43 protein-coding genes and 1 tRNA gene (2 of these 44 running past the window's edge) are annotated in these 42,638 nt (G+C 62.1%); 20 read left to right on the top strand and 24 right to left on the bottom strand.

Features of this window, described 5'->3' with window-relative positions:
• Positions 1–1,664, top strand: partial view of a M23 family metallopeptidase gene (locus tag QD408_RS17280; protein WP_088682836.1) — the 3' portion only. It extends 277 nt beyond the left edge of the window; 1,664 of the gene's 1,941 nt are visible here — the last part of the coding sequence; the start codon falls outside the window, past its left edge; its stop codon occupies positions 1,662–1,664.
• A gap of 54 nt (positions 1,665–1,718) precedes the next feature.
• On the opposite strand, the gene clpB is transcribed toward QD408_RS17280, so the two are convergent.
• The 6 genes from clpB to QD408_RS17250 form a co-directional block, all read right to left on the bottom strand.
• On the bottom strand, positions 1,719–4,319 hold the full coding sequence (gene clpB, locus QD408_RS17275; protein WP_414140139.1) for an ATP-dependent chaperone ClpB: 2,601 nt from the start codon (positions 4,317–4,319) through the stop codon (positions 1,719–1,721).
• Between the two features lie 253 nt (positions 4,320–4,572).
• Positions 4,573–5,292 (bottom strand): DUF4167 domain-containing protein, encoded by a 720-nt coding sequence (locus tag QD408_RS17270; RefSeq protein ID WP_414140138.1) that lies wholly within the window; start codon positions 5,290–5,292, stop codon positions 4,573–4,575.
• Positions 5,293–5,636: 344 nt separating this feature from the next.
• The gene (prmC, locus tag QD408_RS17265) at positions 5,637–6,497 is read right to left on the bottom strand and encodes a peptide chain release factor N(5)-glutamine methyltransferase (RefSeq protein ID WP_414140137.1); all 861 of its coding nucleotides are present in this window, start codon (positions 6,495–6,497) and stop codon (positions 5,637–5,639) included.
• Positions 6,494–7,573 (bottom strand): peptide chain release factor 1, encoded by a 1,080-nt coding sequence (gene prfA / locus QD408_RS17260; RefSeq protein ID WP_088682840.1) that lies wholly within the window; start codon positions 7,571–7,573, stop codon positions 6,494–6,496. The genes prmC and prfA overlap by 4 nt, the downstream gene beginning before the upstream one ends.
• Positions 7,574–7,601: 28 nt before the next feature.
• Positions 7,602–9,869, bottom strand: coding sequence for a phosphoenolpyruvate--protein phosphotransferase (ptsP, locus tag QD408_RS17255; RefSeq protein ID WP_088682841.1), 2,268 nt, complete (start codon positions 9,867–9,869; stop codon positions 7,602–7,604).
• A gap of 89 nt (positions 9,870–9,958) precedes the next feature.
• Complete coding sequence (locus tag QD408_RS17250) at positions 9,959–11,233, bottom strand: aspartate kinase (protein ID WP_064686444.1); 1,275 nt, start codon at positions 11,231–11,233, stop codon at positions 9,959–9,961.
• A 296-nt stretch (positions 11,234–11,529) separates the two neighbouring features.
• Here QD408_RS17250 and ubiG point away from each other — a divergent pair, with 296 nt between their 5' ends.
• The 3 genes from ubiG (at position 11,530) to QD408_RS17235 (ending at position 12,907) form a co-directional block, all read left to right on the top strand.
• A complete protein-coding gene (gene ubiG / locus QD408_RS17245; protein ID WP_088682842.1) occupies positions 11,530–12,276 on the top strand; it encodes a bifunctional 2-polyprenyl-6-hydroxyphenol methylase/3-demethylubiquinol 3-O-methyltransferase UbiG in 747 nt (248 codons plus the stop codon).
• A 62-nt stretch (positions 12,277–12,338) separates the two neighbouring features.
• Positions 12,339–12,611, top strand: a complete 273-nt coding sequence (locus tag QD408_RS17240) for a ribbon-helix-helix domain-containing protein (protein WP_414140136.1) — start codon at positions 12,339–12,341, stop codon at positions 12,609–12,611.
• A complete protein-coding gene (locus QD408_RS17235; RefSeq protein ID WP_414140135.1) occupies positions 12,608–12,907 on the top strand; it encodes a type II toxin-antitoxin system RelE/ParE family toxin in 300 nt (99 codons plus the stop codon). Before QD408_RS17240 ends, QD408_RS17235 begins: the two co-directional genes overlap by 4 nt.
• 5 nt (positions 12,908–12,912) lie before the next feature.
• Here QD408_RS17235 and QD408_RS17230 read toward each other — a convergent pair whose 3' ends face one another.
• Genes QD408_RS17230 through QD408_RS17215 form a run of 4 tightly spaced genes read right to left on the bottom strand, consistent with a single transcriptional unit; the run spans position 12,913 to position 15,272 of the window.
• The gene (locus QD408_RS17230; RefSeq protein ID WP_414140134.1) at positions 12,913–13,341 is read right to left on the bottom strand and encodes a DUF1178 family protein; all 429 of its coding nucleotides are present in this window, start codon (positions 13,339–13,341) and stop codon (positions 12,913–12,915) included.
• The gene (locus QD408_RS17225; protein WP_414140133.1) at positions 13,338–14,195 is read right to left on the bottom strand and encodes a carbon-nitrogen hydrolase family protein; all 858 of its coding nucleotides are present in this window, start codon (positions 14,193–14,195) and stop codon (positions 13,338–13,340) included. Before QD408_RS17225 ends, QD408_RS17230 begins: the two co-directional genes overlap by 4 nt.
• A 10-nt stretch (positions 14,196–14,205) precedes the next feature.
• Complete coding sequence (gene grxC, locus QD408_RS17220; RefSeq protein ID WP_414140132.1) at positions 14,206–14,463, bottom strand: glutaredoxin 3; 258 nt, start codon at positions 14,461–14,463, stop codon at positions 14,206–14,208.
• 32 nt (positions 14,464–14,495) lie between these two features.
• Positions 14,496–15,272, bottom strand: coding sequence for a ComF family protein (locus QD408_RS17215; protein ID WP_414140131.1), 777 nt, complete (start codon positions 15,270–15,272; stop codon positions 14,496–14,498).
• Between the two features lie 77 nt (positions 15,273–15,349).
• Between QD408_RS17215 and QD408_RS17210 the strand changes: the two genes are divergently transcribed.
• The gene (locus QD408_RS17210; protein WP_414140130.1) at positions 15,350–16,234 is read left to right on the top strand and encodes a methyltransferase domain-containing protein; all 885 of its coding nucleotides are present in this window, start codon (positions 15,350–15,352) and stop codon (positions 16,232–16,234) included.
• A 74-nt stretch (positions 16,235–16,308) separates the two neighbouring features.
• Here the strand turns inward: QD408_RS17210 and QD408_RS17205 are convergent, their stop codons facing one another.
• The 6 genes from QD408_RS17205 to QD408_RS17180 form a co-directional block, all read right to left on the bottom strand.
• Positions 16,309–16,476, bottom strand: a complete 168-nt coding sequence (locus QD408_RS17205) for a Flp family type IVb pilin (RefSeq protein WP_088682850.1) — start codon at positions 16,474–16,476, stop codon at positions 16,309–16,311.
• A gap of 69 nt (positions 16,477–16,545) precedes the next feature.
• Entirely contained in the window at positions 16,546–16,863 is a 318-nt protein-coding gene (locus QD408_RS17200; protein WP_088682851.1) for a hypothetical protein, read from the bottom strand.
• A 126-nt stretch (positions 16,864–16,989) separates the two neighbouring features.
• Positions 16,990–17,418 (bottom strand): 8-oxo-dGTP diphosphatase MutT, encoded by a 429-nt coding sequence (gene mutT, locus QD408_RS17195; RefSeq protein ID WP_414140129.1) that lies wholly within the window; start codon positions 17,416–17,418, stop codon positions 16,990–16,992.
• Entirely contained in the window at positions 17,415–18,221 is an 807-nt protein-coding gene (locus QD408_RS17190; RefSeq protein ID WP_414140128.1) for a GNAT family N-acetyltransferase, read from the bottom strand. The genes mutT and QD408_RS17190 overlap by 4 nt, the downstream gene beginning before the upstream one ends.
• A complete protein-coding gene (gene argJ, locus QD408_RS17185) occupies positions 18,202–19,443 on the bottom strand; it encodes a bifunctional glutamate N-acetyltransferase/amino-acid acetyltransferase ArgJ (protein ID WP_414140127.1) in 1,242 nt (413 codons plus the stop codon). The genes QD408_RS17190 and argJ overlap by 20 nt, the downstream gene beginning before the upstream one ends.
• 115 nt (positions 19,444–19,558) lie before the next feature.
• On the bottom strand, positions 19,559–20,440 hold the full coding sequence (locus tag QD408_RS17180; RefSeq protein ID WP_414140126.1) for a peptidylprolyl isomerase: 882 nt from the start codon (positions 20,438–20,440) through the stop codon (positions 19,559–19,561).
• Between the two features lie 247 nt (positions 20,441–20,687).
• Here QD408_RS17180 and secA point away from each other — a divergent pair, with 247 nt between their 5' ends.
• From secA to QD408_RS17165, 3 genes are all read left to right on the top strand, one after another.
• Complete coding sequence (gene secA, locus QD408_RS17175) at positions 20,688–23,402, top strand: preprotein translocase subunit SecA (protein WP_088682855.1); 2,715 nt, start codon at positions 20,688–20,690, stop codon at positions 23,400–23,402.
• Between the two features lie 178 nt (positions 23,403–23,580).
• Positions 23,581–24,996, top strand: coding sequence for a lipopolysaccharide biosynthesis protein (locus QD408_RS17170; RefSeq protein WP_414140125.1), 1,416 nt, complete (start codon positions 23,581–23,583; stop codon positions 24,994–24,996).
• Complete coding sequence (locus QD408_RS17165; RefSeq protein WP_088682856.1) at positions 24,997–26,274, top strand: GNAT family N-acetyltransferase; 1,278 nt, start codon at positions 24,997–24,999, stop codon at positions 26,272–26,274.
• Here QD408_RS17165 and QD408_RS17160 read toward each other — a convergent pair.
• Positions 26,249–27,898: an AMP-binding protein gene (locus QD408_RS17160; protein WP_414140124.1), complete on the bottom strand. Its 1,650-nt coding sequence runs from the start codon at positions 27,896–27,898 to the stop codon at positions 26,249–26,251. The genes QD408_RS17165 and QD408_RS17160 overlap by 26 nt on opposite strands.
• Before the next feature lie 218 nt (positions 27,899–28,116).
• Here QD408_RS17160 and QD408_RS17155 point away from each other — a divergent pair, with 218 nt between their 5' ends.
• On the top strand, positions 28,117–29,097 hold the full coding sequence (locus QD408_RS17155) for an aldo/keto reductase (RefSeq protein WP_414140123.1): 981 nt from the start codon (positions 28,117–28,119) through the stop codon (positions 29,095–29,097).
• An 84-nt stretch (positions 29,098–29,181) separates the two neighbouring features.
• Here QD408_RS17155 and QD408_RS17150 read toward each other — a convergent pair whose 3' ends face one another.
• Positions 29,182–29,760 carry a TetR/AcrR family transcriptional regulator gene (locus QD408_RS17150; RefSeq protein ID WP_088682922.1) on the bottom strand — a complete coding sequence of 193 codons (579 nt, stop codon included), beginning with the start codon at positions 29,758–29,760 and terminating at the stop codon, positions 29,182–29,184.
• 128 nt (positions 29,761–29,888) lie between these two features.
• Between QD408_RS17150 and QD408_RS17145 the strand changes: the two genes are divergently transcribed.
• Positions 29,889–31,184, top strand: a complete 1,296-nt coding sequence (locus QD408_RS17145; RefSeq protein WP_414140122.1) for an MFS transporter — start codon at positions 29,889–29,891, stop codon at positions 31,182–31,184.
• A gap of 120 nt (positions 31,185–31,304) precedes the next feature.
• A tRNA-Leu gene (locus QD408_RS17140) sits at positions 31,305–31,389 on the top strand.
• Between the two features lie 168 nt (positions 31,390–31,557).
• Here QD408_RS17140 and QD408_RS17135 read toward each other — a convergent pair.
• Together QD408_RS17135 and QD408_RS17130 are read right to left on the bottom strand one after the other, a co-directional pair.
• Positions 31,558–31,845, bottom strand: coding sequence for a hypothetical protein (locus QD408_RS17135; protein ID WP_414140121.1), 288 nt, complete (start codon positions 31,843–31,845; stop codon positions 31,558–31,560).
• Between the two features lie 166 nt (positions 31,846–32,011).
• A complete protein-coding gene (locus tag QD408_RS17130; RefSeq protein ID WP_414140120.1) occupies positions 32,012–32,296 on the bottom strand; it encodes a hypothetical protein in 285 nt (94 codons plus the stop codon).
• A gap of 215 nt (positions 32,297–32,511) precedes the next feature.
• On the opposite strand from QD408_RS17130, the gene QD408_RS17125 reads away from it, so the two are divergent.
• Positions 32,512–34,260 carry a cation:proton antiporter gene (locus QD408_RS17125; RefSeq protein ID WP_414140119.1) on the top strand — a complete coding sequence of 583 codons (1,749 nt, stop codon included), beginning with the start codon at positions 32,512–32,514 and terminating at the stop codon, positions 34,258–34,260.
• A gap of 22 nt (positions 34,261–34,282) precedes the next feature.
• Here the strand turns inward: QD408_RS17125 and QD408_RS17120 are convergent, their stop codons facing one another.
• Positions 34,283–34,567, bottom strand: a complete 285-nt coding sequence (locus QD408_RS17120; protein ID WP_414140118.1) for a hypothetical protein — start codon at positions 34,565–34,567, stop codon at positions 34,283–34,285.
• Positions 34,568–34,766: 199 nt separating this feature from the next.
• On the opposite strand from QD408_RS17120, the gene QD408_RS17115 reads away from it, so the two are divergent.
• A complete protein-coding gene (locus tag QD408_RS17115; RefSeq protein WP_414140117.1) occupies positions 34,767–35,357 on the top strand; it encodes a YqaA family protein in 591 nt (196 codons plus the stop codon).
• Positions 35,358–35,483: 126 nt separating this feature from the next.
• Positions 35,484–35,999 carry a disulfide bond formation protein B gene (locus tag QD408_RS17110; RefSeq protein ID WP_414140116.1) on the top strand — a complete coding sequence of 172 codons (516 nt, stop codon included), beginning with the start codon at positions 35,484–35,486 and terminating at the stop codon, positions 35,997–35,999.
• A 94-nt stretch (positions 36,000–36,093) separates the two neighbouring features.
• Here the strand turns inward: QD408_RS17110 and QD408_RS17105 are convergent, their stop codons facing one another.
• Positions 36,094–36,651, bottom strand: coding sequence for an HNH endonuclease (locus QD408_RS17105; RefSeq protein ID WP_004671754.1), 558 nt, complete (start codon positions 36,649–36,651; stop codon positions 36,094–36,096).
• 111 nt (positions 36,652–36,762) lie between these two features.
• The gene (locus tag QD408_RS17100) at positions 36,763–37,455 is read right to left on the bottom strand and encodes a DNA-3-methyladenine glycosylase family protein (RefSeq protein ID WP_414140115.1); all 693 of its coding nucleotides are present in this window, start codon (positions 37,453–37,455) and stop codon (positions 36,763–36,765) included.
• Between QD408_RS17100 and gluQRS the strand changes: the two genes are divergently transcribed.
• Positions 37,454–38,335, top strand: coding sequence for a tRNA glutamyl-Q(34) synthetase GluQRS (gluQRS, locus tag QD408_RS17095; RefSeq protein ID WP_414140114.1), 882 nt, complete (start codon positions 37,454–37,456; stop codon positions 38,333–38,335). The two genes, QD408_RS17100 and gluQRS, sit on opposite strands and share 2 nt — an antisense overlap.
• Here gluQRS and QD408_RS17090 read toward each other — a convergent pair.
• Positions 38,300–39,223: a YihY/virulence factor BrkB family protein gene (locus tag QD408_RS17090; RefSeq protein ID WP_088682869.1), complete on the bottom strand. Its 924-nt coding sequence runs from the start codon at positions 39,221–39,223 to the stop codon at positions 38,300–38,302. The genes gluQRS and QD408_RS17090 overlap by 36 nt on opposite strands.
• Positions 39,224–39,299: 76 nt before the next feature.
• On the opposite strand from QD408_RS17090, the gene QD408_RS17085 reads away from it, so the two are divergent.
• The 5 genes from QD408_RS17085 to QD408_RS17065 form a co-directional block, all read left to right on the top strand.
• Complete coding sequence (locus QD408_RS17085) at positions 39,300–40,133, top strand: SDR family oxidoreductase (RefSeq protein ID WP_414140113.1); 834 nt, start codon at positions 39,300–39,302, stop codon at positions 40,131–40,133.
• Positions 40,134–40,147: 14 nt separating this feature from the next.
• The gene (locus tag QD408_RS17080; RefSeq protein ID WP_088682871.1) at positions 40,148–40,351 is read left to right on the top strand and encodes a twin transmembrane helix small protein; all 204 of its coding nucleotides are present in this window, start codon (positions 40,148–40,150) and stop codon (positions 40,349–40,351) included.
• 35 nt (positions 40,352–40,386) lie between these two features.
• Entirely contained in the window at positions 40,387–40,965 is a 579-nt protein-coding gene (locus QD408_RS17075; RefSeq protein WP_414140112.1) for a cob(I)yrinic acid a,c-diamide adenosyltransferase, read from the top strand.
• Between the two features lie 33 nt (positions 40,966–40,998).
• Positions 40,999–41,784: a rhomboid family intramembrane serine protease gene (locus QD408_RS17070; protein ID WP_414140111.1), complete on the top strand. Its 786-nt coding sequence runs from the start codon at positions 40,999–41,001 to the stop codon at positions 41,782–41,784.
• A 186-nt stretch (positions 41,785–41,970) separates the two neighbouring features.
• On the top strand, positions 41,971–42,638 hold the 5' portion of the coding sequence (locus QD408_RS17065; protein ID WP_414140110.1) for an electron transfer flavoprotein subunit beta/FixA family protein. It continues 82 nt past the right edge of the window; only the first 668 of its 750 coding nucleotides appear in the window; the start codon lies at positions 41,971–41,973; its stop codon lies off the right edge, out of view.

Raw genomic sequence — 42,638 nt, 5'->3', positions numbered from 1 at the left:
CCATCGCCGCGAAACCTTCCGACCGCGCCATCATGGAAGTGTCGACCGTCGTCCACGACGGCGAGAAAGAGGTCGTGCGCCGCCAGCCCTTCGCCCATGTGAAGATGACGCTGGCCGCCAATCACGTCGCGACCGAAGACTATCCGGATTTCGATCCTCTGGCGATCTTTTCCGCCGACGAGCCGCAGCCTGCGCCGCAAAGCCGCACCGGTGCGCTTTATGGTTCGGATGTCGAATCCGAAGTCAGCCTGAAGACCATTCCCTTCCCGACCGGCAAGACCCAAATGAAGATGGCCGCCGGCCTGTCGCTCGAAGAGGTCGAGGAGAACGTGCGCTCCAACGGTTCGGTTTTGACCGATGGCAACACGCAGCTTGCGGCCCTCTATTACGTCGACCCGCGCCGCTTCTCCAACGAGGATGCCGATGTCGACCTGACCGCCGGTCTCGCCGCCCGTGTTCTCGAACAGAACATGACGGTCTCCGCGCCGGAATCGATCACGCCGCAGACCGAGGAATTCGCCGACGACATCCTGCCGGTGCGCACGGACACGACGATTTCCAAAGCGCTGACGGATTCAGGTTATCCGCAGCAATATGCCGATGGCATCGCCGGCTATATCGCGCAGGAACTGGGCACCAACGAACTCGACAACGGCGACGTACTGCGCATCGGCATCATCCAGAAGGGTGAGCAGGCAAAGATCATCCGCGCCAGCGTCTATCGCGGCACGCGCCACCTTGCCACCGTCGCCCTTGACGACAAGGGCAAATACGTGACCGGCAGCCCGCCGCCGATGCTCGACGCCATCGCCACGGCCTTCGACGACAATTCCTTTGCTCCGCCGCCCGGCCAGAACCTACCGCGCGTCTATGACGGCATTTATCGCGCCGCCCTTTCCTACGGCATGACCAAGGATATGACGGCGCTGATCATCAAGCTTCTTGCCAGCAATGTCGATTTTCAGGCGCAGCTGCGGCCGAGCGATACTCTTGAAGCCTTCTTCTCCGTCGCCGACAGCGCCGGCAAGGCGACCGAGGATTCCGAGCTGCTCTACGTCAACGCCCGTTTCGGCGATACGCAGACACGCTTCTACCGCTTCCAGGACCCCGAGGACGGCACGGTCGATTATTTCGACGAGAACGGCAAGAGCATCCGCCAGTTCCTGCTGCGCAACCCTGTCCCGAACGGCATCTTCAAATCCGGCTTCGGCATGCGCCGTCACCCGATCCTTGGTTTCGCCCGCATGCACACCGGCGTCGATTGGGCGGCACCCCGCGGCACGGCAATCATCGCCGCCGGCAACGGCACGGTCGAAAAAGCCGGCTGGGATTCCGGCGGCTACGGCAACCAGACGATCATCCGTCATGCCAATGGATATGAATCCTCCTACAACCACCAGAGCGCCATCGCCAAGGGTGTCGTTCCCGGCGCCAAGATCCGCCAGGGCCAGGTGATCGGCTGGGTCGGCACGACAGGCGAATCCACCGGCCCGCACCTGCATTACGAACTTATCGTCAACGGCACCAAGGTCGATCCGCTACGCATCCGCCTGCCGGGCGGCAAATCCCTGCAGGGCGAGGCGCTGGCGAAATTCGAGGACGAGCGCAAACGCATCGATACGCTGCTGAACAATCAGACGCCGGATCAGGTGGCGAGCAAGTAATCCAAACGAAAATGGCGGCCGAAGCCGCCATTTTGCCATTCCTCGGCAAGCAATTTAAGCCGCTTCGCTGACCGTCTGCCGCGTTCTGAACTGCAGCCGGTCCGAACCGCTCGTCACCTTCACCGTCGATCCATCCGGCACCTGACCGGACAGGATCTGCTCGGCCAGCGGATCCTGCACGAACTTCTGGATCACCCGCTTCAGCGGCCTTGCGCCGTAGATCGGATCGTAACCCTTGTTCGCAAGCCAGTGCCGGGCTTCGTCGTCGAGGTCGATGACGATCTTGCGCTCGGACAAAAGCGCCACCAGCCGCTTCAGCTGGATATCGACGATCGCACCCATCTCCTCGCGCTTCAGGCGATGGAAGAGGATGATCTCGTCGATGCGGTTCAGGAATTCCGGCCGGAAATGCCCGCGCACGACATCCATCACCTGCTCGCGAACCGTATCGCTGTCGTCACCGTCCCTGAGTTGGGTCAGATATTCGGCACCGAGGTTCGAGGTCATGATGATCATCGTGTTGCGGAAATCGACCGTCCGGCCCTGGCCGTCCGTCAAGCGCCCGTCATCCAGAACCTGCAGCAGGATGTTGAAGACATCGGGATGCGCCTTTTCGATCTCGTCGAACAGGACGACCTGATAGGGCCTGCGGCGCACGGCTTCCGTCAACGCGCCACCCTCGTCATAACCGACATAGCCGGGAGGTGCGCCGATCAGCCGGGCGACGGAGTGCTTTTCCATGTATTCCGACATGTCCATGCGCACCATCGCCGTCTCGTCGTCGAAGAGGAAGCGGGCGAGCGCCTTGGTGAGCTCCGTCTTGCCGACGCCAGTGGGGCCGAGGAAAATGAACGAGCCGATCGGCCGGTTCGGATCCTGCAGGCCGGCACGCGCGCGGCGCACCGCGCGCGACACGGCCTGAACCGCATCACCCTGGCCAATCACCGATTTCGCCAGCTCGTCTTCCATCCGCAGCAGCTTGTCGCGTTCGCCTTCCAGCATCTTATCGACGGGAATGCCGGTCCAGCGGGAAACGACATGAGCGATATTGTCGGGGGTCACCACCTCCTGCACCATCGCGCCGCGCTCGCCATCCTGCTTCTCGGCTTCGACGAGCTGTTTTTCCAGATCCGGAATGACGCCATAGGTCAGTTCGCCGGCGCGCTGGAATTCACCTTTGCGCTGGGCGATCGCCAGTTCGTTACGGGCATCGTCGAGTTGCTTCTTGAGATCGGCGGCAAGGCCGAGCTTCTGCTTTTCCGACTGCCAGCGAGCCGTCAGCGCATCGGCCTCCTCTTCGAAAGCAGCAAGTTCGGTCTCCAGCCGCTTCAGCCGGTCGGCGGAGGCGACGTCGGTCTCTTTCTTCAGCGCCTCGCGCTCGATCTTCAGCTGAATGATGCGGCGGTCGAGCTCGTCCAACTCTTCCGGCTTGGAATCCACCTGCATGCGAAGCCGCGCGGCCGCCTCGTCCATCAGGTCGATCGCCTTGTCGGGCAGGAAGCGGTCGGTGATGTAGCGGTTCGAAAGTGTCGCAGCAGCCACCAGCGCCGCATCGGCGATGCGGACCTTGTGATGCTGCTCGTATTTTTCCTTCAGGCCGCGCAGGATCGAGATCGTGTCCTCGACCGTCGGCTCCTCGACCACCACGGGCTGGAAACGGCGGGCAAGTGCGGGATCCTTCTCGACATGTTTTCGATATTCGTCGAGCGTCGTCGCGCCGACGCAATGCAGTTCGCCACGGGCAAGGGCAGGCTTCAGAAGGTTGGAGGCGTCCATCGCCCCGTCCGCCTTGCCGGCCCCGACCAATGTGTGCATTTCGTCGATGAACAGGATGATCTCGCCGTTCTCCGCCTGCACCTCGTTGAGCACGGCTTTCAGCCGCTCCTCGAATTCACCGCGATATTTCGCACCGGCGATCAGCGCGCCCATGTCGAGCGCCATCAATTTCTTGTCCTTGAGCGATTCCGGCACGTCGCCGTTCACGATGCGCAGCGCCAGGCCCTCGACGATCGCCGTCTTGCCGACGCCGGGCTCGCCAATCAGCACCGGGTTGTTCTTGGTGCGGCGGGAGAGGACCTGGATGGTGCGGCGGATCTCGTCGTCGCGGCCGATCACCGGATCGAGCTTGCCCTCGCGAGCCTCGCCGGTGAGATCGCGCGCGAACTTCTTCAGCGAATCGAACCCCTGCTCGGCATTGGAGGAATCCGCCGTCCGCCCCTTGCGAATGTCGTTGATGACCTGGTTGAGACCTTGGGCCGTTACCCCGGCGTTCTTCAGCGTCGAAAAGGTCGAAGCCGAGGATTCGATCGCCAGCGCCTGCAGCAGGCGCTCGACGGTGACGAAGCTGTCTCCGGCCTTCTTTGCCGCCTCTTCGGCGGTCGAAAACACCTTGGCGAGCGGTTGCGCCAGATAGATGTTGCCATTGCCGCCGGAGATTTTCGGCAGCTTGGCAAGAGCCGCGTCATTGGCGAGACGGGCGGCCTTGGCATCACCGCCGGCACGCTCGATCAGCGACGCCGCCATGCCCTGATCGTCGTCGAGCAGAACTTTCAGCACATGCTCGGGCGTGAATTGCTGATGACCCTGCGCCAGCGCATAGGTCTGGGCCGACTGGACGAAACCGCGCACCCGCTCCGAATATTTCTCGATATTCATATTCCACCTCCTGGATCGCCCTGCCCTTTTCTAGGCGCAGACCGATGATTGAGATCGACCCCCTGAAAAGGCAGGCCGCGCTTGGCCCATCTGGGATTTGGGCGAAGCAGTTCGAGGAGAATATGGTAGCCTATCCGAAGAGTTTAAAGAGCCCGCAAAATGAAAATCCCCGGCACGAGGCCGGGGATTTTCAAGGAAATTCGAGCAGATGGCATAAGCGACTGGCTCTCCCCGAAAGGAGAGGCGCAATCCCTCACTCCGAAGCAGCGTCCGCCAGAACAGGCGCATCGGCGGAAGCACCTTCGCCTTCGGAAGCACCGTCACCTTCCGCGCCGCGGCGCGGGCGACGGGGACGGTTGCCGGGGCTGCGGCGGCGAGGCTGGCGTTCGCGCGACTGGCCGGCGGAACCTTCCTCGTCCATGGCGACCTCGGCCGGAATGCCTTCGATCTCCGGCTGCGGGCCGGTTCCGTCGATGACCTCGGGCTGGGGGGCCGGGGCAGCTGCGGCAACAGGGGCCGGCGCCGGCTTCGGCTGATGCTGCCTGCTCTGCGGCGGCTGGACGACAACGACGTCGTCGCCGTCATTGTCGTTGGCATCGATGTCGTCGCTGTCGCGGTCGGCGGCTTCGCGATCATTGTATTCGCCGCGGTCGTCGCGCTGGAAGCGTTCCTGCATCTGCGCCTGGGCGCTGGCGATGATACGATTGTAGTGTTCGGCGTGCTGAAGATAGTTCTCGGCGATCACCCGGTCGCCGGAGCTCTGGGCATCGCGGGCGAGCTGCGCGTATTTTTCGGCAATATGCTGGGCAGTACCGCGAATCTTCACATCGGGGCCGGAACTGTCATAGGTCCGGGTCAGCGGGTTACCGCCCTTGCGGTTGAAATTGTTGTTATTGTTATTTCCACCGCCGCCATTGTTATTATTGTTGTTACCACGCCCTCGACCGCGCTTGTTCTGCTGTCCTGGCCTCATAGATCGTTCACCTGAATTCTCTGTTTGTGATGGATACATGGCACCAACCGCCATGACCGGAAAACCGGGTCAGGACCTTTGTGCCGCGAGCATACTGCGCCTTTGCGCCGACCTGCCGCTTGGTTCTCAAGTCAGTTTGACTGATTCACGCATTGGGTCGTGTTCAACCGTTGAAACTCTCGTTTAAAAGAGCGGACCCCCGAGGCAAACCAAGTACCGAACGAATCTCGTTCATTCCTATCTGCCCAACACGTGACCGCAACCTATCTTGCTTCCCCCGGAAATCCAAGCGTTTTCTTCGCAATAGCAATAATGTTCTGTTCAATGCCGGCAATTATCGCCGGTTACGCGAGCGCGAACACGAGCACCCTGTCGTTTTGACCATAATCCTTAACGGATTTGAGGCGCTTGAAGCCTTTCGCTTCGAAGATCGCCGTCACATCGTTTCGCTGATCGTAGCCGATTTCCAGTCCCACGACCCCATCGGGCCTCATGAACCTTGCCGCATCCTTGGCTATGGCTTTGTAGGCGTCAAGCCCATCCGGGCCGCCATCCAGCGCTGCAACCGGATCAAATTTCGTCACTTCGGGAGCGAGATCGTGAATGACATTGGAAGCAATATAGGGCGGATTTGAGACAATCACGTGAAACGAGCCCTGGATGTTCTCGAACCATTTCGACTGCACGGCCTGAAAGCGATCCTGCAACCCGTTTCTTTCTGCGTTTGACTTTGCCGTCCGAAGTGCATCCGACGATATGTCGCTGCCGATACCTGACGCCTCGGGACATTCGCTCAAAAGCGCGAGGCATATCGCCCCGGTCCCGGTTCCTACATCAAGGATATGGAGATTGCCCTCGGCCTTTGCAAGGTCCCTGAGATAGGGAAGCATCGTATCGACCAGAATTTCGGTATCGGGACGCGGCTCGAGCGTTTCCGCCGAAAGCCGAAGCGGCAGGCCGTAGAATTCCCGCTCGCCGAGAATGCGGTGCACCGGCTCATGGCCGAGCCGCCGTTCCAACGCCTTTGCAATCGCTTCGGCCTGATCGGGAGAAAGCCTCTCGGCCGACCGCGTCAGGAGTTCGGTCGACGACAGCTTCAGCAGGCCGGCGACAAGCAGCCGCGCATCGGTCAGCGGATCGGCGATACCGCCTTCGGTGAAGCGGCGGCGCGCTTCGGCAAGCATATCGGCGATCGTCCGGCTCACTGCTGTTCGCCGAGCTGCGCCAGCTGGCTCGCCTGATAGTCGGCCATCAGCGCATCGACGACCTCCTCGATCTCGCCTTCCATCATCCGGTCGAGCTTGTAGAGCGTCAGGTTGATGCGGTGGTCGGTCACCCTCCCCTGCGGAAAATTATAGGTGCGGATGCGCTCGGAGCGGTCGCCGGAGCCGACCTGGCTCTTGCGATCGGCCGAACGCTCGCTGTCGGCCCGCTGCCGCTCGGCATCGTAAAGCCTGGAACGCAGCACCTGCATCGCCTTGGCGCGATTCTGGTGCTGCGATTTTTCCGAGCTGGTGACGACGATGCCTGTCGGCAGGTGGGTAATCCGCACCGCCGAGTCCGTCGTATTGACGTGCTGGCCACCGGCGCCCGAAGAACGCATCGTATCGATGCGGATGTCTTCCGGTCGGATCTCGATATCGATCTCCTCGGCCTCCGGCAGCACCGCCACCGTCGCGGCCGACGTATGGATGCGCCCGCCCGCCTCGGTTTCCGGCACGCGCTGTACGCGGTGCACGCCGGATTCAAATTTCAGCTTGGCGAAAACGCCCCTGCCGGTGATCGTCGCGATGATTTCCTTGTAGCCGCCGGCTTCACCCTCGCTTGCCGAGAGCACCTCCACCTTCCAGCTCTTCTCGGCGGCGAAGCGCTCGTACATGCGAAAGAGATCGCCGGCGAAAAGCGCCGCTTCCGAACCGCCGGTGCCTGCCCGGATTTCGAGAATTGCGCTCTTTTCGTCCGCCGCATCCTTCGGCAGGAGCAGGATCTGCATCTCCTGCTCCAGCGCCTCGATCCGCTCCTTCACCTCGGGCAGTTCGAGTTCGGCGAGATCGCGCATCTCACGATCGACCGACTTGTCTTCGAGCAGCGTGTCGAGATCGGCAAGCTCGGCGACCGCCTTCTCATAGGCCCGGATCTTCGTCACCACCGGCTGCAGCTCGGAATATTCGGATGCGAGCTTCACATAGACGTCGGCGGCGGGGCCGGCCGACATGCGCGCTTCGATTTCGCCGAAACGGCGTTCCAGCTCGCGCATCTTTTCAACGGGAAGCTTCGCCACCCTTCACTCCGATTCTTCTTGTCTAGGCCTAAAGGGGAATATTGTGGCTCTCGGCGAAGCGGGCAAGCACTTCGCGCATCGGCACCATGGCGCTGTTATCGTCCAGCACCTCGTTCATCGCTTTCGTCAGCGCGCCGACATCCAGCCCGAGCAGCATCGCCTTCACAGGCCCGATCGAGGCCGGCGACATCGAAATCGAGCGGAAACCGATGCCGAGCAGTGCCATGGCCGAAATCGGCTTGCCGGCCAGCTCGCCGCAAAGGGTCACCGGCGTCTTGTTCCGGTCCGCCCCGCGCACGATATCGCGCAGGATGCGCAGGAACGGCTTGCCCAGCGGATCGAAGCGGTCCGAGACCCGTGCATTGCCGCGGTCGACGGCCATCGAAAACTGGAAGAGGTCGTTCGAGCCGACCGAGACGAAATCGACCGCCTCCATCAACTCGTCGAGCTGCCAGAGCAGGGCCGGCACCTCGAGCATCGCCCCGAACTGCAGCTTGCGCGGCAGCCCGTGGCCGAAGCGCGAGAGATGCTGCACTTCCTTCTGCAGGAGTTCGCGCACCATCTTCAGCTCGGAAACCTCGGTCACCATCGGCACCATCAGCTTCAGCTCGGTGCCGGCCGATGCCTTCAGCATGGCGCGCAGCTGGGTGCGCAGCAGTCCCGGCCGGTCGAGCGACAGCCGGATGGCGCGCCAGCCGAGCGCGGGGTTTTCTTCCTCATGACCGCGGAAATAGGGCACCACCTTGTCGCCGCCGATATCGAGCGTGCGGAAGGTAACGACGCGGCCCGCCGCCTGCTTCAGCACATTGCGGTAGAACAGTTCCTGCTCCTCCGCCTTCGGCATGGTGGAGGCGATCATGAACTGCAGCTCGGTGCGGAAGAGGCCGATGCCCTCCGCGCCGGATTCCGACAGCTGCGGCAGGTCGACCAGCAGGCCGGCATTCATCATCAGCGAGATGCGGTGTCCGTCCTTGGTCACCGGTTCGATGGCGCGCAGCGCCCGGAACTGCTCCTGCCGCCGGGCGCGGAAGCGGACCTTTTCCTCATAGGAACGCCGATGATCGGCCATCGGCCGCAGGTGCACATGTCCCTCGTCGGCGTCGATGATCACGGCGTCGCCGTTCTCGGCGAGCGCCACCACGCCGGCCGCCTGGCCGATGACCGGAATGCCCATGGCGCGCGCGACGATCACCACATGGCTCGTCACCGCCCCTTCTTCCAGCACCAGCCCGCGAACGTTGGAGCGGGGATAATCGAGCAGCTCGGCCGCGCCCATGGCGCGGGCCAGAATGATCGCATCGTTCGGGAAGCCTTCCGCGGTCGTCCGGCCGGTATAGCCGGTCAACTGCCTGAGCAGCCGGTTCGCCAGATCCTCGAAATCATGCATGCGTTCGCGCAGATAAGGGTCGGTCAACCGCATCATCCGCGCCTTGGTGTCGCTCTGCACCTTCTCGACTGCCGCTTCCGCCGTCAGGCCGTTGCGGATCGCCTCCTCGAGCTTGCGCACCCAGCCCTGGTCATGGGCGAACATGCGATAGGTTTCCAGCACCTCGCGATGCTCGCCCTCCATCGACACGTCGCGGCGCGACAGCATGTCGTCGATCGAAATCCTGAGCGAGCCCATGGCCTCCGCCAGCCGCCGGATTTCCTTCTCCGCATCCTCGTTGAGCAGGTTGGTGACGACGATGCGCGGTTCGTGCAGCACGACATAGCCGAGGCCGATGCCGTCATTGTAAGTATCGCCGTCGATCGTCACCGAGCGCGTCAGGTCGAGTTCGAGCCCGGGCTTGGTAATCTTCTTGAGCTCGCCGGTGGCGATCATCTCGGCGAGCACCATCGCCGTCGTTTCGAGCGCCTCGACCTCCTCGTCGCGATAGTTGCGGCTCGCCTTGTTCTGCACGACGAGAACGCCGAGCGAGCGGCCGGTTCGGAGAATCGGCACGCCGAGGAAGGAATGGTAGATTTCTTCGCCCGTCTCGGGCAGGTAGCGGAAGGCCGGATGCGACTGCGCGTCGGACAGGTTCAGCGGCTGCGCCGAAGCCGCAATCGTACCGACGAGACCCTGGCCCATCTTCAATTGCGCCAGGTGCACGGCTTCGCGGTTGAGACCTTCGGTCGCATAGAGTTCGAGCACACCGTCGGCGCGCAGCACGTAGACGGAGCAGACTTCCGCCACCATGTTGCCGGCGATCTGGCGAACGATCCGGTCAAGACGGTCCTGCGGCTCCAGCGGCTCTGCCATCAACTCGCGCAGCCGCCTGAGCAGCACGCGCGGACCGCCGGAAAGGTCTCTCATGACGTCTCAAGCTCCCGAAACAACGCTCTCAGTCCCGGCGGGCCTGCCTCCGTCTCCTCAACCTGAAGGGGCAGCCCGCCCACTGGGAATCAATTCTTATCCAGACCGTAGCAGGAATGCAAAGTCCTGACAGCGAGTTCTGCATAGGGACCGTCGATCAGGATGGAAATCTTGATCTCGGAGGTCGTGATCGCCTTGATGTTGATGCCTTTTTCGGCAAGTGCACGAAACGCGGTCGCGGCGACGCCCGCATGGCTGCGCATGCCGATGCCGATGACGGATACTTTCACCAGCCCCGATTCGTTCTGCACGACATCGTAGCCGATCTTCTCCTTATGGTCGCCGAGAACCTTGATCGCCTTCTCGACGTCGCCAGACGGCACGGTGAAGGTCATGTCGGTCTTCGATCCGTCCTCGGAAATATTCTGAACGATCATGTCGACATTGATATGGGATTCGGCAAGCGGCCCGAAGATCGCGGCGGAGACGCCCGGCCGGTCGGCAAGACGGCGAAGCGAGATCTGAGCCTCATCCTTGGCATAGGCGATGCCGGTGACTACTTCCTGTTCCACGATTTCATCCTCGTCACAAATCAGCGTTCCGGGCGGGTTCAACAGATCGCCCATGCCCGGAGCATCGGGATCTTCGAAAGACGAGCGCACGAAGGTACGCACCTTATGCACCATGGCAAGCTCGACCGAACGCACCTGCAGCACCTTGGCGCCGAGCGAGGCCATCTCCAGCATTTCCTCGAAGGCGATCTTCTTCAGTCTGCGCGCCTGCGGCACGATGCGCGGATCGGTCGTATAGACGCCGTCGACATCGGTGTAGATATCGCAGCGATCGGCTTTGACAGCAGCCGCGATGGCGACGGCCGACGTGTCCGACCCGCCGCGCCCGAGTGTCGCGAGGCGGTTGTCCGGTCCCAATCCCTGGAAGCCGGCGATGACGGCGACCTGTCCCTCGCCCATCCGCTTGATGATGTCGGAGCCGTCGATCTCCAGGATACGCGCCGCGCCATGCGCATTGTCGGTGCGGATCGGGATCTGCCACCCCTGCCATGAGCGGGCATTGATATCCATCGCCTGCAATGCGATCGCCAGCAGACCTGATGTCACCTGTTCGCCGGAAGCGACCACCGCGTCATATTCGCGCGCATCGTAAAAGGGAGAATTGGCGCCGATCACCTTCGGCATGCCCTGCACCCAGCCGACCAACTCATTGGTCTTGCCGGACATGGCCGAGACCACCACTGCGACCTCGTGACCGGCATCGACTTCGCGTTTCACGTGGCGGGCAACGTTCTTGATGCGGTCCAGGTCAGCGACGGACGTGCCGCCGAATTTCATTACGATGCGTGCCATATGCCTCTACCACGACTGGCGCCGGAAAGCGGAAACCCCGACCCGGCATCACGAAAGCTCTGGGGCGGACCGCTTGGCGAAAGAGCCAAGCCCCCAATTTCTGGAACCGCTCTAAAAGCCCAGGCCCTGAAGGCCCCAAGTGCGGCGTCTCTTAGCGAGTTTGGCGGGGGGAGGCAAGCACACGATATAAAGCAATTGCCGAGCGCCTCCACGCTCGTCGCTCCTTGATACCCACGCCCCTTGACTTATGCCCCCGATCGTCCGACTTCACATCTCACGAACGCAAGGAGAAGACGATGACGGAAACCGCCAGGAGCACGATCGACCAGGGCGAAGTGGACCGCTTCTCGGCGATGGCAGCGGAATGGTGGAGCCCGACCGGCAAGTTCAAGCCGCTGCACAAGTTCAATCCCGTCCGCCTCGCCTATATAAGAGACAAGGCTTGCGAGAATTTCGGCCGTGATCCGAAAAGCGCCCGCCCGCTCGAAGGGCTGCGTGTGCTCGATATCGGTTGCGGCGGCGGCCTTCTGTCCGAACCGGTCGCTCGCATGGGCGCCACGGTCGTCGGCGCCGATCCGTCCGAAAAGAATATCGGCATCGCCTCGACACACGCCAGGGCGTCCGGGGTTTCGGTCGATTATCGCGCCGTCACCGCCGAGGAGCTCGCCGATGCCGGCGAGACCTTCGATATCGTCCTGAACATGGAAGTGGTCGAACATGTCGCCGATGTCGAACTCTTCATGACGACCTGCGCGAAGATGGTCCGCCCCGGCGGCCTGATCTTCGTCGCCACCATCAATCGCACGATGAAGGCGGCGGCGCTTGCCATTTTCGCCGCCGAAAACATTCTGCGCTGGCTGCCGCGCGGCACCCATCAGTATGAAAAACTGGTGCGCCCGGAAGAGCTGGAAAAGCCGCTCACGGCAAGCGGCCTCGATATCACCGACCGCACCGGCGTCTTTTTCAATCCGCTGTCCAACCAGTGGAACCTGTCCAAGGACATGGACGTGAACTACATGCTGCTGGCAAAGCGCGAGGCGTAAGCAAGTCTTCGCATCCGGAAAACTATGATAAGGTCGATCCGTTCATCCGAAGGAGAAACTCGATGAGCGAAGCCGCAAAAATTACCGTTACCTTGGAACCTCGTCTCGAAGAATATGTGCGCGACGAAGTTGCCCGCGGCGCCTTCAAGTCGAGCAGCGACTATATCGAAAGCGTGCTGCGTGACCGTTACAATGACGATCAACGCGTTCACGAATTGGAAGATGAACTGCAAAAAGGCATCGACGATCTGGAGGCAGGGCGGACCGTATCCCTTGAGGACGCATTCAACGGTGTTTATGCCGAACTCGGCCTGGACAAGCTCCGCAGTCGATGAAGGTGGCCTTCTCCCGGGCCGCCCGTGCCGATCTGCTCGCAATCGGCCGTTATATTCTTGAACAAAATCCAACGCGCGCTTTGCCGTTCATGGACGAATTGCATTCTGCATGCGTGGAGATTGCGGACATGTCGCATGCCTTCGTCGAACTTCGGTTGCCAAGACTGAGAGGAGTGCGAAGGCGCCCTTTCGGAAACTATCTCATCTTCTATCGAATTGAGGGCTCCACCGCTCAGGTGATGCGCATCCTGCATGGCGCGCGCGACTACGTCGGCATCCTTCGACGGCTGAGTTAGGCATCTCAGTTCACATCCTCGGGCAGCACCGGAATGGCCGCGATCTCGATGCCCTCTTCCACGAGCGCCTGTGCCTCGTCGACCGTCGCCTGGCCGATGATGCCGCGGGCATCCGCCTCGCCGTAGTGGATCTTGCGGGCTTCCTCGGGAAACTTCGTGCCGACATCCTCGGAATTGGCCTTGACGGCCGCGACCGCCTCTTTCAGCTTTTCCAGGGACTCCCGGCGCATGGCGTCCATCGCCAGCGTCTGCCTCTCGTCCTTCTTGCGCGCGGTCGACACCGAAGGCGCCATCAGGAGCTTGGAGACGGCGGCGGAATGGCAGACCGGGCAGGTCAGGAAACCGCTCTCGACCTGGCGGTCGAAATCGGCGCTCTCCGAAAACCAGCCTTCGAATTCATGCGCATTGTCACAGGTAAGGGAATAGCGGATCAAGCGGCGACGCCTCCTGCGACTGCCCCCGCGATTTTCTCGACCGAGAATTCCCGGCCGTTCCTCAGGTTCGGGATCTTGTCATGAGCGGCCTTGACCGCGCCTGGATCGATCTCGGCGATGATGACAGCCTCGCCGGTGGCGCCGGCCGAGGCCAGCACCGTGCCCCAGGGATCGATGATCATCGAATGGCCGAAGGTCTCCCGGCCGTCCTCGTGCCGGCCGGCCTGTGCGGCGGCAATGACGAAGACGCCATTCTCGATCGCGCGGGCCCTCAGCAGGATTTCCCAATGCGCCTCGCCGGTCTGCCTGGTAAAGGCGGCGGGAACCGTCATCACCTCGGCGCCGGCAACGGCCTGGGCGCGAAACAGCGCAGGGAAGCGAACGTCGTAGCAGATGGCAAAGCCCATTTCCGCGAAAGGCAGCGACAAGACACGCGCTTCCGAGCCTGCCGTATAGGACGCACTTTCGCGCCAACTCTCGCCATTGTCGAGATCGACGTCGAACATATGGATCTTGTCGTAGCGATTGAGGATTCGCCCATCGGGACCGAAGAGGAAGCCGCGATTGGCGATCTTGCCGTCGTCAAGCGCGATCGCCGTCGAGCCGACATGCATGTAGATCCCGAGTTCCCTGGCCAGCTCGGAGCCGGTCCTGACGATGATGTCATGCGTCTCGTCAGCGAGCACAGCGCGGGCGGCGGCGCGGTCGCGTTGCAGCATGCCGGTCATCTCGGGCGTCTGCACATAGGCAGCACCTTGAGCCGCTGCCTCGCGCACCAGCCGCGCCATGGCTGCGGCATTCTTCACCGGATCGACCCCGGAGCACATCTGAACGGCGGCGGCCTTGAAGCTCATCGGTTCTTCCTCAAGCAGCCAGCATTGGATCGAGCTTGCCGGCCCGATCGAGCGCGAAGAGATCGTCGCAGCCGCCGACATGATCGGCGCCGATGAAGATCTGTGGGAAGGTGCTGCGCCCGTTCGACTTGCCGATCATTTCCTGGCGAAGATCCGGCGAATAGGTCGCGTCGTGTTCGACATATTCGACGCCCTTTTCTTCGAGAAGGGACTTGGCGCGGGCGCAATAGCCGCAAAACTGTCGTGTATAGATGGTGACGGGTACCATGATATCTCCAGACGGGTGCCGGGGTATTTCTGTCATATAGGCCCGGAGAGAGCCCTTGCAAAGGTCAAAACCGTGATCTCAGCCGCACCCGCCTTGCGCAGTGTCCGGCTTGCGGCGGCGACCGTCGCCCCCGTCGTATAGACGTCGTCGACGAGCACGATGCGCTTGCCGAAAACGTCGTTTTCGCAGCCCTTGGCAATCGCGAAAGCGCCTCTGACATTATCCTCGCGCGCCTTCGCGCCGAGGCCGACCTGCTGGCTGGTGCGCTTGACACGGACGAGCGTCGCGGCGAGCAGCGGCTTGCCCGAAAGCTTCGCCATATGCCGGGCAAGCTCGGCCGCCTGATTGAACTTGCGCGCCAGCATGCGGCTGCGGTGCAGCGGCACTGGGATCAGCGCATCGCAGCTTTCGACCGTCCCGTCGGCGGCGCGCAGCATCCAGGCCGCCATCATCGGCGCCAGATCGGTGCGGTCGCGGTATTTGAGCCCGTGAACGAGATCACGGATGGCATGGTCGTGGGTCGCGGCCGACCGCAGCCGGTCGAAGGGCGGCGGATTGGCGATCGCCTCGGCGCTGAGAATGCCGGCGCCGAGATCGTGCGAGAAGGGAATGCCGAGCACTTCGCAATAGGGCCGTTCGATGAAACGGATGCCGGACCAGCATTTTGCGCAAAGCCCGCGATGACCGCCGGTCGAGATGCCGCAGACGGAACAGGCGGGCGGATAGAGGAAATCGGCCAGCGCCGAAAACGGCCGCAAGATCTGCGCCCGCAGGAATTCCATCGGTCTTTCGAAATGGATCGATTTCATGCCAGCGAGATTAGCCTGTTCTCTCCCAAAGGAAAATCGCCTTGCCGCTGAGACGGCGCGGGACTAAGGACATCGCCATGGAAACGATCTTCGACAGAGCCCTGATCGCCGCACATCGCCATCGCGCGCTTGTCAACAACGACCCGAAAGCCGCCTTCCTGCTCGACATCGCCGCCGAGGAAATGGCCGAAAGACTTGCCGTCGTCGAGCGGACATTCGAGACCGCCGTCGAACTGCACGGCGCGACCGGAGCGGCCGCCCGCGCTGCAATGGCGACGGGCAAGATCGGCACGATGATCCGGGTCGAGAGCGAGAAAGCCTATGCGGCCCCAAGCGAAACCTTGATCGAAGCGCCGCTCGAAGACGTGCCGCTCGAGCCGCAATCGGCCAATCTCGTCCTGGCGCCGCTCAGCCTGCATCTGACCAACGATACGCCTGGCGTTTTCATCCAGATCCGGCGCGCCTTGAAGCCGGACGGCCTGTTCCTGGCCGCGATCCCCGGCGCCGGCACGCTGCAGGAACTGCGCGAGGTGCTGCTGGCCGCCGAACTCGAGATGACGGGCGGCGCAAGCCCGCGCGTCATCCCCTTCGCCGATGTGCGTGATGTCGGCGGCCTGATGCAGCGCGCCGGCTTCACCCTGCCGGTGATCGACACGGAGAATTATACGGTAAGATATGACTCGCTCTTTCCGCTGATGCGGGATCTGAGGGCGATGGGCATGAGTAATCCGCTCGCAGCCCGCGCCCGCATGCCGCTGACGCGCGCCTTCTTCCTGCGCGCAGCCGAGATCTACGCCGAGCGCTACTCCGATCCCGACGGGCGCATCCGCGCGACCTTCTCGATCATCTATGTCTCAGGATGGGCTCCGCACGAGAGCCAGCAAAAGCCGCTCCAGCCGGGTTCGGCCAAGGCACGCCTTGCCGATGCGCTGAAGGTGGACGAGCACAAGCTCAGGCAATAGTGCAATTCCAGGGAAAGTGTGAGCCATTTTCGGACAACGTCATGCTCTCACTCTTGATCGAGCCGGCTTCTTCGTCAGTCCCCCGGCAGAGTGTCGATGATCACGTTGAAAACGTTCTGCAGGCTGCCGGTGAAGGCGCCGAGACCGGCGATGAGCGCAGTGCAGATAATGGCAGCGATCAGGCCGTATTCCACCGCCGTCGCACCTCTGCGATCTGTAAGATATGCTTTCAAAAGGCGCATTGCCCCAACCCTCTGCGCGAACCGACTGCAACCATCAATTCCACGGCCATCGAATGATGGCCGGCATATTCAGCAACCGGCGCCGACGCCGTATCCCTGGACGACGCAGACCGAACCCGGCGTATCCTGCAGGACGCTGCGGCGGATCGTATAACGCTTGCCGCCTTCGTCCTTCGGGATCGATCCGGTCGTGATCGTATCGAAATCCACCGGCGCGCTGGCGAAGACGCTTTTCTTCGAGGAATCCGCAAGCATCGGCGTCAGGATGAGTGTCAGCGCGACCACAGCCGTACCGAACAGAAGGGCGATATTGAGCGCACCCGTCCTGCGCGAGGCAGACGAAGCCCGTTCCTTTTCCCGGACAGCTTTCCAGAAATCATCGTCCATGACGTCAAGCCTTTTAATACACGCACGCCAGATGCTTGATTGAGGCCGATCTTTGGCAGAAGGTGTTAAACGATCCATTAATATCCACAGCCGAAAACGACGTGGCACAATAATAATAAGCTAATGCTAAAGTAGATCCTGCAGCATCGGGATGAGCGGCTCGTCGGCCGGCGGCATCGGGTAGTCGCGCAGCGCCTGCGACCGCACCCATTTGAGCGCCTGGCCCTCGCGGCCCTGCGGGATGCCCTCGTAGCGCCGGCAGATATAAAGCGGCATCAGAAGGTGGAATGTCTCGTAGGAATGGCTGGCGAAAGTGAGCGGTGCGAGGCAGGCGATCTTGGTCCTGATGCCGAGCTCCTCTTCGAGTTCGCGCACCAGCGTTTCCTCCGGCGTCTCGCCGGGCTCCACCTTGCCGCCGGGAAATTCCCAGAGCCCGGCAAGCGACTTTCCCTCGGGACGCTGTGCCAACAGGATACGCCCATCGGCATCGATCAGCGCGCAGGCGGCGACCAGCAATATCTTCCGGCCATTGCACTGTATGAGAGGCTCGCTCATCGCGGCTCCTGCTGCCAATAGCAATAATGATAGGCGTCGCGGAAGCCGAGGCGCTCGTAGAGCGCGATGGCCGGACGGTTGGAAAGCTTCACCTGCAGCCAGGCCGAGCGGGCGCTGCGCATGCGCGCCCAGCGCAACGCCGAGGCCAGGATCTCGGTGCCGAGTCCCTCCCGCCGCCGCGCCTCGGAGACCGCAAGCGACATGATGCCGGCAAGATCGTTATCCTGGACGCAAAGCACGGTCGCGAGCGGACCTTCGACCGCATTCTCGATCATGAACAGACCCGACGGCGGCTTGATCGCCGAAATGATTTCGGCAAGCGCCGGCTTCAGCGTCGACGGCGCCCCATCGACGGCAAGGTTTGCGTCGACGAAGCGGCCGATATCATGGGTCGGCAGGTGATCGAGCGTATCCGGCAGTTCCGCCTCGGCAAGGTCGCAGGTCATTACCACGGTCTCGTCGAACTGCGTCCACTTCTGGGCGCGCAGAAGCTCGATCAGCACCGGCGAGGCAAGCGGCGTCTGGCGAACCACGGCGGGGCGGCCATAGGCCTCGAACTTCCGGCTTGCCTTTTCCAGGCGGATTTCGACGTCGCGATGATCCGAGGGATCGAGCGGCACGATGGAATTCAGCCGATTGGACGGATGGCCCGCCGTCAGCCGCACCTGCCAGCTGCCGTCATATTGCACGGATGCCGCCGGCCAGGCGCGAAAGCCGACGGCCTCCAGCCTGCGGACCAGCGGCAGATTCTGTTGGGAAATGGATATCTGCGCCAATGAACGATCAGCTCCGATAGTCGCCATTGATCGCAACATATTCCTTGGTGAGGTCGCAGGTCCAGACGGTTGCCGACCCAGCGCCGAGGCCGATATCGACTTTGACGGGGATATCCTGCGCCTTCATGACGTCGGAGGCCGCCTGCTCGGAATAATCGGGATCGCGCTCGCCGTTGACGGCGACCCTGACGTCGCCGAACCAGATGGCGAGCCGGTCGCGGTCGGCCATCTCGCCGGACTTTCCAACGGCCATGACGATGCGGCCCCAATTGGCATCTTCGCCGGCAGCCGCCGTCTTGACCAGCGGCGAATTGGCGATCGACAGCGCGATACGCTTGGCGGCGGCATCGCTTTCGGCGCCCGTCACGGTGATTTCGAGCATCTTGGTCGCACCCTCGCCGTCACGCACCACCTGCAGCGAAAGATCCTTCAGCACTTCGTTGAGCGCGGCGCGGAAAGCGGCAAGACGCGGATCGTCGGCGCGTTCGACGCGGGCCTGACCGTCCTCGGCCGCCGCACCCGTCGCAAACAGCATCAGCGTATCGGAGGTGGAGGTGTCGCTGTCGACGGTCATGGAATTGAAGGTCGGGCCGACGCCGTCGGACAGAAGCGCCTGCAAGGCTGATGGAGCGATATCGGCATCGGTGACGACGAAGGAAAGCATGGTCGCCATATCGGGCGCGATCATGCCGGCGCCCTTGGCAATGCCGTTGATCGTCACGGCAACGCCGCCGATTTCGGCACTGCGGGTCGAAACCTTCGGATAGGTGTCGGTCGTCATGATCGCCTTGGCGGCCTCGAACCAGAAATCGCCGGTCGCCTCGGCCTGCATCTTGTCCAGAACGCCTGAGAATTTGGCGGCATCGAGCGGTTCGCCGATGACGCCCGTCGAAGCCAGGTAGACCTCGTTTTCGCCGCAGCCGACGGCAGCGGCAGCCGACTTCGCCGTCAGCTCGGTCGCCTGGCGGCCCTTCAGGCCGGTGAAGGCATTGGCGTTTCCGGAATTGACGACGACGGCGCGGGCGCTGCCGTGCGGCAGGTTCGCGCGGCAGAAATCGACCGGCGCCGAAGGGCACTTGGAACGGGTAAAGACACCTGCGACCGATGCCGGCTTGTCGAAGACCATCATCAGCACGTCGGTACGGTTCTTGTATTTGATGCCGGCGGAAGCCGTCGCCATACGCACGCCGCGCAGCGAAGGCATCTGGACGAAGGATTTGGGGGCGAGCGGAGAGACGGAACCGGACATGATGCGACACCTGCCAATGAGCATTTCCGGGCAAAAGGAAAACCGTTCGGCCTCCGGAAATGCGACAACACGATGATAGTGAAGGGCCCGGAAGAACCGGGCCCTGATGCGAATATTACTGCTTCGGCGCCGGCGCAGCGGGCTCACTGCCCGGTTCCGGCTGCTTGTTGGCTTCGTCGTAGCCCTTGCGCAGCGTCTCGTCGGAGATCTCGATCTTGGCGGACGACTTCGCCTGGGCGAGAAGCGCAAGATACTTGTCGCGCATGACGAGCTGACGAACCTGATCCTGCACCTGCTCGAACGGCGGCGGCGCGGCGTCGCGCTTATCCTCGACCTTGATAACGTGATAGCCGAAATCGGTCTTCACGGGCGTCTTGGAATAAGTGCCCTTTTCCAATGCGAAGGCCGCGTCCTCGAATTCCTTGACCATTCGGCCGCGCGTGAAATAGCCGAGATCGCCGCCTTCCGACTTGTTCGGATCGGTGGACTTTTCCTTGGCGAGTTCGGCGAAATCCTTGCCGGCGTCGAGCTGTTTGATGATCTCCTTGGCCTCATCCTCGGTCTTGACGAGAATATGGCGGGCGTGGACTTCCTCCTGCTTCGGCAGGGCCGCGACTTCCTTGTCGTAGCGCGCCTTGACTTCTTCAGGCGTCACGGTGTCGACGACATGCTTCTTGAAATAGGCGTTGTGCAGCTCGCGATCGGAGAGATACTGCATACGCTTCTTGAATTCGTCGGTCTGGTCGAGCTTCTCGGTGATGGCGTCGGCGGCGAGCAGCTTCACGTCGATGGCGGCCGAAAGGGCTGCGACCTTCTTCTGGTCGTCGGGGAGCTGCGCCAGCTGCGGATCGAGATTGGCGACGGCGAGATCGAGTTCCGACTGGTGGATCTCCAGATTGCCGACCTTGGCAATGACGGCGTCGTCGGCATAGGCCGGAGCCTGAAGCGCAACAAAAGTCGCAAAGGCCAAAACGGCGAATTTATTGGTGCTTAACATCAAATAACCCTTCACAGTTCCATCGCCGGTTTCAGCATCCCCTGAATCCAGCTCAAAATAGCCATCAACACCGGATTGTGGCCTTTCTGTATCCGCCAAATCCGTTGACATCATTCGACCCCCCTCTTATCTGTCACGCAACCTCGCGTCCAGAACAGTTTCCGGGCGTTTCAAGCTGCGCGCCTGATTTTCGGCTGGGCCGCCAACAAGAAACGCCGGGGATGAATATTGAGAAAGGGCCAGTCACATGGTCAGCTTTGGCGGTATAGCCCGCAAGTTATTTGGATCGTCCAATGATCGCCGCGTGCGGTCCTTCCAGCCGAACGTCACTGCCATCAACTCCATCGAAGAGAAGACCAAGGCGCTGACGGACGAGCAGCTCGCGGCAAAGACGGCGGAATTCCGCGCGCTTCTCGCCGAGGGCAAGACGCTCGACGACATCCTGGTTCCCGCCTTCGCCGTGGTGCGCGAGGCCTCGCGCCGCGTTCTCGGCCTGCGACCTTTTGACGTACAGCTGATCGGCGGCATGATCCTGCATTCGAATGCGATCGCCGAGATGAAGACCGGCGAAGGCAAGACCCTGGTCGCCACCCTTCCGGTCTATCTGAACGCGCTTTCCGGCAATGGCGTGCATGTCGTTACCGTCAACGATTACCTCGCCCAGCGCGACGCCGCGACCATGGGCCGCGTCTACGGCTTCCTCGGCATGACCACCGGCGTGATCATCCACGGCCTGTCCGACGAGGAGCGCCGCGCGGCCTATGCCTGCGACATCACCTACGCCACCAACAACGAGCTCGGCTTCGATTATCTGCGCGATAACATGAAGTACGAGAAGAACCAGATGGTCCAGCGCGGCCACAATTTCGCGATCGTCGACGAAGTGGACTCGATCCTCGTCGACGAAGCGCGCACGCCGCTGATCATCTCCGGCCCGCTCGACGACCGCTCCGAACTCTACAATACGATCGACGCGTTCATTCCGTTGCTCGTGCCCGGCGATTACGAGATCGACGAGAAGCAGCGTTCCGCCAACTTCTCCGAAGAAGGCACCGAGAAGCTGGAAAACTTGCTCCGCCAGGCCGGCCTGCTGAAGGGCAACGCGCTCTACGACATCGAAAACGTCGCAATCGTCCACCACGTCAACAACGCGCTGAAGGCGCACAAGCTCTTCCAGCGCGACAAGGACTACATCGTCCGCAACGACGAGGTCGTCATCATCGACGAATTCACCGGCCGCATGATGCCGGGCCGGCGTTACTCGGAAGGTCAGCACCAGGCGCTCGAAGCCAAGGAAAAGGTGCAGATCCAGCCGGAAAACCAGACGCTCGCTTCGATCACGTTCCAGAATTACTTCCGCATGTACGGCAAGCTCGCCGGCATGACCGGTACGGCGCAGACGGAAGCGGAAGAGTTCGCCAACATCTACAATCTCGACGTCGTCGAGGTTCCGACCAACCTGCCGATCAAGCGCATCGACGAGGACGACGAGGTCTACCGGACCTTCGACGAGAAGTTCAAGGCGATCATCGAGGAGATCCTCGACGCCCATAAGCGCGGCCAGCCGGTACTCGTCGGCACGACCTCGATCGAGAAGTCGGAACTGCTCGCCGATCGCCTGCGCAAGCAGGGCTTCGACGACTTCCAGGTCCTGAACGCCCGCTACCATGAGCAGGAAGCCTATATCGTCGCCCAGGCGGGCGTGCCGGGCGCCGTGACGATCGCCACCAACATGGCCGGCCGCGGCACCGACATTCAGCTCGGCGGCAACCTCGATATGCGCATCGAGCGCGAACTCGGCGAAGTCGAAGCGGGTCCGGAGCGCGACGCGAAGATCCAGGCGATCGTCGAGGAAATCAAAAGCCTCAAGGAAAAGGCGCTCGCTGCCGGCGGTCTCTACGTCATCGCCACCGAACGCCACGAAAGCCGCCGTATCGACAACCAGCTGCGCGGCCGCTCCGGCCGTCAGGGCGACCCGGGCCGCTCGAAATTCTACCTTTCGCTTCAGGACGACCTGATGCGCATCTTCGGCTCCGACCGCATGGACAGCATGCTGACCAAGCTCGGCCTCAAGGAAGGCGAGGCGATCGTCCATCCCTGGATCAACAAGGCCCTCGAGCGCGCGCAGAAGAAGGTCGAAGCCCGCAACTTCGACATCCGCAAGAATCTTCTGAAGTATGACGACGTTCTCAACGATCAGCGCAAGGTGATCTTCGAGCAGCGCCTCGAACTGATGGAATCGACCAATATTTCCGAAACCGTCTCGGACATGCGCCGCGAAGTGATCGAGGATCTGGTCGAAAAGCATATTCCCGAGCGCGCCTATGCCGAACAGTGGGATGCCGCCGGCCTGAAGACCGGTGTCACCAACATCCTGAACCTCGATCTGCCGATCGAGGACTGGGTGAAGGAGGAAGGCATCGGCGAAGACGATATTCGCGAGCGCCTGACGGAAGCCACCAACGCCGCCTTCACGGAGAAGGCCGAGCGCTTCGGCGACGACATCATGCATTATGTCGAACGCTCGATCGTCATGCAGACGCTCGACCACCTCTGGCGCGAGCATATCGTCAATCTCGACCATCTTCGCTCAGTCATCGGCTTCCGCGGTTATGCCCAGCGTGACCCGCTGCAGGAATACAAGTCGGAAGCCTTCGAACTCTTCACCGCGCTGCTCAACAATCTGCGCGAAGCCGTCACCGCCCAGCTGATGCGCGTCGAACTGGTGCAGCAGGCGCCTGCCGAGCCCGAACCGCCTGTGATGCAGGCCCACCACCTGGATCCGACGACCGGCGAGGACGATTTCGCCCCGATCTACCAGGCCTCCGAGGTCATCGTGGCGCCCGAGAACCGCAATCCGGACGACCCGGCCACCTGGGGCAAGGTCGGCCGCAACGAGACGTGCCCTTGCGGTTCCGGCAAGAAATACAAGCATTGCCACGGGGCCTTCGAGCAGGTCTGAGGCAAATCGCGAGAAACTGGAAAATGCCGCCTTCGGGCGGCATTTTCTTTTCTGCGGCAGCACTGGAAACCAGGCATTTCAGCGTTGGATGACGGCCTGATCCGGAACCGTTTCTTAACCCTGTTCTGTCAAGACTTCCCGAACGATTTGCCTGACCTCAGAGTTTTGCGTGTTCATCATGGCGGTCATAGAAACAGCGGAGAAGATGCTGCCCGCGGGCCTGCGCCCGATCGGCGGCCGTACGCTGCGCATGTTTGCCGCCGTGCTCACCGAACGCGGCGAGAAGGCGGCGGCTCAGCGCATGGCGCTGACGGCCTTTTCGATCCGCATCCTCAGCGCCGCACTCGCCTTCATCTCTCAGATCGTGCTCGCCCGCCTGATGGGCGAATATGAATACGGCATCTTCGTCTTCGTCTGGGTGCTGGTCGTCGTCTTCGGCGATCTCTCCTGCCTCGGCTTCCACACCGCCATCATCCGCTTCCTGCCGCAATACAAGGCGGCGGGCGCCTTCGACGAAATCCGCGGCCTCACCGGCACGGCGCGCATCTTCGCGCTGCTTTCCGGAACCGTGGTGCTCGCCGCCGGCATGCTCGGGCTGCACTTCTTCGGCGACATGATCGAGACCTATTACCTCGTCCCGATCTTCCTCGGCCTGCTCGCCATGCCGATGATCGCGCTCGGCGACATTCTGGAAGGCACGTCGCGGGCGAACCACTGGCCGGTGATGGCGCTGGGCCCGGTCTATATCATCCGCCCGATCCTCATCATCGCCTTCATGCTGGTCGCGATTGCGATGGGTGCGGAGCATACCGCCGTCACCGCCATGCAGGCAGCGCTCGCCGCCACTTTCGTCACCGCGCTCGGCCAGTATGGCGCGACGCTCTACCGCCTTCGCCGGCACTATGACGCAGGCCCGCGCAAGGTCGATTTCCTCACATGGTTCAGCGTCGCCTTTCCGATCTTCCTGATCGAAGGCGTCAGCTTCCTGCTCACCAATTCGGACGTCGTCGTCGTCGGCATTTTCCTCGAGCCGCATGACGTCGCCATCTATTTCGCCGCCGCCAAGACGATGGCTCTGGTGCATTTCATCAATTTCTCCGTCAAGGCGGCCTCCGGCCCGCGTTTCTCCTCGATCATCGCCGAAGGCGACCATGCGCAGCTGGCGGTCGCCGCCACGGACGCCGCCCGGTGGACCTTCTGGCCCGCACTCGGCGTCGGCCTCGCGGTGCTCGCGGCCGGCCACCTGCTGCTGTCGCTCTTCGGCGGCGCCTTCACGTCGGGTTATCTCGTCATGGCGATCCTGCTTGCCGGCATCCTCGCCAAGTCGCTGGTCGGCCCGGCCGAAACGCTGCTGATGATGGCGGGCAAACAGAACCTCTGCGTGGCGCTCTATGCCGGCGCATTGGCCGCCAATGTCGGCCTCAACCTCGCTTTGATCCCCCACTACGGCATCGAAGGCACCGCCATCGCCACCGCCTCGGCCATGGCGGTCGAGGCGATCCTCCTGCATGTCGCCGTGCGCCGCGCGCTCGGCATCATCCTCTTCGCCTTCGCCAGCCCCTCCGCCGCAACGCCAGAAATGAGAGTTCGATAGATGGTGCGCCTGCCCCCCGTCACCGAAAGCACCGACAGAATCACCAACCGGATGGTGCATGATCTCGCCTCGCTGCATTTCGAAGCGCCGCAGGCCGAGGCCCGCGCCGAAATCGGCCGGCCGGGGCGCGAGCTCTGCCTCTATCCCGGCAAGCTCGGCTACGAGCTGCAGGAAGAACTCGACTTCCTCTCCAACCGGGCGATGGAGCCGAACGTCTTCTTCTCCGGCCGTTTCCTCGCTCCCGCCATGCCGCGGCTCGAAGACCGGCAGGTGAATTTCGCCCTCATCCGCGATCACAGCGCCGGCCGCAGCCGCATGCGCTTCCTCCTGCCGTTTTCGGTCGATAAGCCCGGCTTTGCCGTCGGCCCCTCGATCATCCGCGGCTGGTCGAACAGCTTCGGCCCGCTCGGAACACCCCTCGTCGACAGCGAGGATGCCGCCGAAACCCTCGACAATTTCTTCGAGGGACTGACAGCTCCCGACCTCAACCTGCCGACAACGCTGGTTCTGCCGGATCTGCGGCTGAACGGTATTTTCGTGCGCATGCTCAAGGCCGTGGCGCTCAGCCGCAACCTGCCGCTCACCGTGACCAATCCCTTTCTGCGCCCGATGCTGCAGAGCGAGGAGGAGGCGCCTGTCTATCTCGGCAAGACCATCTCTTCTTCGCATATGCGCGAGATGCGGCGTCAGTGGCGCCTGCTGGAGGAACAGGGAACCGCCGTCTACGCCGTTGCCCGCCAGCCACGCGAAGTCCATGTCCGCTTCGAGGAATTCCTGGCGATGGAGGCCGGCGGCTGGAAAGGCAAGCGCCGGAGCGCCCTCGTCACTGATCGTTATCACACCGCCTTCGCCCGCGAGGCCGTATCGAACCTTGCCGCCGTCGACGCCGTGCGCATTCACACGATCGACCTCAACGGCAAGGCGATCGCCGCGATTGTCGTGCTGATGATGGGCGGTGAGGCCTACACCTGGAAGACCGCCTATGACGAGAACTATGCCCGCTATTCGCCGGGCAAGCTCCTGATGAGCGAACTCACCGAATGGCATCTCGACGACGCCAATATCGTGCGCTCGGATTCCTGCGCCGTCTCCGACCATCCGATCATGAGCCGTTTCTGGCAGGAGCGCGAGGAGATGGGAACCTTGGTGATCGGGCTGACGCAGAACGGCGACCGCGACATGCGCCAGGTCGCCGCCCAGCTTCATATGTACCGCAGCACCCGCAACATGGCGAAGATGCTGCGCGAGAAGATCATGTCGCTTGCCGGCCGGAGCTGACTTCGGCGGCAGCCCTTTCACGCAACAGCCGGCGGATCACCTTGCCGGTCGTCGTTAGCGGCAAGGCGTCGATGAATTCCACCTCGCGCGGATATTCGTGCATCGAAAGCCGCATCTTCACCCATTCCCTGATATGGGCGGCCAGCGCCTCGCTTGGGGAATGGCCCGCTGACAGCACGATATAGGCCTTGACGATCTCGGTGCGCACCGCATCGGGTTTGCCGACGGCAGCGGCAAGCTGCACGGCGGGATGGCCGATCAGGCAATCCTCGATTTCGGCCGGGCCGATACGATACCCGGACGAGGTGATGACATCGTCGTCGCGGCCTTCAAAGGTGACGTAGCCGTCTTCGTCCCGCCGGCCGATATCGCCGGTGAGCAGCCAGCCCTTGACGAATTTTTTCTCGGTCGCCGCCTGATCGTTCCAATAGCCGAGGAACATGACGGGATCGGGACTGGCGATGGCGATCTGGCCCGGCTCACCGGGCGGCAACTCGTCGCCCGTGTCGTTGACGATCGCCACGCGATGTCCTGGCACCGCCCGGCCTATGGCTCCGGCCTTGGTCACGCCATGGGCAGCACTCGACGACAGCACGAAATTGCACTCCGTCTGGCCGTAGAATTCATTGACGGTGATGCCGAGTTCGCGCCGCGCCCATTCATAGGTCTCGCGGCCGAGCGCTTCGCCGGCCGAGCCGATGGTGCGCAGCACCAGATCGTATTTCGAGCGCGGATCGGAGACGGACCGCATCAGCCTGAGCGCCGTCGGCGGAATGAAGGCGTTGCGCACATCCATCTCCGCCATAATCCGATAGGCCATATGGGGATCGAATTTCTGCGCCGGCGAAGAGACGACCGGAATCCCGAGAAGGAGGCTTGGCAGCAGCGCATTCAGCAAACCGCCCGCCCAGGCCCAGTCGGACGGCGTCCAGACCTTGTCGCCCACTTTCGGAAACCCCTCATGGGCGAACTGCATGCCGGGGATATGGCCGGGCAGAACGCGGTGGCCGTGCAGCGCGCCCTTGGGCGGCCCCGTCGTGCCTGACGTAAAGATCATCAGCGCCGGGTCGTCGGGAGTCGTCTTTTCTCCTTTGAAGGAAGGCTCGTACGACACGATCAAATCGGCAAAGGAAAGAGCGTCGGAAGCACTATCGAGGCTGATCACATGTTTGAGCTCAGGCAGCCGATCGCGAATTTGCCGGATACGATCGAGGCCGAAATCATTGGTGATGATTGCCGCCGCACCCGAAGTCCTCAGCCTATATTCGAGCGCATCGACGCCGAAGAGCAGCGCCAGCGGCAAGGCGATTGCACCCATTTTGTAGATCGCGACATGAGCGACCACAGTCTCGAAGGACTGAGGCATCAGCAGGGCGACGCGATCGCCTCGCTGGATGCCGAGCGAAGCCAGCGCATTGGCGAACATGGAGGAGCAACCGGAAAGCTCGCCGTAAGTCAGCGAAAGATGCTCACCGTCAGGGTCGAAATGCTCGAGGCAGACGCGCTCCGGATCTCTGGCGGCCCAATCGTCGCTGACCGCGCGGCCGATATTGAAATCCTCGGGAATCCGCCAGGAGAAATCGCGATAGAGATCGTCATAACGATCGTGAGACGGCAGTTGCATGGTCGAATTCCGGTGAAATGCTGCACCAGCTAACACCTTGCGGCGCGGATGCGCAAGCCGAAGCCGGAAACGGCAGGGATAGGCGCGGCTTCAAATAGCGCTTTCATTACGCACATGCAGCATAGATTCTTCTTTCGGCGCCTCTGCGACTTTCGCCCTTTCGCGCTAGATCAGGGAAAGCCGCCGGGGGGCCATCGAATTCACCACGGAGTCGTTTCATGGAATATGCAAAATTTGGGAAGACCGGTCTCGAAGTCTCGAAAATCTGCCTGGGCTGCATGACCTTCGGCGATCCCGGCCGCGGCAACCATGTCTGGAGCCTGCCGGAAGAGGAAAGCCGGGCGATGATCCGGCAGGCGATCGATCTCGGCATCAATTTTCTCGACACCGCCAACACCTATTCCAACGGCTCGTCCGAAGAGATCGTCGGCCGCGCCATTCGGGATTTCGCCAAGCGCGAGGACATCGTGCTGGCGACCAAGGTGTTCAACCGCATGCGGCCTGGCCCGAACGGCGCCGGCCTGTCGCGCAAGGCGATCTTCGATGAGATCGACAACAGCCTGCGCCGCCTCGGCACCGATTACGTCGACCTCTACCAGATCCACCGTTTCGACTACACGACGCCGATCGAGGAAACGCTGGAAGCACTCCACGATGTCGTCAAATCAGGAAAGGCGCGCTATATCGGCGCCTCCTCCATGTATGCGTGGCAATTCGCCAAGGCGCTTTACGTCTCCCGGCTGAACGGCTGGACCGAATTCGTCAGCATGCAGGACCATCTGAACCTGCTCTACCGTGAGGAAGAGCGCGAAATGCTGCCGCTCTGCGAGGATCAGAAGATCGCCGTCATTCCCTGGAGCCCGCTCGCCCGAGGCCGGCTCACCCGCGACTGGGACGAGGCGACGGCACGCAGCGAAACCGACGAATTCGGCAAGACGCTCTATACGCAATCCATCGATGCCGACCGCCGGATCGTCAAGGCAGTGGCCGAAATCGCAAAAGCCCGCGGCATCTCCCGCGCCCAGATCGCGACCGCCTGGATCCTGCAGAAGAGCGCCGTGACCGCCCCGATCATCGGCGCGTCCAAGCCAGGCCATCTAGCGGACGCCGTTGCCTCGCTCTCGGTCAAACTGACAGCCGAGGAAGTCGCGGCACTGGAAGCACCCTACATCCCGCATGCTGTGGCCGGCTTCAAATAGCCACCGGACGCTTCCGGCCTTGTACAAAATAAGATTCCTCTCCGCCCACACGGAGAGGAAGCCGAAACCACGCCCCAACTGAGATTATCTCCGGCTACCGGGATCGAGCTGCCGCCGCATCGTCACTAGAAAATGCTCCGCGAGCGCCCTGTCCTCGACCGCGCGGGCAAGAATGACGGCGCCCATCATCGACGAAAGCGTCGTGGCGGCATTGGCGCGGCGTTCCTCCTCGCTCTCGCCGGGAACGATATCGGCGAGTGTATCGACCAGCACCGACAATCCATCGCTGAAGACCTCTCGGACGGCGCCGCGGCTGCGGCTTACCTCCTGGATCAGCGTCGCGAAAACGCAGCTGCCGCCCGGATCGTCGACCGTGCGCCAGTGGATATAATGGTCTAGAAGCGCTTCAAGCGGCCGGTCCGGAGACTCGGCGATATGTTCCTTCCACCGCGTCTCGACCTTGTCGATCAGCTTGCGGCTGACCTCGAGCGCCAGATCGTCCTTCGAACTGAAATGACCGTAGAAGCCGCCATGCGTCAGCCCCGCCGCCTTCATGATGTCGGCGACGCCGACGCCGTCGAAACCGTTCTCGCGGAACAGCACACCGGCAACGCTCAAGATCCTCTCGCGGTTTTCGGCAAATTTTTCGCGGCTGACCCGCATCTTCGTCTCCAGAAATAGGCGCTTGACAAAATATATGACGTCCATCATCAATAAGCAAGAAATATGATGACCATCATGTAAATCACTCCTGTATCTTCCCGAAGCTCAATTCGAACGGAATCGTGCCCATGGTTTCCGCAGCCCTTGCCTCCACCCTTGCCCGGCGCAACATCCACTACGGCTGGGTCGTCGTCGCCGCGACCTTCCTCACCATGCTGGTAACAGCAGGCGCCATGGGTGCCCCCGGTGTTCTCATCAAGCCGCTGCAGGACGAGTTCGGCTGGGAAACGTCGCAGATTTCCTCGGCACTCGCGATTCGCCTGATCCTTTTCGGTTTCATGGGACCGTTTGCCGCCGCCTTCATGAATTATTTCGGCGTCCGCAAGGTCATCGTCTTCGCGCTCGCCCTGATCGGCGCAGGCTTCATCGGCTCGCTGTTCATGACCAAGCTCTGGCATCTGCTGGCGCTGTGGGGCGTCGTCGTCGGCTTCGGCACCGGCCTGACCGCCATGGTGCTGGCGGCAACGGTTTCCACGCGCTGGTTCGTCAAGCATCGCGGCCTCGTCGTCGGCATGCTTTCGGCTAGCTCGGCAACCGGCCAGCTCGTCTTCCTGCCGCTGATGGCCGAACTCACCGAACGCTATGGCTGGCGCGCCACCGTATTCTTCGTCTGCGCCATGATCATGGTTGCGGCCCTTTTCGTCCTTCTCTTGATGCGTGACCGCCCCTCAGACGTGAACCTGCCGTCGCTTGGAGAAACCCATGTCGCGCCCGCGCCGGCCAGCACCACGCTTGGCGCGGCACTGATGACGCCGATCACCACCCTGAAGGAAATCTCGAAGACCTCGACCTTCTGGATTCTGTTCGCCACCTTCTTCATCTGCGGCCTCAGCACCAACGGCCTGATCCAGACGCATTTCGTCACCCTCTGCGGCGATTTCGGCATCGTCCCGGTGGCCGCCGCCAGCGTGCTTGCCGTCATGGGCATCTTCGATTTCTTCGGCACGATCGGCTCCGGCTGGCTGTCCGATCGGTTCGACAATCGCTGGCTGCTGTTCTGGTATTACGGCCTGCGCGGCCTCTCGCTGCTCTACCTGCCCTTCAGCGATTTCAGCTTTTACGGCCTATCCATCTTTGCGATCTTCTACGGCCTCGACTGGATTGCCACCGTGCCGCCGACCGTCAAGATAGCCGCCGACCGCTTCGGCCGCGAAAAGGCCGGTCTCGTCTTCGGCTGGATCTTCGCCGGCCATCAGCTGGGAGCCGCAACCGCCGCCTATGGCGCCGGCCTCTCGCGCACCGAGCTTTCGAGCTACCTTCCTGCCTTCTTCGTCGCCGGCGCCTTCTGCCTGCTGGCCTCGATCCTGGCGATCACGCTGAAGAAGTCCGGCCTGACCAACCCTGTTCCCGCCACCGCCCATTGATATCAATGAGATCCGGCCTCGAAACGAGGCCGGATCTCGCTACCGGATCAGTCTGATAACTTGGCTTGCCCGTCTTGCATCTGCGGGCGCTCGCATGTTAGACAGCCGCCCGTATCCGTTGCCCCATTGGCGGAATTGGTAGACGCGCTCGACTCAAAATCGAGTTTCGAAAGAAGTGCTGGTTCGACCCCGGCATGGGGCACCAGCCTACGCTCTGTGACTTCGGCTCGGCGAGCCGAAGAGCAGCCAAGCGGAGGCGGACTGGTTCGATAGTCCTGCGGTTAGCAACACCATCATCTCGAATGCCGCCGCGTAGCCCTTTGCTTCAAAGCGCTAACACGGCAGCATGCAACGAATTCGAATCCGACCGAAACTACTTGTTCTTCAACAGCCACATCTTGCCGGCCATGGTAATGCCGTAGACGTCCTTTGATGCGTCGTCGTCCAGATGCCGTCGCTCGAGGAAACCTGGCTCCTTCAACTCACCCAGCGTCTTTGCCGTGACCGATTTGATTTTCTGGGGCCGCTCTTTCCAACGGTCGTTTTTTGCGTAGGTCACGGTCGCGTTCTGATGCGTCCATTTATTGGCCGGCTGAGGATAAAGATCTCCATCCCTGGCGAGTTTGAGTGCAGCGATCTGGGACGGGGTAAGCTCAATCATACTGAAAAATCCTGTGCGGAGGCCCTGGCGCGGGGTCGCGCCTCGACCGAAGGCGTGCTCATAACACCGACTGGCGACTTCCACCACCGCATTGCGATATCTATGCCATGAAAGACGAAAGCCCGGCTCGTGGAACCGGGCTTCGTCTTTATCGAGTATTTCTCCATCAGTAGCAGCGCCTAACCGTCCTGGTGACTTCGCCATCCTCGGTCTGGCGGGTGACGCTCCTGGTTTCGCAGCCGTCGTCGCGATAGCGACGGCGTTCGCGTTCGCGCACCGCGCCGAAAGTGATGCCGCGTTCGCTGATGGTGACGCCCGGTCGCACCCGCTCATGGCGGTAGCCATCGTCATAGGAACGCTCCCTGACATAGATGCTGTCGGCAAGAACAGGCGCGGCAAACGAGCAGACGGCAAGAGCCGCCACAGTACAGTTCAGGATGATCTTTCGCATGTCGTTTCTCCTTCTCCTGATGAAAGAGCAACGAGACAGGCCATAAGTGGTTCCGAAGGCGGCGACTGCCAGATTACGCGTGAACGGAGAGGAAATGCCCGATTCCGTCAGATTAATTTAGGCGTTGAACAGACGCCATATCACGCGAATCAACTGTTTAATTTTATGTGCACTTCGTACAGAGTGGCGACCGTTATCACGAGGAAGAAACAGACGTGCATCAGGAAGTAGGGCTCATCGCAACGGTCGCCGTCAGTTTCGTTTTCGCCGCGATCCTCGGTTACGGTGCCGACCGGCTCCGGCTGCCGCCGCTCGTCGGTTATCTGATGGCCGGCATCCTGATGGGGCCGTTCACGCCTGGTTTCGTCGCCGATACCGCCCTTGCCGGCCAGCTTGCCGAAATGGGCGTCATCCTGCTGATGTTCGGCGTCGGCCTGCATTTTTCAGCCTCCGATCTGCTCGCCGTGCGCGGGATTGCCGTGCCCGGCGCGATCGGACGCATCATCCTCGCCACCCTGCTGGGCATCGGTCTCTGCAAACTCTGGGGCTGGAGCCTCGGCGCCGGCCTCGTGCTGGGCCTCAGCCTGTCGGTGGCGAGTACCGTCGTTCTCCTGAAGGCGCTGGAGGAGCGCAATCTCGTCAACGCGCCGAGCGGGCGCGTCGCCGTCGGCTGGCTGATCGTCGAGGATCTGGTGATGGTGCTGGCGCTGGTGATGCTGCCGGCGCTCGCCGAGCTCCTCGGTGGCCACGCGGTCGAAGCGACAAATCACGGCCTCGGCGAGCTGCCGCTGGCGCTGACGATCGCCCTGACGCTCATGAAGGTGACCGCCTTCGCCGCCATGGCGATCTTCCTCGGCCCCCGCATCGTGCCCTGGCTGCTGACGATGATCGCCCGCACCGGCTCGCGCGAACTCTTTACCCTGACGGTGCTGGCGATCGCACTCGGCATCGCCTTCGGCTCGGCGGCGATCTTCGGCGTCTCCTTCGCGCTCGGCGCGTTCTTCGCCGGCGTCGTCATGAGCGAATCCCAGCTCAGCCACAGGGCGGCCGCCGATTCACTGCCGCTGCAGAACGCCTTCTCCGTGCTGTTCTTCGTTTCCGTCGGCATGCTCTTCGACCCCTCGATCCTGGTGCGCCAGCCGCTTGCCGTGATCGGCGCGCTGGCGCTCGTCATCCTCGGCAAAGCCATCATCACCTTCGCGATCGTCCTGCTGCTGCGCTATCCGATCGGCATGGGGCTGACGCTGGCCGGCGGCCTTGCCCAGATCGGCGAGTTTTCATTCATTCTCGCCGGGCTCGGCGTCTCGCTCGGGCTCCTGCCGCATGAGGGCCAGGATCTGATCCTTGCCGCCGCGATCCTGTCGATCACACTCAACCCGATCGTAATCTTCGCGACGGACGGCCTGAAGAAACATATCCATTCGAAATGGCCCGCCCTCTTCGAGAGCTACGGCAGGAAGAGGCAAAAGACGCTCGGCAGGGAACTGGAAAAGATCAGGGCACTCGGCGAGGAACGCGAGCGCCAGCACCAGTTGAAGATGCAGCAGCTGATCGAAACCTTCCCGCTGTTCTCCCAGGTCGGCGAAGACGCGCAGGAGGAGCTGCTGCTGCTCTTCAAGGCGAAATCAGCCCCTCCCGGCGAACGCGTCATTCGCCGCGGCGACCGCGGCGATAGCATGTATTTCATCTCCTCAGGCGCCGTGGAGGTGCGGCTCGCCAGCGGCGCGATCCGCCTGGAGCCCGGCGCCTTTTTCGGGGAGATGGCGCTCCTGAGCGGCGGACGGCGCACGGCCGACGTCATCGCCGTCGATTTCTGCCAGTTCGAGGTGCTCGATCGGCGCGACTTCAACATGTTCATGTCACACCATCCCAATCTGCGCGCCGTCGTCAGCGAAATGGCGCAGAAACGCACGGAAATGAACGTCCTGCGCCAGCAATGGGAAAAATCGATGGATCTGTCCTGAAACGCGATCTTCCGTGACGACCTCAGGAGAAGGCAGGCCAGTACGCGTCGGAGCGAAAATCCAGAGGGATCGGATCGAGCCTCGACAGCGCCTCGGCGACGAAATCGATCTGCAGCGACAAATATCTGAGTGCTGCCGGCATCGGCGTACCGGTCGCAAATTCCCGGACGCGGGATATATGACAGCCGCTTTCGTCGAGCCGCCGCGCCGCTTCCCGGCGCACGTCGTCCCGGCTCGCCCCGCAACCCTCCTCAGGGCGCGTATCCGCGGCCTGCCCACGGCCACCCTCGATCACTTTGAATATCATCTCGCGCTACCCTGCATGCCGACAAAAACAACCTGCCTCACAATGGCCGATTCGCAATCCCATGAAATCTTGGGAGGGGCGGAAAGCCCCGGATTACGATTTTTTTAAGCCGCGGTGGCGCGAAGGACACGGGGCAAGCATTTACAGCGCCGCGCACGGCACCTAAAGCTTTTTTGCATCGCAACAGGAAGGAAACGGAATGCTCCGCAGACTTTACGACTGGACCATGTCTCTGGCCGCGCGCAAATCGGCCGAAGTCTGGCTCGCCGTCATCGCCTTCGTCGAAAGCTCCGTCTTTCTCGTCCCCGCCGACGTACTTTTTCTGCCGATGGCACTCGCCAAGCCGGAACGCTCCTATCGCTACGCGCTGGTTGCAACGGCAGCCTCCGTTCTCGGCGGCATCGCCGGCTGGGCGCTCGGCTATTACGCCTATGAGACGGTGGCTCGGCCGGTTCTCGAATTCTACGGCAAGCTCGATGCTTTCGAGCAGATGAAGGCCTATGTCACCTACGAGACGATCCTGCTGTTGCTCGTCACGTCAGGTCTCGCACATCTGCCGCCGATCAAGATCGTGACCATCCTGTCCGGCGTCATCCACGTCAATCTGGGGCTCTTCATTGTTTCGGCGATCATTGCACGCGGCGCACGTTTCCTCTTCCTCGCCTGGCTGCTGCGCCGCTACGGCGAGCCGATCCGGGATTTCATCGAGAAGCGTCTCGGCCAGATCGTCGGCATCGGCGCCGGCGCCGTGATCGTGCTATATGTCGGCTACCGCTCTTTCGCTCACTAAAGCGCGTCGCGATCCTTCAGATCTGCTCCTCGCGCTTTAGGTTTTTGTTTTTACGCATGTCATTCTCGCAAAACCGCTGCACAGTTTTGCGCGACATGCTCCAGGCCCACCTTGCGGAGCTCCGCCATGACTGCCACTTCCTCGCCGCTCGCCCGCCCCGGCTTCACCTATTCCCTGTTGCTCGCCATCGGCATGGCGGCGGCAGTCGGCACGGCGCTCGGCTTCCAATATATCGGCGGCTATATTCCCTGCGCGCTCTGCCTCCTGCAGCGCCAGCCCTATTATTACGCCATCCCCATCGCCATAATCGCAGCGATCTCCTCGCTCGTCGGCCTGCCGAACTGGATCACCCGCGCTCTCATTCTCGCGGCCGGCATCCTGATGCTGGTGACGGCGGGCATGGGCGTCTATCACGCCGGCGTCGAATGGCATTTCTGGCCGGGACCCGCCACCTGCTCGACGACGGCAAACAGCATGACGAGCAATGCCGGCGATCTGCTCACCGAGCTCAATACGATCAAAGGCCCGTCCTGCACCGATGCGGCGCTGAGGGTACTCGGCCTGTCTTTTGCAGGCTGGAACGTGATCGCGGGAATTCTGCTCGCAGCCTTCGCCTTCGTCGGCGTCCGCAAATCCGCTTAAGCATGTCGCGGAAAACTGCGCAGCGGTTTTTGCGAAACAAAGACGTGAAGCGCGAGCGAATCTGAAAGATCGCGACGCGCTCTCGCCTGGTCGATCAGGGCTGCAGCTCGGTATCCCAGTAGAGATAGTCGAGCCAGCTATCGTGGAGATAGTTCGGCGGGAACAGCCGGCCGTTATTGTGCAGATCCTGCACCGTCGGCTGGTAAGGCTTCTGCGCCGGGAACATGCCCGCCTGCTTCGGAAGCTTGCTGCCCTTGCGCAGATTGCAGGGTGAGCAGGCCGCCACGACATTCTCCCAGGTCGTCTCGCCGCCATGGGCGCGCGGGATGACGTGATCGAAGGTCAGGTCGTCATGAGCGCCGCAATACTGGCATTCGAACCGGTCGCGCAGGAAGACGTTGAACCGGGTGAAGGCAGGATTGCGGGACGGCTGAACATAGGTCTTGAGGCATACGACGCTCGGAAGCCGCATCGAAAAGCTCGGCGAGGAAACCGAATGTTCATACTCTGCGATGATGTTCACACGGTCGAGAAATACCGCCTTGATCGCGTCCTGCCAGGACCATAGCGACAAGGGGTAATAACTCAGCGGCCGGTAGTCAGCGTTCAGGACGAGCGCCGGCAGGGCCTGCGGGGAGACTGCAATCGTCAAGGGACTCTCCTGATCGATTCGGCATCTGCACCTGTATATTAGGCCGGTTGTTACAGGATTGTGAAGTCCAATAAATTCAGAGGATAAAGGCAATTTGAAGAGTGTGGCCGATCAGCCGATCGGCACCATGTCGCGGCGCATTTTCGCGGCGTAATAGGCCCAGAAAAGCCGCGCCGCGACCGAACGCCATGGCGACCAGCCTTCCGCCAGCAGAGCAAGCGCCTTTGCCTGCGGTCGCGCCGCAAGGCCGAACGCCGTGCCGACGGCGTTCTGCAGTGCGACGTCGCCGGCCGGAAAGACGTCCGCATGACCGCCGCAGAACATCAGGTAGACCTCGGCGGTCCACGGGCCCACCCCCTTCAGCGCGGTGAGTTCGCCAAGCGCCTCGCCTGGCGCCTTCAGGCAGAGACCGGAGAGATCCAGGCGGCCGGAGGCAACGGCTTCAGCGATCCGCGACAAGGTTTCGGCCTTGGCGCGCGACAGGCCGAATTCCCGCCATGCCTCGGGGTGAAGCACCGCGTAGCCTTCGGCGGTCAGCAGGCCGTCCGCCGGCAGCATGCGCCGCCAGATCGCCTCGGCGCTGGCGCGCGACACCATTTGCGAAACGATGATATGCGCAAGGCCGGCAAAACCGGGCTCACGCAGCCGCAGCGGCAGCGGCCCCGCATCCGCCGCGATCGGCGCAAGGCGTGGATCGAGACGAAGCAGCGCTTCGAGCCCTTGCCTGACATCGTCCTCGTTGCGGATGATCTGCACGTTACCTCGCAGTGGTTCAGAAACCGGATTCGTGGCAGAAGAAAGCATGACCACGAGCGAGCGTCAAAAACCCGTCTTTCGTTTTGCGCCGAGCCCTAACGGAGCGCTGCATCTCGGCCATGCCCTCTCGGCCTTCTTGAACCGTGATATGGCCGAAGCCGAGGACGGCCGTCTTCTGCTGCGCATCGAAGATATCGACCTGACGCGCTGCACGCCGGCATTCGAGGCCGGCATCTTCAAGGACCTCGACTGGCTGGATATTGATTGGGAAAGCCCGGTGCGGCGCCAGTCGGAACATTTCCCGGAATATCAGGCGGCGCTGTATGCGCTGATCGAGCGCGGCCTGGTCTATCCTGCCTTTCTCACGCGCGGCGAGGTGAAGGCGCGGGTGGCCGCCTACGAGGCAGCGGGTGAATCCTGGCCGCGCGATCCAGACGGCACCCCGCATTATCCGGCGACCGATCGCGAGCGCCCGGAGGACGAACGGCAGGAAATGCTCGCCTCGGGCATGAAGCATGCCTGGCGGCTCGATATGCGCAAGGCGCTCGACCTGATCGGCGAGCTCCTGTTCTGGACGGAAACCGGCGACGGCAGGTCAGGCGAGATCGCCGCCGAACCCGAGGTCTGGGGCGATGTCATCCTGTCGCGGTCGGACGCCCCTTCGAGCTACCATCTTTCCGTGGTCGTCGACGATGCGTTGCAGGGCGTCACCCATGTCGTGCGCGGGCTCGACCTCTTCCATGCGACCTCCGTGCACCGGCTGCTGCAGGTGCTGCTCGACCTGCCGCAGCCGATCTATCACCATCACCGCCTCATTCTGGATGCGGATGGCCGCAAGCTTTCGAAAAGCGACGGCGCCAGCGGACTTGGCGAATTGCGTGCCCATGGCATGTCAGGGATGGATATTCGCCGCCTTGTCGGGCTTTGATTGCCTTTCCACCCGCTCTCTGCCGACGATCGAAAGCGTATGGGAGAACATCCGAAAGACGCGGAACTTGATCAGCGCTGCATTGATCTCCGCTCCGATGATGAAGATGACCCCGACCATATAGAGAAAGATCAGCACGATCATGACGGAGGCGAGACCGGCATAGGTCGCCGTATAATTGGCGAAGGTCGCGAGATAATAGGCAAAGATCAGCGCGCCGGCGAGCCAGAGAAGCAGCGTCAGCAGCACGCCGGGAATGACATCGAAGACGCGCCTCTTGCCCGCCGGCAGCCAGAGATGCACGACGAGCAGCCCGACGGTCAGCACCACCAGCGTGCCGTAGACGCGCCAGCTGAAGACGATGTCGAGCGTATCGGCAAACAGCGGAAACCAGCCGCGCGCATAATCGAGCGCCAACGGCAAGGCGACGAGGAGAATACTGATCGCGGCAAAGATGATGACGGCGATCAGCACGTAGCCGAGGCTGGCGAGGCGGGTGAAATACCACGGCCGCGTCTCCTGCACCCGATAGGCGCGGTTGAGCGAAATGCGCAGCGCCTCGACGCCGTTCGAGGCGAAATAGGCGGCCGCCAGCACCGAGATCGTCAGCAGCCCACCGCGCGGAATGGTCAGAACCTGCAGCACCTGGTCGGCGAGCGGTTTAGCGATCGCCTCGGGCCAGGTGTCGAAGATCAGATGGATGGCGGTCGAGGAAAATTGATCGGCGCCGAGGAAGCTTGCGAGCGCCGTGCCGAAGATCAGGAAAGGGAAAACCGCAAGCAGGCTCGAGAGCGCCACGTGGCTCGCCATGGCAAATCCGTCATCTTCGACCATGTGACAGATCGCATCATAGACCACGTCGTAAATCGTGCGCAGCACCTTCGGCATTCCGTCCCCGGCTTTCCAGATTGTATCCTGTGGCCGAATATGGGAAACGAGTCCCATTTTGTACAGGAATCATTCCATGGCGGGAGAGCGCACCATCGTCGTGACCGGATGCTCGTCCGGCATCGGCGCTTACTGCGCGCGGGCGTTGAAAGCCGATGGCTGGCGCGTCTTCGCGACGGTGCGCAAGACGGAAGATCTGGCCGGGCTGGAAGCGGACGGCATCGAAACCTTCCTGATGGATTATGCCAGGGCCGAGACGATCTCAGACCTGGTCGGCACGGTTCTGGAACGCAGCGGCGGTCGCATCGACGCGCTCTTCAACAATGGCGCCTATGGCCAGCCGGGCGCCGTCGAAGACCTCTCGACGGCGGCGCTGCGCGAACAGTTCGAGGCGAATTTCTTCGGCTGGCATGAATTGACGCGGCAGGTCATTCCGCCGATGCGCAAACGTGCAGAAGGGCGGATCGTGCAATGCTCCTCCATCCTCGGCGTGGTGCCCTACCGCTATCGCGGCGCCTACACCGCCTCCAAATTTGCGCTCGAAGGCCTCAGCGTCACGCTCCGCATGGAGCTGCACGGCAGCGGCATCCATGTGAGCCTGATCGAGCCGGGACCGATCGCCACGCGTTTCACCGCTAATGCGCTCGCCAAGATCAAGGAACATATCGATCTTGAGAATTCGCCGCACGCGGCCGATTATATCAGGCAGCTGGCGAGGCTCGAAGGATCAGGACCGGTCAGCCGCCATAAGCTCGGCCCGGACGCGGTCTATTCGGTATTGAAACACGCATTGAACTCGAAAAACCCGAGACCACATTATCCTGTAACGACTCCGGCTAAACAGGGCATGGTTCTGAAGCGGCTGCTCCCGGCAGATCTCTTCTACCGCCTGATGCGCTGGACGGACTGAGAAAGCCGAATGCCATGTCCACGGTCACCTATATCCTCGCGATCATCGTCATGGGCGTCGTCGCCCTCGTCCTGATCCGCGGCCTCTTCAACATGATGAAGGGCGGCGATGCCAACCTTTCCAACAAGCTGATGCAGCTTCGCGTCCTCTTACAGGCGATCGCCGTCATCCTGATCATGCTGACGCTCTGGCTGACCGGCGGCGGCCGTCCGAGCTGACCTGACGATAGAGGAGTAAATATGGGCGGTGCCGCATGGTGAAACTCAACAAGATCTACACGAAAACAGGCGATGACGGCACGACCGGCCTGGTTTCCGGCCCGCGCCGAAGAAAGGACGACCTGCGCGTCGAAGCCTACGGCACGATCGACGAGGCCAATTCCGCGATCGGCCTGGCGCGCCTGCACACATCAGGCCTGCCCGATCTCGACGCCATGCTGATGCTGATCCAGAACGACCTCTTCGATCTCGGCGCCGATCTCGCCGCCCCCGATACCGGCGAGCCGCCGGCCTATGAGCCGCTGCGGATCGTCGAAACACAGGTCGAACGCATCGAGCGCGATATCGACCGGTTGAATGCCCGCCTGGAGCCGCTGAAATCCTTCATCCTGCCGGGCGGCAGCCCGGCCGCCGCGCATCTGCATCTGGCCCGGACGATCGCGCGCCGGGCCGAGCGCCTGATGGTGGCGCTTGCCCGCACGGACGGCGAAATCGTCGGCCCGGCCGCGATGAAATATGTCAACCGGCTCTCCGATTTCCTCTTCGTCGCGGCCCGCCACGCCAATGACCAAGGCCGTGCGGATGTGCTTTGGGTTCCGGGAAAAAACAGATAGGCTTGCCGCGATCACGATCGCCGGGGGGCCTTAATGTTCATACCACTCCATGATGCCAATACGCTGAAATACATCAAGGTCCAGTGGGTGACGCTCGCACTGATCGCCCTGAATGTCGCGATCTGGCTCTTCACCAGCTTGGAGAGCGAACAGGCGGCCCAGGCGACGACCGTCGGTCTCGGCTATATCCCGGCGATCGCCTTCGGGCATGCGGTGCTGGCGCAGGGCCTCGAAATCGTGCCGGAGCCGGCGACCTATCTCACCTATGCCTTCGTCCATACCGGTTTCTGGCATCTGGCTTCCAATATGATCTTCCTCTGGGTCTTCGGCGACAATGTCGAGGATGCGATGGGGCATCTGCGCTTCCTGCTCTTTTACGTCGCCTGCGCCGCCGCCGGCGCGCTCTGCCACGGACTGCTGGGCATGACGTCGGAAGCGCCGCTGGTCGGCGCATCGGGGGCGATCTCCGGCGTCGTGGCCGCCTATGTCATGCTGCATCCGCGCGTCAGGGTCTGGGTGCTGGTATTCTTCCGCGTGCCCCTGCCGCTGCCGGCCTTCGTCCCGCTGCTTTTGTGGATCGGCCAGCAGTTCCTGATGCTGGTGATCGCTTCCGGTGGCGACGTTTCCTGGGGCGCCCATGTCGGCGGCATCCTTGCCGGCGCCCTTCTGATCTTCGTCCTGCGCCGGCCGGGCGTGCCGCTCTTCGATCGGGAAATCGTGATACCCCGCGCCGTCAGAAACGAACCTGCCACCGGTCAGACCATCGCTGCCGGCACAGGCGGACGGACGGCACAGCGCTTTCCCTGGGGTCGGCGCTGACTCCTATATTGACGTGAACGTAAACGTCCATATATTGCCGGCAAATTGCCTGCCGGCGTCATGGAAGCGTTGTATTTGGAGGAAAAACGCGTATCCATGTCGCCATTCGACAATCGGAGCGGCGCCCGAGCGCGCATTTTCCTCACAGCCTCGCTGAAGCCAGTTCTCTCTTGAAGGAAGGACCCCATGAAGATTCTCGTCCCAGTCAAACGGGTTGTCGACTACAACGTGAAGATCCGGGTGAAGCCGGATGGCACGGGTGTCGAGCTTGCCAATGTGAAGATGTCGATGAACCCGTTCGACGAGATCTCGGTGGAAGAGGCGCTGCGGCTGAAGGAAGCCGGCAAAGCGGAAGAGGTGGTGGTCGTGTCGATCGGCCCGGCCAAGGCCGAGGAGACGCTGCGGACCGCACTTGCCATGGGCGCCGACCGGGCGATCCTGGTCGAGACCGACGATGCGGTCGAGCCGCTCACTGTGGCCAAGATCCTGAAAGCGGTCGCCGATGCCGAACAGCCGGGCTTGATCATCACCGGCAAGCAGGCGATCGACGACGACAGCAACCAGACCGGCCAGATGCTGGCGGCACTCTTGGGTTCGGCCCAGGCGACCTTCGCCTCGAAGATCGAGATCGGTGACGGCAAAGCAACCGTGACCCGCGAGGTCGACGGCGGCCTGCAGACGATAGAGGTCAAGCTGCCGGCGGTGGTGACCACCGATCTGCGTCTCAACGAACCGCGTTATGCTTCGCTGCCGAACATCATGAAGGCGAAGAAGAAGCCGCTCGACAAGAAGACGCCAGCCGATTTCGGCGTCGATACGACGCCGCGGCTGAAGGTGCTGAAGACCGAGGAGCC

Origin of the sequence: Rhizobium sp. BR 249, assembly GCF_047445895.1 — a bacterium.
GTDB lineage: Bacteria > Pseudomonadota > Alphaproteobacteria > Rhizobiales > Rhizobiaceae > Rhizobium.
Note: the sequence above shows the minus strand (reverse complement) of the source record. Positions and strands in the feature narration are given on the sequence as shown.

What these genes read in the sequence shown, in the direction of transcription:
- QD408_RS17225 (WP_414140133.1), bottom strand. Translation starts at nt 14,195, where the DNA reads ATGAGCTTCAAGGCCGCCGCCGTTCAGATGTGCTCCGGGGTCGATCCG.
- QD408_RS17200 (WP_088682851.1), bottom strand. Translation starts at nt 16,863, where the DNA reads ATGGACGATGATTTCTGGAAAGCTGTCCGGGAAAAGGAACGGGCTTCG.
- QD408_RS17165 (WP_088682856.1), top strand. Translation starts at nt 24,997, where the DNA reads ATGGTGCGCCTGCCCCCCGTCACCGAAAGCACCGACAGAATCACCAAC.
- QD408_RS17155 (WP_414140123.1), top strand. Translation starts at nt 28,117, where the DNA reads ATGGAATATGCAAAATTTGGGAAGACCGGTCTCGAAGTCTCGAAAATC.
- QD408_RS17150 (WP_088682922.1), bottom strand. Translation starts at nt 29,760, where the DNA reads ATGCGGGTCAGCCGCGAAAAATTTGCCGAAAACCGCGAGAGGATCTTG.
- QD408_RS17115 (WP_414140117.1), top strand. Translation starts at nt 34,767, where the DNA reads ATGCTCCGCAGACTTTACGACTGGACCATGTCTCTGGCCGCGCGCAAA.
- QD408_RS17130 (WP_414140120.1), bottom strand. Translation starts at nt 32,296, where the DNA reads ATGCGAAAGATCATCCTGAACTGTACTGTGGCGGCTCTTGCCGTCTGC.
- QD408_RS17090 (WP_088682869.1), bottom strand. Translation starts at nt 39,223, where the DNA reads ATGCCGAAGGTGCTGCGCACGATTTACGACGTGGTCTATGATGCGATC.
- QD408_RS17215 (WP_414140131.1), bottom strand. Translation starts at nt 15,272, where the DNA reads ATGAAATCGATCCATTTCGAAAGACCGATGGAATTCCTGCGGGCGCAG.
- QD408_RS17135 (WP_414140121.1), bottom strand. Translation starts at nt 31,845, where the DNA reads ATGATTGAGCTTACCCCGTCCCAGATCGCTGCACTCAAACTCGCCAGG.
- QD408_RS17240 (WP_414140136.1), top strand. Translation starts at nt 12,339, where the DNA reads ATGAGCGAAGCCGCAAAAATTACCGTTACCTTGGAACCTCGTCTCGAA.
- QD408_RS17190 (WP_414140128.1), bottom strand. Translation starts at nt 18,221, where the DNA reads ATGGCGACTATCGGAGCTGATCGTTCATTGGCGCAGATATCCATTTCC.
- QD408_RS17100 (WP_414140115.1), bottom strand. Translation starts at nt 37,455, where the DNA reads ATGCTTTCTTCTGCCACGAATCCGGTTTCTGAACCACTGCGAGGTAAC.
- QD408_RS17250 (WP_064686444.1), bottom strand. Translation starts at nt 11,233, where the DNA reads ATGGCACGCATCGTAATGAAATTCGGCGGCACGTCCGTCGCTGACCTG.
- grxC (WP_414140132.1), bottom strand. Translation starts at nt 14,463, where the DNA reads ATGGTACCCGTCACCATCTATACACGACAGTTTTGCGGCTATTGCGCC.
- ubiG (WP_088682842.1), top strand. Translation starts at nt 11,530, where the DNA reads ATGACGGAAACCGCCAGGAGCACGATCGACCAGGGCGAAGTGGACCGC.
- QD408_RS17070 (WP_414140111.1), top strand. Translation starts at nt 40,999, where the DNA reads ATGTTCATACCACTCCATGATGCCAATACGCTGAAATACATCAAGGTC.
- secA (WP_088682855.1), top strand. Translation starts at nt 20,688, where the DNA reads ATGGTCAGCTTTGGCGGTATAGCCCGCAAGTTATTTGGATCGTCCAAT.
- QD408_RS17080 (WP_088682871.1), top strand. Translation starts at nt 40,148, where the DNA reads ATGTCCACGGTCACCTATATCCTCGCGATCATCGTCATGGGCGTCGTC.
- QD408_RS17085 (WP_414140113.1), top strand. Translation starts at nt 39,300, where the DNA reads ATGGCGGGAGAGCGCACCATCGTCGTGACCGGATGCTCGTCCGGCATC.
- QD408_RS17110 (WP_414140116.1), top strand. Translation starts at nt 35,484, where the DNA reads ATGACTGCCACTTCCTCGCCGCTCGCCCGCCCCGGCTTCACCTATTCC.
- QD408_RS17120 (WP_414140118.1), bottom strand. Translation starts at nt 34,567, where the DNA reads ATGATATTCAAAGTGATCGAGGGTGGCCGTGGGCAGGCCGCGGATACG.
- QD408_RS17170 (WP_414140125.1), top strand. Translation starts at nt 23,581, where the DNA reads ATGGCGGTCATAGAAACAGCGGAGAAGATGCTGCCCGCGGGCCTGCGC.
- QD408_RS17270 (WP_414140138.1), bottom strand. Translation starts at nt 5,292, where the DNA reads ATGAGGCCAGGACAGCAGAACAAGCGCGGTCGAGGGCGTGGTAACAAC.
- clpB (WP_414140139.1), bottom strand. Translation starts at nt 4,319, where the DNA reads ATGAATATCGAGAAATATTCGGAGCGGGTGCGCGGTTTCGTCCAGTCG.
- QD408_RS17205 (WP_088682850.1), bottom strand. Translation starts at nt 16,476, where the DNA reads ATGCGCCTTTTGAAAGCATATCTTACAGATCGCAGAGGTGCGACGGCG.
- QD408_RS17075 (WP_414140112.1), top strand. Translation starts at nt 40,387, where the DNA reads ATGGTGAAACTCAACAAGATCTACACGAAAACAGGCGATGACGGCACG.
- argJ (WP_414140127.1), bottom strand. Translation starts at nt 19,443, where the DNA reads ATGTCCGGTTCCGTCTCTCCGCTCGCCCCCAAATCCTTCGTCCAGATG.
- QD408_RS17210 (WP_414140130.1), top strand. Translation starts at nt 15,350, where the DNA reads ATGGAAACGATCTTCGACAGAGCCCTGATCGCCGCACATCGCCATCGC.
- QD408_RS17235 (WP_414140135.1), top strand. Translation starts at nt 12,608, where the DNA reads ATGAAGGTGGCCTTCTCCCGGGCCGCCCGTGCCGATCTGCTCGCAATC.
- gluQRS (WP_414140114.1), top strand. Translation starts at nt 37,454, where the DNA reads ATGACCACGAGCGAGCGTCAAAAACCCGTCTTTCGTTTTGCGCCGAGC.
- QD408_RS17180 (WP_414140126.1), bottom strand. Translation starts at nt 20,440, where the DNA reads ATGTTAAGCACCAATAAATTCGCCGTTTTGGCCTTTGCGACTTTTGTT.
- QD408_RS17160 (WP_414140124.1), bottom strand. Translation starts at nt 27,898, where the DNA reads ATGCAACTGCCGTCTCACGATCGTTATGACGATCTCTATCGCGATTTC.
- ptsP (WP_088682841.1), bottom strand. Translation starts at nt 9,869, where the DNA reads ATGAGAGACCTTTCCGGCGGTCCGCGCGTGCTGCTCAGGCGGCTGCGC.
- QD408_RS17145 (WP_414140122.1), top strand. Translation starts at nt 29,889, where the DNA reads ATGGTTTCCGCAGCCCTTGCCTCCACCCTTGCCCGGCGCAACATCCAC.
- mutT (WP_414140129.1), bottom strand. Translation starts at nt 17,418, where the DNA reads ATGAGCGAGCCTCTCATACAGTGCAATGGCCGGAAGATATTGCTGGTC.